The organism is Halomonas sp. TA22, from assembly GCF_013009075.1.
Lineage (GTDB): Bacteria > Pseudomonadota > Gammaproteobacteria > Pseudomonadales > Halomonadaceae > TA22.
Window position 1 is genome coordinate 3,249,646 of sequence record NZ_CP053108.1, and the last position, 56,048, is coordinate 3,305,693.

56 protein-coding genes and 2 pseudogenes (1 of these 58 running past the window's edge) are annotated in these 56,048 nt (G+C 58.9%); 33 read left to right on the top strand and 25 right to left on the bottom strand.

Annotated features, from left to right (window positions below):
- Positions 1 to 111: 111 nt before the first annotated feature.
- From HJD22_RS15385 to HJD22_RS15415, 8 genes and pseudogenes are all read left to right on the top strand, one after another.
- The gene (locus tag HJD22_RS15385) at positions 112 to 342 is read left to right on the top strand and encodes a DNA-binding protein (protein ID WP_248730280.1); all 231 of its coding nucleotides are present in this window, start codon (positions 112 to 114) and stop codon (positions 340 to 342) included.
- A 60-nt stretch (positions 343 to 402) separates the two neighbouring features.
- Positions 403 to 531: pseudogene (locus tag HJD22_RS18125) on the top strand (helix-turn-helix domain-containing protein); the annotation flags it as partial.
- Positions 532 to 759: 228 nt separating this feature from the next.
- Positions 760 to 1,146, top strand: coding sequence for a hypothetical protein (locus HJD22_RS17930; RefSeq protein WP_248730281.1), 387 nt, complete (start codon positions 760 to 762; stop codon positions 1,144 to 1,146).
- A 564-nt stretch (positions 1,147 to 1,710) separates the two neighbouring features.
- The gene (locus HJD22_RS15395) at positions 1,711 to 2,058 is read left to right on the top strand and encodes a conjugal transfer protein TraJ (RefSeq protein ID WP_208654552.1); all 348 of its coding nucleotides are present in this window, start codon (positions 1,711 to 1,713) and stop codon (positions 2,056 to 2,058) included.
- A gap of 231 nt (positions 2,059 to 2,289) precedes the next feature.
- Entirely contained in the window at positions 2,290 to 2,547 is a 258-nt protein-coding gene (locus HJD22_RS15400; RefSeq protein ID WP_208654553.1) for a plasmid stabilization protein, read from the top strand.
- Entirely contained in the window at positions 2,544 to 2,963 is a 420-nt protein-coding gene (locus tag HJD22_RS15405; protein ID WP_208654554.1) for a PIN domain-containing protein, read from the top strand. Before HJD22_RS15400 ends, HJD22_RS15405 begins: the two co-directional genes overlap by 4 nt.
- A gap of 74 nt (positions 2,964 to 3,037) precedes the next feature.
- Positions 3,038 to 4,651, top strand: a complete 1,614-nt coding sequence (locus HJD22_RS15410; protein WP_208654555.1) for a site-specific DNA-methyltransferase — start codon at positions 3,038 to 3,040, stop codon at positions 4,649 to 4,651.
- A 4-nt stretch (positions 4,652 to 4,655) separates the two neighbouring features.
- Positions 4,656 to 7,286, top strand: coding sequence for a DEAD/DEAH box helicase (locus HJD22_RS15415; RefSeq protein ID WP_208654556.1), 2,631 nt, complete (start codon positions 4,656 to 4,658; stop codon positions 7,284 to 7,286).
- A 291-nt stretch (positions 7,287 to 7,577) separates the two neighbouring features.
- On the opposite strand, the gene HJD22_RS15420 is transcribed toward HJD22_RS15415, so the two are convergent.
- Together HJD22_RS15420 and HJD22_RS15425 are read right to left on the bottom strand one after the other, a co-directional pair.
- A complete protein-coding gene (locus HJD22_RS15420; protein ID WP_208654557.1) occupies positions 7,578 to 7,931 on the bottom strand; it encodes a tyrosine-type recombinase/integrase in 354 nt (117 codons plus the stop codon).
- 142 nt (positions 7,932 to 8,073) lie between these two features.
- Positions 8,074 to 8,214, bottom strand: a complete 141-nt coding sequence (locus HJD22_RS15425) for a hypothetical protein (protein WP_208654558.1) — start codon at positions 8,212 to 8,214, stop codon at positions 8,074 to 8,076.
- A 559-nt stretch (positions 8,215 to 8,773) separates the two neighbouring features.
- On the opposite strand from HJD22_RS15425, the gene HJD22_RS15435 reads away from it, so the two are divergent.
- Complete coding sequence (locus HJD22_RS15435; RefSeq protein WP_208654560.1) at positions 8,774 to 10,276, top strand: DASS family sodium-coupled anion symporter; 1,503 nt, start codon at positions 8,774 to 8,776, stop codon at positions 10,274 to 10,276.
- A gap of 675 nt (positions 10,277 to 10,951) precedes the next feature.
- Here the strand turns inward: HJD22_RS15435 and HJD22_RS15440 are convergent.
- Positions 10,952 to 11,137, bottom strand: a complete 186-nt coding sequence (locus tag HJD22_RS15440; protein WP_208654561.1) for a hypothetical protein — start codon at positions 11,135 to 11,137, stop codon at positions 10,952 to 10,954.
- Positions 11,138 to 11,146: 9 nt separating this feature from the next.
- On the opposite strand from HJD22_RS15440, the gene HJD22_RS15445 reads away from it, so the two are divergent.
- Complete coding sequence (locus HJD22_RS15445) at positions 11,147 to 11,317, top strand: hypothetical protein (protein WP_208654562.1); 171 nt, start codon at positions 11,147 to 11,149, stop codon at positions 11,315 to 11,317.
- Between the two features lie 445 nt (positions 11,318 to 11,762).
- Here the strand turns inward: HJD22_RS15445 and HJD22_RS15450 are convergent, their stop codons facing one another.
- Entirely contained in the window at positions 11,763 to 12,698 is a 936-nt protein-coding gene (locus HJD22_RS15450) for a LysR family transcriptional regulator (protein WP_208654563.1), read from the bottom strand.
- A 211-nt stretch (positions 12,699 to 12,909) separates the two neighbouring features.
- On the opposite strand from HJD22_RS15450, the gene HJD22_RS15455 reads away from it, so the two are divergent.
- The 6 genes from HJD22_RS15455 (at position 12,910) to HJD22_RS15480 (ending at position 18,836) form a co-directional block, all read left to right on the top strand.
- Positions 12,910 to 13,944, top strand: coding sequence for an ABC transporter substrate-binding protein (locus HJD22_RS15455; protein WP_208654564.1), 1,035 nt, complete (start codon positions 12,910 to 12,912; stop codon positions 13,942 to 13,944).
- A gap of 141 nt (positions 13,945 to 14,085) precedes the next feature.
- Positions 14,086 to 14,868 carry an ABC transporter ATP-binding protein gene (locus HJD22_RS15460; protein WP_208654565.1) on the top strand — a complete coding sequence of 261 codons (783 nt, stop codon included), beginning with the start codon at positions 14,086 to 14,088 and terminating at the stop codon, positions 14,866 to 14,868.
- 2 nt (positions 14,869 to 14,870) lie between these two features.
- The gene (locus HJD22_RS15465) at positions 14,871 to 15,623 is read left to right on the top strand and encodes an ABC transporter permease (RefSeq protein WP_208654566.1); all 753 of its coding nucleotides are present in this window, start codon (positions 14,871 to 14,873) and stop codon (positions 15,621 to 15,623) included.
- A gap of 26 nt (positions 15,624 to 15,649) precedes the next feature.
- Positions 15,650 to 16,465: an ABC transporter permease gene (locus HJD22_RS15470; protein ID WP_217267770.1), complete on the top strand. Its 816-nt coding sequence runs from the start codon at positions 15,650 to 15,652 to the stop codon at positions 16,463 to 16,465.
- Positions 16,466 to 16,638: 173 nt separating this feature from the next.
- Entirely contained in the window at positions 16,639 to 18,123 is a 1,485-nt protein-coding gene (locus tag HJD22_RS15475; protein ID WP_217267771.1) for an amidohydrolase family protein, read from the top strand.
- Entirely contained in the window at positions 18,120 to 18,836 is a 717-nt protein-coding gene (locus HJD22_RS15480) for a sulfite exporter TauE/SafE family protein (RefSeq protein WP_208654567.1), read from the top strand. The genes HJD22_RS15475 and HJD22_RS15480 overlap by 4 nt, the downstream gene beginning before the upstream one ends.
- A gap of 388 nt (positions 18,837 to 19,224) precedes the next feature.
- On the opposite strand, the gene HJD22_RS15485 is transcribed toward HJD22_RS15480, so the two are convergent.
- From HJD22_RS15485 to HJD22_RS15500, 4 genes are all read right to left on the bottom strand, one after another.
- On the bottom strand, positions 19,225 to 20,517 hold the full coding sequence (locus tag HJD22_RS15485) for a TRAP transporter large permease (protein WP_208654568.1): 1,293 nt from the start codon (positions 20,515 to 20,517) through the stop codon (positions 19,225 to 19,227).
- Positions 20,514 to 21,011 (bottom strand): TRAP transporter small permease, encoded by a 498-nt coding sequence (locus tag HJD22_RS15490; RefSeq protein ID WP_208654569.1) that lies wholly within the window; start codon positions 21,009 to 21,011, stop codon positions 20,514 to 20,516. Before HJD22_RS15490 ends, HJD22_RS15485 begins: the two co-directional genes overlap by 4 nt.
- A 33-nt stretch (positions 21,012 to 21,044) precedes the next feature.
- Positions 21,045 to 22,073: a TRAP transporter substrate-binding protein gene (locus tag HJD22_RS15495; protein ID WP_217267772.1), complete on the bottom strand. Its 1,029-nt coding sequence runs from the start codon at positions 22,071 to 22,073 to the stop codon at positions 21,045 to 21,047.
- Positions 22,074 to 22,138: 65 nt separating this feature from the next.
- Entirely contained in the window at positions 22,139 to 23,368 is a 1,230-nt protein-coding gene (locus HJD22_RS15500; protein ID WP_217267773.1) for a M20 aminoacylase family protein, read from the bottom strand.
- A gap of 114 nt (positions 23,369 to 23,482) precedes the next feature.
- Here HJD22_RS15500 and HJD22_RS15505 point away from each other — a divergent pair, with 114 nt between their 5' ends.
- A complete protein-coding gene (locus tag HJD22_RS15505) occupies positions 23,483 to 24,385 on the top strand; it encodes a LysR substrate-binding domain-containing protein (protein ID WP_208654570.1) in 903 nt (300 codons plus the stop codon).
- 50 nt (positions 24,386 to 24,435) lie between these two features.
- Here HJD22_RS15505 and HJD22_RS15510 read toward each other — a convergent pair whose 3' ends face one another.
- The 4 genes from HJD22_RS15510 to HJD22_RS15525 all read right to left on the bottom strand — a co-directional run bounded on the left by HJD22_RS15510 (position 24,436) and on the right by HJD22_RS15525 (position 28,107).
- Positions 24,436 to 25,410 carry an LLM class flavin-dependent oxidoreductase gene (locus tag HJD22_RS15510; protein WP_208654571.1) on the bottom strand — a complete coding sequence of 325 codons (975 nt, stop codon included), beginning with the start codon at positions 25,408 to 25,410 and terminating at the stop codon, positions 24,436 to 24,438.
- Positions 25,411 to 25,494: 84 nt separating this feature from the next.
- Entirely contained in the window at positions 25,495 to 26,304 is an 810-nt protein-coding gene (locus HJD22_RS15515) for a sugar phosphate isomerase/epimerase (RefSeq protein ID WP_208654572.1), read from the bottom strand.
- Between the two features lie 19 nt (positions 26,305 to 26,323).
- Positions 26,324 to 27,124: a sugar phosphate isomerase/epimerase gene (locus HJD22_RS15520; protein WP_208654573.1), complete on the bottom strand. Its 801-nt coding sequence runs from the start codon at positions 27,122 to 27,124 to the stop codon at positions 26,324 to 26,326.
- The gene (locus HJD22_RS15525; RefSeq protein WP_208654574.1) at positions 27,121 to 28,107 is read right to left on the bottom strand and encodes an LLM class oxidoreductase; all 987 of its coding nucleotides are present in this window, start codon (positions 28,105 to 28,107) and stop codon (positions 27,121 to 27,123) included. Before HJD22_RS15525 ends, HJD22_RS15520 begins: the two co-directional genes overlap by 4 nt.
- A 150-nt stretch (positions 28,108 to 28,257) precedes the next feature.
- Between HJD22_RS15525 and HJD22_RS15530 the strand changes: the two genes are divergently transcribed.
- Complete coding sequence (locus HJD22_RS15530; RefSeq protein ID WP_248730283.1) at positions 28,258 to 29,151, top strand: LysR family transcriptional regulator; 894 nt, start codon at positions 28,258 to 28,260, stop codon at positions 29,149 to 29,151.
- A gap of 216 nt (positions 29,152 to 29,367) precedes the next feature.
- Here HJD22_RS15530 and HJD22_RS15535 read toward each other — a convergent pair whose 3' ends face one another.
- Positions 29,368 to 30,291 (bottom strand): LysR family transcriptional regulator, encoded by a 924-nt coding sequence (locus HJD22_RS15535; protein ID WP_208654575.1) that lies wholly within the window; start codon positions 30,289 to 30,291, stop codon positions 29,368 to 29,370.
- A 101-nt stretch (positions 30,292 to 30,392) separates the two neighbouring features.
- Here HJD22_RS15535 and HJD22_RS15540 point away from each other — a divergent pair, with 101 nt between their 5' ends.
- The 3 genes from HJD22_RS15540 to HJD22_RS15550 all read left to right on the top strand — a co-directional run bounded on the left by HJD22_RS15540 (position 30,393) and on the right by HJD22_RS15550 (position 32,764).
- Entirely contained in the window at positions 30,393 to 30,848 is a 456-nt protein-coding gene (locus HJD22_RS15540) for a DoxX family protein (RefSeq protein ID WP_208654576.1), read from the top strand.
- An 88-nt stretch (positions 30,849 to 30,936) separates the two neighbouring features.
- Positions 30,937 to 31,686, top strand: a complete 750-nt coding sequence (locus HJD22_RS15545; protein WP_248730284.1) for a class III extradiol ring-cleavage dioxygenase — start codon at positions 30,937 to 30,939, stop codon at positions 31,684 to 31,686.
- Between the two features lie 52 nt (positions 31,687 to 31,738).
- Complete coding sequence (locus tag HJD22_RS15550; protein WP_208654578.1) at positions 31,739 to 32,764, top strand: glutathione S-transferase family protein; 1,026 nt, start codon at positions 31,739 to 31,741, stop codon at positions 32,762 to 32,764.
- A gap of 50 nt (positions 32,765 to 32,814) precedes the next feature.
- Here HJD22_RS15550 and HJD22_RS18130 read toward each other — a convergent pair whose 3' ends face one another.
- Both HJD22_RS18130 and HJD22_RS17940 read right to left on the bottom strand, forming a co-directional pair.
- Positions 32,815 to 33,225, bottom strand: coding sequence for a LysR substrate-binding domain-containing protein (locus HJD22_RS18130; protein ID WP_217267774.1), 411 nt, complete (start codon positions 33,223 to 33,225; stop codon positions 32,815 to 32,817).
- A complete protein-coding gene (locus HJD22_RS17940; RefSeq protein WP_208653563.1) occupies positions 33,141 to 33,353 on the bottom strand; it encodes a hypothetical protein in 213 nt (70 codons plus the stop codon). The genes HJD22_RS18130 and HJD22_RS17940 overlap by 85 nt, the downstream gene beginning before the upstream one ends.
- Between HJD22_RS17940 and HJD22_RS15565 the strand changes: the two genes are divergently transcribed.
- Positions 33,345 to 34,355, top strand: a complete 1,011-nt coding sequence (locus HJD22_RS15565; RefSeq protein ID WP_208656784.1) for an alpha/beta fold hydrolase — start codon at positions 33,345 to 33,347, stop codon at positions 34,353 to 34,355. The genes HJD22_RS17940 and HJD22_RS15565 overlap by 9 nt on opposite strands.
- An 82-nt stretch (positions 34,356 to 34,437) precedes the next feature.
- On the top strand, positions 34,438 to 34,635 hold the full coding sequence (locus tag HJD22_RS15570; RefSeq protein ID WP_208654579.1) for a 4-oxalocrotonate tautomerase family protein: 198 nt from the start codon (positions 34,438 to 34,440) through the stop codon (positions 34,633 to 34,635).
- A 570-nt stretch (positions 34,636 to 35,205) separates the two neighbouring features.
- On the opposite strand, the gene HJD22_RS15575 is transcribed toward HJD22_RS15570, so the two are convergent.
- The gene (locus HJD22_RS15575; RefSeq protein WP_248730285.1) at positions 35,206 to 35,508 is read right to left on the bottom strand and encodes a DUF2798 domain-containing protein; all 303 of its coding nucleotides are present in this window, start codon (positions 35,506 to 35,508) and stop codon (positions 35,206 to 35,208) included.
- A gap of 408 nt (positions 35,509 to 35,916) precedes the next feature.
- On the opposite strand from HJD22_RS15575, the gene HJD22_RS15580 reads away from it, so the two are divergent.
- On the top strand, positions 35,917 to 36,396 hold the full coding sequence (locus HJD22_RS15580; protein WP_208654580.1) for an SCP2 domain-containing protein: 480 nt from the start codon (positions 35,917 to 35,919) through the stop codon (positions 36,394 to 36,396).
- 8 nt (positions 36,397 to 36,404) lie between these two features.
- Here the strand turns inward: HJD22_RS15580 and HJD22_RS15585 are convergent, their stop codons facing one another.
- The 6 genes and pseudogenes from HJD22_RS15585 to HJD22_RS15610 form a co-directional block, all read right to left on the bottom strand.
- Positions 36,405 to 37,124, bottom strand: coding sequence for an anaerobic ribonucleoside-triphosphate reductase activating protein (locus HJD22_RS15585; protein WP_208654581.1), 720 nt, complete (start codon positions 37,122 to 37,124; stop codon positions 36,405 to 36,407).
- A 50-nt stretch (positions 37,125 to 37,174) separates the two neighbouring features.
- Positions 37,175 to 37,339, bottom strand: a complete 165-nt coding sequence (gene nrdD, locus HJD22_RS15590) for an anaerobic ribonucleoside-triphosphate reductase (RefSeq protein ID WP_208654582.1) — start codon at positions 37,337 to 37,339, stop codon at positions 37,175 to 37,177.
- Positions 37,340 to 37,366: 27 nt separating this feature from the next.
- Positions 37,367 to 39,109: pseudogene (locus tag HJD22_RS15595) on the bottom strand (ribonucleoside triphosphate reductase); the annotation flags it as partial.
- A gap of 54 nt (positions 39,110 to 39,163) precedes the next feature.
- Positions 39,164 to 39,616 carry a hypothetical protein gene (locus HJD22_RS15600; RefSeq protein WP_248730286.1) on the bottom strand — a complete coding sequence of 151 codons (453 nt, stop codon included), beginning with the start codon at positions 39,614 to 39,616 and terminating at the stop codon, positions 39,164 to 39,166.
- 433 nt (positions 39,617 to 40,049) lie between these two features.
- A complete protein-coding gene (gene bioB, locus HJD22_RS15605; protein ID WP_208654584.1) occupies positions 40,050 to 41,177 on the bottom strand; it encodes a biotin synthase BioB in 1,128 nt (375 codons plus the stop codon).
- A 362-nt stretch (positions 41,178 to 41,539) separates the two neighbouring features.
- Positions 41,540 to 41,899 (bottom strand): DUF6164 family protein, encoded by a 360-nt coding sequence (locus HJD22_RS15610; RefSeq protein WP_208654585.1) that lies wholly within the window; start codon positions 41,897 to 41,899, stop codon positions 41,540 to 41,542.
- Positions 41,900 to 42,182: 283 nt separating this feature from the next.
- Here HJD22_RS15610 and HJD22_RS15615 point away from each other — a divergent pair, with 283 nt between their 5' ends.
- From HJD22_RS15615 to HJD22_RS15650, 8 genes are all read left to right on the top strand, one after another.
- Complete coding sequence (locus HJD22_RS15615; RefSeq protein WP_208654586.1) at positions 42,183 to 42,386, top strand: cold-shock protein; 204 nt, start codon at positions 42,183 to 42,185, stop codon at positions 42,384 to 42,386.
- 198 nt (positions 42,387 to 42,584) lie between these two features.
- Positions 42,585 to 44,354 carry an SLC13 family permease gene (locus HJD22_RS15620; RefSeq protein WP_208654587.1) on the top strand — a complete coding sequence of 590 codons (1,770 nt, stop codon included), beginning with the start codon at positions 42,585 to 42,587 and terminating at the stop codon, positions 44,352 to 44,354.
- A 59-nt stretch (positions 44,355 to 44,413) separates the two neighbouring features.
- Positions 44,414 to 45,085 (top strand): alpha/beta hydrolase, encoded by a 672-nt coding sequence (locus HJD22_RS15625; RefSeq protein ID WP_208654588.1) that lies wholly within the window; start codon positions 44,414 to 44,416, stop codon positions 45,083 to 45,085.
- Between the two features lie 2 nt (positions 45,086 to 45,087).
- A complete protein-coding gene (locus tag HJD22_RS15630) occupies positions 45,088 to 45,720 on the top strand; it encodes a DUF938 domain-containing protein (protein WP_208654589.1) in 633 nt (210 codons plus the stop codon).
- Positions 45,721 to 45,818: 98 nt separating this feature from the next.
- Positions 45,819 to 46,046: a hypothetical protein gene (locus HJD22_RS15635; protein WP_208654590.1), complete on the top strand. Its 228-nt coding sequence runs from the start codon at positions 45,819 to 45,821 to the stop codon at positions 46,044 to 46,046.
- 16 nt (positions 46,047 to 46,062) lie between these two features.
- Positions 46,063 to 47,313 carry a complex I subunit 5 family protein gene (locus HJD22_RS15640; RefSeq protein WP_208654591.1) on the top strand — a complete coding sequence of 417 codons (1,251 nt, stop codon included), beginning with the start codon at positions 46,063 to 46,065 and terminating at the stop codon, positions 47,311 to 47,313.
- Positions 47,310 to 48,818, top strand: a complete 1,509-nt coding sequence (locus HJD22_RS15645) for a complex I subunit 5 family protein (RefSeq protein ID WP_208654592.1) — start codon at positions 47,310 to 47,312, stop codon at positions 48,816 to 48,818. Before HJD22_RS15640 ends, HJD22_RS15645 begins: the two co-directional genes overlap by 4 nt.
- Positions 48,815 to 50,611: a complex I subunit 5 family protein gene (locus tag HJD22_RS15650; RefSeq protein ID WP_248730287.1), complete on the top strand. Its 1,797-nt coding sequence runs from the start codon at positions 48,815 to 48,817 to the stop codon at positions 50,609 to 50,611. Before HJD22_RS15645 ends, HJD22_RS15650 begins: the two co-directional genes overlap by 4 nt.
- 47 nt (positions 50,612 to 50,658) lie before the next feature.
- Here the strand turns inward: HJD22_RS15650 and HJD22_RS15655 are convergent, their stop codons facing one another.
- The 3 genes from HJD22_RS15655 to HJD22_RS15665 all read right to left on the bottom strand — a co-directional run bounded on the left by HJD22_RS15655 (position 50,659) and on the right by HJD22_RS15665 (position 54,835).
- Positions 50,659 to 52,071, bottom strand: coding sequence for a PhoH family protein (locus tag HJD22_RS15655; RefSeq protein WP_208654593.1), 1,413 nt, complete (start codon positions 52,069 to 52,071; stop codon positions 50,659 to 50,661).
- Positions 52,072 to 52,273: 202 nt separating this feature from the next.
- Entirely contained in the window at positions 52,274 to 53,299 is a 1,026-nt protein-coding gene (locus HJD22_RS15660) for a patatin-like phospholipase family protein (RefSeq protein WP_208654594.1), read from the bottom strand.
- A 132-nt stretch (positions 53,300 to 53,431) separates the two neighbouring features.
- Positions 53,432 to 54,835 carry a PLP-dependent aminotransferase family protein gene (locus HJD22_RS15665; RefSeq protein WP_208654595.1) on the bottom strand — a complete coding sequence of 468 codons (1,404 nt, stop codon included), beginning with the start codon at positions 54,833 to 54,835 and terminating at the stop codon, positions 53,432 to 53,434.
- Positions 54,836 to 55,047: 212 nt separating this feature from the next.
- On the opposite strand from HJD22_RS15665, the gene HJD22_RS15670 reads away from it, so the two are divergent.
- Positions 55,048 to 56,048: the 5' portion of an MFS transporter gene (locus HJD22_RS15670; protein WP_208654596.1), read on the top strand. Its footprint extends 148 nt past the window's final position; the window shows 1,001 of its 1,149 coding nt (coding positions 1-1,001); its start codon is at positions 55,048 to 55,050; its stop codon lies off the right edge, out of view.

The following is a 56,048-nucleotide window of genomic DNA, read 5'->3' on the forward strand; positions in this document are numbered from 1 at the left end:
GCGCTTTCCTCTCGCATCCCCATGTCAACCATTCTTACATATACGGTTCCTTTCTTTCCACTCTACTCGGCATAGATTACGCAAACCAACGTAATCAATGGATGCTGACCGATGGAAACGACAAAGATCGCAATCGAGCGCTCCCTACTCGATAAGTATGGCCCTCTTATCAGCCTGCCCCAACTGGCTGAGCTGCTGCACCGAAGCCCGGATGGCCTTCGTATAGCGATGAGTAAACCGCACGGCTATGCACAAGAGATCAAAAAAGCGCGAATAAAGATTGGCCGCCGGGTGTATTTCCGTACGCCTGAAATCGCCGAGTACATCGCCTCAGCGGAATAAGCGATGAGTTATCGCGCCTTGGATTGGGTTCTAGCTTTGGAGTGCGCTCCAGCCACCAAGATGGTTCTGGTAGTGCTTGCCCGCTACGCCGACCGCGAAGGGAAGTGCTGGCCAAACGTGAACACGATCGCGCGAATGAGCGGTGCCTCTAGCCGGACTGTACGTCGGGCACTTAAGAAATTGCAGGCAGACGGCCTGATTACTACCGAAGCCCGTTACGAAAGTCACGGTCGCCAAACCTCTAATTGCTATCGCCTAGCGCTTGAGAGGGACCCTGACAAATTGACACCCCTAACGGTGGGGAGGGTGACAGAGTGTCAGGGGGAGGGTGACACCCGTGACACCCCCGGGGGTGACATAGCTATGTCACCCCTAGAACAACCAAAGGAAGTAAAAAAGGAAGTTAGGAGCGGCCCTGTGGATAACTTCGAGAATGAGCATGAGTCAGTTGAGGAGATGGTCGGGTCATTACCTGATGCTGTGATGCAAGGCGAGAAGGTCTTGATTGCGCGTATGCTTCACCAGGTCGACCTTGGCTATGCGGGCCTGCTGATTGATGAGCTAAAAGGTGCTTTGGTGTGCGGGAGAATAAACAAATCACCAGTGAACTGGTTTCGTGCAGTCGTACGTAGCTATCAAGAAGGAAATTTTGAGCCTACCTATGCCTGCTTTGAATATTCACGCCGAGCCGGGTATGGACAGCCAGAAGCGACGCAAGGCCGGGAAGCCTTCTTGCAGATCAAAAAACAATTGTCTCAAGGCGAAACGAATAATACGCCAAAAAGGCAAAACAAGGCTTTCTGAGAGGCTTTGAGGGGTAACCTAGGGGGTAGGAGGCGGGTAGGTTCGGGAAAGGCTTAAGACCCCTTCTGGCGCGAATTATGAGGCTGAAATTGCTCTGGTTATCGCGATGCAACGAAGCTCCAATATGTTTACGTGACAGTGTCACGGTTATTAATAGCACCGGGAGTAAATGATGGAGCCACTAGGTCGCCTAGGCATCCTGCTCTTGCCGGTTGTGATGTACGCGGCGTTATTTCTCCTTTTGGCGTTCCGGTTCAATCGGAGGGTTGCTGCAAAGCGCTGCGGCAACAATGTACCGAAGGAAAGGCACCATAGGGCACAGTAGGGCAAACAAAGGCACGGTAGGGCTTGCTAGGGCACAGTAGGGCAAGCAAGGGCACTGTAAGGCACTTATAGTGCAATGCCTTAAAAGGCCTTAGGAAAAGATGGCAGGATGTGCACTGTAGGCCTACGCCGCAAGCGGCTGGCCAACAATGCATAGTGTTTACTCGCCTTTGGGGCTCGCCACAGGTCCTGCTCTGCGAGGCAGAGCGGCTACCGCCGCTTGAGCGACAAGGAAACAAAATGGGAAGTCAGACAAGGGTGCGTCAGAAACCGATCAAAGTTTGGGTCGATGAAGGCGAAAAGCTGTCGATAGAGAGTAACGCCAAAGCCTGCAACATGAGTTCTTCTGCTTTTCTAAGGAATCTTGGCTTGGGCTATGAGCCTAAGTCTATGCTCGATCATGCAGCGATAGGCGACTTGATGAGGCTGAATGGCGATCTTGGGAGGCTGGGTGGGCTCTTGAAGATGGCGTTAACCAATAGTAAAGGCCATAGAGGGGAAGTGGAGGAGATAGTCGAGTTATCTGTCCTGCTATCTCGAATCGAACAGTTGCGCTCTGAAATACGCGATAAAGTTCAAGTTATTTAATCTACGCAAAACCATAAAATGGAATGCACTGCTTTCCATTCTGAGCTGTGTGATTTTGTTTGGCGAGCAGCCTACCCATATTGACTTCAGTACAAGGCTAAGGATTTTGACGGAACACAGCATTCCGCCTTGGTAACGGTAAGCCTGGCAATTGATCTAAAAGACTTGGGAGTGGTACTTGTGCATGCATTTTGGCATAATGCATGCATCAGGCTAGTAGGGGGCTGAATTATGGCAATGCTGACTATTCGCAACATTTCCGATGAAACACATCGTGCCCTGCGTACTCGTGCTGCTTTGCACGGTCACAGTATGGAAGCAGAAGTACGCGAGATTCTGGAGGCCGCAGTCGCGCCCGAGGAGCGCGTAAAACTAGGTTCATTGTTGGCTGATATAGGCCGTCAGGCCAACCTGACCGAGCAAGAATTCGCTACTGTCTTTGGGAATATCCGAGACAAGAATCTTGCCCGTCCGGCGGATTTCGAATGATCCTGCTCGACACCAATGTTATCGCCGAGCCACTGCGTCGCAAGCCGGAACCCCGCGTTATCGAGTGGATCGATGCCCAGGCACTAGAAACCCTCTACCTTTCTGCTATCACGGTCGCGGAGCTGCGCTCACGTATCGTCCTGATCCCGGCAGGCAAGCGCCGCTCGGGTTTGCAGGACAGCCTGGAGAAGCGAGTACTACCCCTTTTTACCGGTCGCATTCTGCCGTTCGATCTTCCCTGTGCAAAATCCTACGCGGATCTGATTGCCAAGACACAAAAGGCCGGGCTGGCAATTGCCGCTACTGATGGCTTTATTGCCGCCATTGCAGCCGCCAACGGCTTTGCGGTGGCCACACGAAACCCTAATCTGTTTGAGGTAGCAAGGGTAACGGTTTTCAATCCGTGGTTTATATGAATCAGAAATGCTCTTTCGTAAGTCGTTTGAAATTGAATTATAGAGAAAAATTTTGAGTAATATTGAGGGATTAGATGCCGTTATTGTCTTGGTTTAACCGTGATGAAGATTTGACTCGTGCCGCCCTCACCCCATACCGGTTGCTGCAGCCAGTCGCAAGTATGTCTTATGGAGAACCCGACTCCCCAAACATTCTGATCGAGGGGGACAACTTAGACTCACTCAAGGCTTTGCTGCCCTATTATGCTGGCCAAGTGAAATGCATTTATATAGATCCTCCGTTCAACACAGGCCAAGCGTTCGAGCACTACGATGACAATCTCGAACACTCTATCTGGCTGAGTGTAATGTATCCGCGCCTAAAAATATTGCATCAATTGTTGGCTGAAGATGGAACCATTGTCGTGCATTTGGACAATGAAGAGTTGCCTTATGCCATGGTTATAATGGATGAGATATTTGGGCGTAAGAATCGATTAGGACTCTGTACTTTTAAACAAAGCTCAGTTTCAGGACCAAAAGCAATTAATCCAGGGGTGGTAAGTATATCTAGCTTTCTGTTTTTCTACTCCAAGAATAAGTCTCGATGGAAAAGCTACAAATCCTACAAAGCTCGGGAACGTGATAGCCGATATTCAAAGTTTATTAAGAATCGTGATGGCGACCCCGCTGAGTGGGAGGTTATATCACTCAATGAAGCACTAGAATTACACTTTGGTGATTCGATTTCAGAAATCAAAAAGAAATTAAATGTCAATTTTGAAAAGCGGGTAGAGAAGTTCGTGATCGAAAATCGCCATGCAGTAATACGTACTGCTAGAGTGAAGCTAAAAGATATTTCCGAGGATTCTCGTCCCGCGTTGCTCAAGTCACAAGAAGTGTCGAACACATTTTTTGAAGCGAAACGAGAAGGGCTGGCGTCACAATTCTTCTGGAATGGTGAGCAAGTGGCTTTTTACGCCAACAAAGTTCAAATGATTAATGGCGAATACACGACTGCTGAAAGAGTATCAGACCTGTGGGATGACTTGCTCTCCAATAATCTGCATAAGGAAGGCGGAGTATCATTTCCTAAAGGAAAAAAACCGGAAGCCCTAATTCGACGCGTGCTTGAGCTGTTTACTATTGAGGGTGACTTGGTTTTAGACTCTTTTTTAGGGTCTGGGACAACGGCAGCTGTAGCACACAAAATGAATCGCTCCTATATCGGTATCGAGATGGGTGAACATGCGAGAACACACTGTGTGAAGCGCCTAAAGGCTGTTGTTGATGGTGACCAAGACGGAATTTCCAAGGCGCAGAATTGGCAGGGGGGGGGAGGCTTCCGCTTTTTCAAACTGGGTCCGCCAGTGTTTGATGAGAATGGTCATATCCGTGAAGGGATTAGTTTTGAGCACTTGGCTGCCCACGTCTGGTTTTCTGAGACAGGGGCCGCTCGCTCAACCCGTGCCCTGAAGGAACCCTTCTTGGGTGCCCATAAAGGCATAGGCTACTACCTGCTATATAACGGAATTCTAGGCGATGTCAGCAAAACAGGTGGAAATGTTCTGACACGACGAATCCTGCGATCGCTTCCCGAGTTTGATGGCCCAAAGGTGATCTATGGGGAGGCCAGTGGCATGACAGATGAACAGCTTGACGAGTTGGAAATCACTTTCAAGCAAACCCCTTACGACATCAAGGCATAACACTATGGCTCTGGTTCTCAAGCAATATCAACGTCGTTCCTTGGCTAGTCTGGAATACTTCCTTGAGTTGGCCCGAGTTGAAGGTGCTGCATCGGCATTCGCCAAAGCCGTGGATGACAGGTTGTTGTATGAGTACAAGCCCATGCCAGGTTTGCCAGCCGTGCCGTATGTCTGCCTGCGTATTCCAACTGGTGGTGGCAAGACGGTTATGGGGGCGCATATTATCCAAGCTGCGGGTCGGTCCCTACTGGAGCGGCAGTTCCCACTAGTGATGTGGATGGTTCCGACTACGCAAATCAAGGATCAAACCCTAGAAGCCTTCAGCGACCCGAGACACCCCTATCGCCAAGAGATGGATAACGCTTTCGGTGGTCAGGTCGCCGTCTTTGACGTAGCGGACTTTTCCCAAATCCGTCCAGCCGACCTAGGGACCAAGGTCTGCATCGTCATTGCCACCGTAGCGGCATTGCGCGTTGAGAACAAAGAAGGTCGCAAGGTGTACGACTACCACGAAGAGCTGGAGCCGCATTTCACCAGCAGCACCAAGGAGTTGGAATACTTGCACCGGGACGAAAGCGGTAGGGTGGTGGCTTCCTTTGCCAACTTGCTGAGAATGCATGGCCCCCTAGTCATTATGGACGAGGCCCACAATGCCACCACTCCTCTCTCGTATACCGTCTATGAGCGGCTTGGGCCTCGCGGTGTGGTCGAGCTGACCGCAACGCCTGATGTGAAGAGCTCCAATGTTCTGGTCAGTGTTTCGGCCTTCGAGCTGAAGTCCGAAAATATGATCAAGTTCCCGGTTGTTTTGAAAGAACATAACGGGGAATGGCAAGAAGCCATTAACAGCGCGGTGGCACGTAGGAACACGCTCGCCAAAACGGCCATGGATGAGCACGACTACATCCGGCCTATTCTGCTAGTGCAAGCCCAGAACTCTAAAGGTGCTGCCACGGTAGAGGAGGTAAAGAGGCATCTGATTGCGACTGGCGTTCCTGAGAATGCGATTGCCATAGCTACCGGCACAACCCGAGAAATTGAAGGTGTGGACCTTTTTGCGCGGGAGTGTCCCATTGAGGTCATCATCACCAAACAGGCGCTTAAAGAAGGGTGGGACTGCTCCTTCGCCTATGTGTTCTGTTCGGTGGCTCAGGTTAAGAGTGACAAGGATATCCAGCAGTTGCTTGGCCGCGTGCTGCGAATGCCGTACGCGACTCGTCGCAGGCAGGGCGATATGAACAAGGCCTACGCCCATGCTGTCACAGATGATTTCGGGCGGGCCGCAGGAGAGCTAACCCAATCTCTGGTCAACATTGGCTTTAATCCTCTGGAGGCTGCCACTGCTATTCGGAGGGAGAAAGATTCTGAGCTTCCTTTAACGGGCGGTAAAATACTTCCACCGTCGCTTCCCTCTACCAGAATTGAAGTATCCAAGACTCCAAACCTTACCAATGTGCCAGAGCGAGACCATCAGAGAGTCTTGTTTTCCCCCAACTTGGACGGGAAGGGGGGCATGGTTGAGATCACTGACGAGATTGATGATGCAACCGTAGAAGCCATTATAGCTACGGCCCCACCTAAGAAACGTGAAGAGCTGGCTTCTCAGGTAGAACAACACCAGTTGAAGACCTTGGCGGCCAAGGCACCAAGCGAGCGCGGAGTGATGTTTAGCATTCCCCGACTCTGCATGGTAGAACAGGGAGAGCTTGAACTGGTCGACAAAGGTGCAGTCTCGGCCAACTTCGCCTGGGATCTATTGTCCTGTCCCCCAGATCTATCCAGTTTCCGTATTAATGATGACACTATGACATTTGAGGTGGATCTGGATGGTGAGGAGGTTAACTACAAGATGATTGAAGACGACGCCTCTACCTATCTGCCTGGCTTTGCACATGATCGCACCGAAGCAGATCTCATAGGCTGGTTGGATCATGAGATCCGGGAACCCTCTGTCAAGCAGCCAGTTCTGCGAGAGTGGGTGCGCAGGGCCATAACGGAGCTGAGTGAGAATCGTGGATTCTCACTGGCTCAATTGTTGAAAGGCCAGTTCATCCTGCGTCGTAAGCTGTCCGAACAATTGCAGAGCGCTAAGATACAGGCCTATAAAGAAGGGTTTCAGGAGGCGCTGTTTGATGGCGGCCTAGAAATCGTCACTAGCGATGAACCTGACCATACGTTCACCTATCCTGCCGATATGGCTTTATACCCAGCAACATACTATTACAGCGGCGCTTACCGATTCCGGAAGCACTATTATCCGGTGCCGGGGGAGCTGGACTGGAAAACACCAGGAGGAAAGGTAACGGAAGAATTTCTGTGTGCCCAGACCATAGACTTTCTTGATGAGGTGGAGTTTTGGGTTCGCAACTTGGTTCACCGGACTCAGTTCTGGATGCCCACTTCAGTTCAGCGTACTTACCCAGATTTTGTAGCTCGATTGAAAGACGGGCGGCTTCTGGTGATTGAGTACAAAGGGAAAGATCGGTTCACAGCGGATCAAGAGAAAGAAAAGCGCCTAGTTGGAGATTTGTGGGCCAAAGGCAGCCGAGGCAATGGCCTATACCTCATGGCTCAAAAAACTGACGAACAAGGGCGTAATGTGCGCGAGCAGATACAAGCTGTAATCGCTGGATAGCGTTCCGGGAAATAGTCTCACCTGTACCGCTGGTGTACTGTGCTAAACGGTACACCAGCGGTACACACACCAGCTTCGTGTGCTATCCTCAACTTTCGCTAAACTACTGATTCCAAAGAGCTGTACCATTCGCTCGATTACGGTTGCTTTTCCTTGTGTGTTAGTAGCTTATTGTTTTAAAAGCGAACTCATAATCCCTTGGTCGCTGGTTCGAGTCCAGCTGGGCCCACCATTAAATCAATGGCTTACTTCGTTTCTCCTTCCTCTTTTTGCTGTTCTTCTCCTGTACTGTCAACAAAGTGTCAACGGCGCTTTCGGCCCGTATGTAACGGCTTCTGTCAGGTGGTCCGGCGACAGATGCGCGTAGCGCATGGTCATCTGGATCGATTGGTGCCCGAGTATGTTCTTGAGCGTCAGCAAGTTACCGCCGTTCATGGCGAAGTGACTGGCGAAGGTATGCCGCAATACGTGGGTGCGCTGGCCTTTGGGAAGAGTGATTCCGCTGCGCTCCAGGGCGCGGGTGAAGGCGAGATAGGCATCCCGCGGAAAGAGTCGGCCGATCTTGGGGCCGTGGGTCTTCAGGCGCTGGTAGAGATTCTGGTCGAGCGGCACGCTTCTACCGCGTCCGTTCTTGGTGTCCCACATAGGTGACGCGACCATCACGGACGAGTTCTGCCCGAAGGGTTTGGGCTTCGCTCCAGCGTGCGCCGGTCGTTAGGCAGAGCGTCGAGATCAGTACAACGTCATGATTTCGAGATTGGCGCAGCGCGTCGAATAGCATTTCAATCTACTCCTGGGAGAGGTAGAAGGGTTCCCGCTCAGGAACACGAATCGCCTTGATGGCGGCAAAGGGGTTGCCTTGGTGCCACTCGCCCATGCGGATCGCAAGGGTTACCACAGCGCGAAGATAGGCAATGTCGTGATTCACCGTATTGGCAGTTAACCCGGGCACTTGCCGGAACAAGGTGCTGGAAGGTGAGGACAAGGAGCAGCCGACCCGCCGCCTGTTCAGCGGGGCTGGGCATGACGGCTTGGCAATGAATGATCTGACAGATATCGGGATGTTGTTCCTACGCTGCAGGGATGGTCTGAGCCATCACCCTGACGAAGCCATTACGGCGGAAGATGCTGAGGCAGGAACACGCGTGATCATGCACTTATTGACCAAACACCATGACATGACCGCAGTTCTCGTTCGGTGATCTCTGGCTTCAATGACGACAAAAAACTTGGCAATCCATTAGTAGCAGAGGAGCCATCGTGACGGAGGTGTATATCCTCTTAGCCTGCATAGTATTTCAATTTATCATCTCAAGATAAGGATATGGAGTCTTGTTAACTTACTGATTTTTATCGATGCCAGCGCTTTTACGATCCTTTGTAATCTGTCCCGGTTGGGTATGGGGGCCTACCCGACAGGTATTGGAGGCGCGACTTTTTAAACGCAACACTCGCCTGCATCTGTCATGTCGATTCAGGTGAACATCATGTCGCTAAACACAGGGGTAGCTGAACAGGCGCCTTACACCGAAGCTACAGCCTTCAAACCGGTATCGTTGGCCTTGGGCCTTATCATCGGTCTAGGTGTCTTTTTCCTGCTGCCCGAATCGCTAGCATTCAATGCGCGCATCGTTGCGGGTATTGCCATGCTGATGGCCACTTGGTGGATGACCGAGGCCATCCCCATTCCTGCCACCTCGCTGTTGCCGCTGGTGTTGTTTCCCTTCTTCGATATCGCCTCGGTGGGCGCTACTGCCTCGCCCTATGCCCACAGCATCGTCTTCTTGGTACTGGGTGGGGTTCTGCTTGGCCTTGCCACCCAGCGTTGGAATCTGCATCGGCGCTTTGCTCTACTGACAGTACTCACCGTGGGCACCAAGCCAGCACAGATCGTTTTCGGTCTTATGTTCGCCAGTTGGTTCATCACCATGTGGGTCAGCAATACCGCTACGGCCGTCATCATGATGCCGATTGGCGGCTCCATCATCGCCCTGGTGAAGTCGCTGGGGAACGGCGATAACACGCCGAAGTTCTCTGCAGCGGTGCTACTTGGTATCGCCTATGCCATCACCATCGGCTCCATGGCAACCCTCATCGGCCAGCCGCCCATGGCGCTGATGCGTGCCTACATGGAAGACGCTCACGGCATTTCCATTGGCTTCGGCCACTGGATGCTGATGGGGGTACCATTTTCCACTGCCATGCTGATCTTGGCCTGGTTCGTGCTGAACAAGGTCGTGTTTCGCTCGGAGGTCGATGATATCCATGGTGGTCGGCAATTGATCGAGACAGAACTCAAGGCCATGGGGCGTTTGAGCCTGGAAGAGCGCCGCGTGCTGATGGTCTTTGCTGGCGCCGTGTTCTGCTGGGTGTTTCTGCCGCTGATCGCCAGGATTACGGCCGTGCAGGAGACGATGCCCTGGCTGACGAATATCAATGACACCAGCGTGGCGATCCTGGCCGCGATCCTGATGTTTGTGATTCCCGCATCGAAGGGCAGGGGAGCGCTACTGGAATGGACAGCCACCCGTGATGTGCCCTGGGGCGTCCTGATTCTGTTCGGCGGTGGCTTGACACTCTCTGCTCAGTTTACCGCCACAGGCCTGAGCGCCTGGATTGGTGAGAGCGTCTCGGAATTGTCGGGTTTTCCACCGATCCTGATATTAGCTTTCACGGCCAGTGTCATTATCCTGCTGACTGAGCTGACCAGTAACACGGCAACGGCGGCCGCCTTCTTTCCCATCATGGGCGCTATCGCCGTTGGTCTGGGCATTGAGCCCTTCCTGATGACGATCGTTGTGACCTTCGCTGTCAGCTGCGCCTTCATGCTACCGGTGGCCACGCCCTCCAACGCTGTGGCATTCGCTACCGGCGACTTGCCGATCAAGCACATGATTCGCGCTGGCATATGGCTCAACCTAATTGGCCTGCTGGTCATCATGGTCGCCCTCTATACCATTGTGCCGCTAGTATTTAACGTTTCGTTCTGATCATGCATGCCGGCCCTCAACGGTGCCCACGTGGCGCCGTCTGAGATCGTCTTGGTTGGGGCATGGGTTACCTCAGGGGGCACAGACCTTCCCCATGGGCTAAAGGCTAAGGGAATAACTCACAGAGTTGGCCGCTACCCTCTGGATCTGTTTGAGCCTGGAGTAGTTCAAGCCGCTAATGCGAGTTTGGTCTTCAAGGTCTGCCAGGGTCGCTTTTCCACAATGATGGCAGCGCGGGCCGGCCCTATATGAGGCAGAGTGGTGAGTCTTTCTCGATCGAGGCCGTATTAAGATCGATGCACGAACTCACTGAACCTGACGGGAGTGAGACTCTACCGTTGATGGGGATCGCCTCTAAGGTAGCACTACCTAGCGTGATAAAAACCGGCGCATGATCGGACACCACGTCCCGAGCCCGGTCGTGGCCAATGCCGAACAGTTCCGGGAATCGTAAGATGGCGCGCTCACTCACGTTGAGCGCGCCACTGACTTCCAAATATTGTCATAGAGGTTGGCGAAGTGGCCGTCTGTCAGGCCTAGGGCCGTGGCACCCTCAGAGATGGTAGGGATCGTCCCAAGCTCACGCAGCGGCGCCCAGCTGACATGCTGGGGGCGTAGGTTGAAGTCGCCCAGCAGCAAGCGAGGCGTGCCGGGGTAGACCTCCTCGAGCCACCGCTAGTAGTCGTCCAGGGCTTCAATCTCGGGCAGCCAGTCTCCGATGCTACTGCCATAAATGACATGCAAGGTGGCGGCGGCAAACGCCTGTCCTGTTCGCCGGCTGCGGAACTGGGCGGAGTAGGGCTCGCGAGTGAAAGCATCGCGGTGATCGATGAAGACCACCGTGCCACTGTCGTACTCCACGGCGCTATCGTGCCACAGAAACGCATAGTACTCTCGGTAGGTGGACCGGCCGAGGGCGTCAATGCCTTCGCGTTGCGTCTGCTCAAGTCATCCGCATGCCGGATTCCCCAGAAGCCAGGGCAGCGATTGCTAACGGTATTGCGCGGCCTGGTGGAGAAGCACGGCGGAACGATCACCTGACAGTCGCTCGAGGGTGGCCAGCTTCGTGCAGTGGTACAACCACGAACACCGTCACGGCGCCATCCGATTCGTGACGCCAGCGGAGCGACACACCGGTCAGGATACAGAGGTTCTGGACCATCACGATACGATCTATACCGAGGGTAAGCGCAAGAACCAGGATGTTGGAGTGGATTCACTCGCAGCTGGACGCCTCGCAAGACGACCTGGCTGACCCCAGTCCTAGATGATCCGGTGTACTAGCAGAACCAGCAGTTAGAAGCTGCATGACCGCGGCTTCTAACTAACTTGACAGGCACCGCTACGAGAATAGCTCGGTAGCAACACCCAGGCGACGCTGTGGTTGGCCATTACGCTGGTGTACATCTTGATCCCGTTCTCGATTTCCCATAAGAGTATTTTGGCCGCAGAAATACGGAGCGGGCTGGGTCCGGCTACCAACCACTCAAGGTAATGGCCCGCTAGAGTATTCGGTTGAGTCCTCGATATTGGTAATTGCTTGGCGGACCTGCTCCAGTATGACGGTTGTGGCCATAGGGAGAGGGTGATCGGCTGCTACGCAGAGTGACAAGGTCGATTTGATATGCTTCTTGTCTGTTAATGGCTTGAATATTAATTCGCCTTGTTCAAGTTCTCTGGCAATGTCCAGCCGGGTCAGAAATGCTACTCCTAGCCCTGAGCGGGCCAATGACTTGATCGATAGGATCCTGTTGCAGTGCGCCACCGGTGCAAGTTCAAGGTTCGTGCTTTCAATGAGTCGTTGGAGAGTTGAGCCGGAAAACATTTCTGCATTTGGTTGTATTACGGGGAATTCGTTGCAGTCTTGCAACTTTATCGATGGCTTGCTGGCCAAGGGGTGTGAAGGGGAGATTACTGCCCCGAATGTCAGAGAAACCTTTTCTACAAATCTCACTCTTCGAGTCAGGGGAGGATTCATGCAGATGCCAATATCCGCATCCCCTGTTATGACCTGTTCGAGAATGGAGGATGTGACACCGGTATTGATAATGAAACGGACCCTGGGAAAGCGCTGGCTGAAACGACGCAGCACCATGGGCAAGACCCGGTCCGTCATGGACTCAATGGTAGCAATTCGGATTTCCGCACAACCCGATCCCCTGATATCTCCCAAGTATTCTAGAAGCTGCCGCTCATCGCGCTGCCATTGGCGTATCTTGTAAAGAATGATTTCTCCCGCCGGCGAGAGCCGCATCCCCCGGGGAAGCCGCTCGAAGAGGGGGACACCGAGCTCATCTTCAAGTTTTAAGATTTGCCGATTAACTGCGGATGCAGCCACATGAAGATGGTCTGCTGCCTTGCGCAGCGAACCATGACGGGCCACCTCTTCGAAATAACGCAATGCAGGCAGGAGTAGTGGCATGTAACTGTCTCGTTAGGTAAAGATAGTGGTTGCACAACAACTGTAGCTAAACTGGCAACATTAAGAGCTAAAATTGATGATAGACGCGTACAGTTGAAAAGGCTAGTTTTAGCGATATTAGAAATTAAGCGATAATATCATGCATTAACGTGGTGCATTAATGTTTTTTCGGCACTTTTTTGGTGCGATAAAATAAATCGAAGGTGATTTCATGCTTAACAAAAAATTCGCGACTGTAACTTCAGTTTCTTTGCTCTTCGTCGCGTTGAATACAATAGCTAATACGTCTGCCAGCTTGGCTCATGCGCAGAACAATAAGGTGCGTGTGGCGCAAACATGGGTTCCCAATATCGAGTACGGGGGACTTTGGGTGGCCATCGAGAATGGTTATTTTGATGAAGAAGGTCTGAATGTCGACTATATCCCGGGCGGGCCTAATGCCACTCGCCCGGAAATTGTAGTCGCATCAGGAAATGCTGAAATTGGCTACACAAATTGGATTCCCTTTCTCGATGCCGTGGCGCGTGGGAATGACTTCGTGATGCTGGCCGCGACACTTCCTGTCTCGCCCCTGGGGATTATCTCGCTGCCCGGAAAACCCATTTTGGCGGCCCAGGATATGGCCGGCTCCCGTATCCTGGCACAGCGTGCGACAGAGCGGGAGGTCGTGAATGCCACTTTCACCTTGAATGACTTAGAAGCGGAGTGGGAGTCCATTCCCACAGGTTTTTCACCTGAGCCTTTGCTGGCGGGCGATGGGGATGGCTATACCGCTTTCGAAACCAATCAGGTCATTACCCTAGAAATGATGGGGCTGGAGCGTGACGAAGACTTCCATTTTGTTCTTTTTGATGAACTTGGCTTTACCTCATCTAATGGCGTGCTCTTCACCACCAGGGATTATTTGGAAGAAGAGCGAGAGAGCGTCATTGGCTTCATGCGTGCCTTGACGCGTGGCTGGATAGAAAACGAGCAAGATCCCGATGCTGCGGTGGAGTTGGTCGTCAATAACTTCGGCGCTGATCTGGGGTTGGACCCCGAACAGCAAAGGCGGCAGAACGAGACGCAGATCCAGCTCATGCGTCCTTACGATGACCCTGATCATCGTCTGCTGACACTGGATAAGGCCGTAATCGCTGGTCCCATGTATGACGCAGCCAGGGCATCCGGGCGAGAGGAGCTGCCGAATGTCGATCAGATCGTGGATACCACCATCATGCAGGAAGTACACGAGAGCCTCCGCTGAGTGATCGGCATAACGGCAGGCTGTCTTCGGCAATGCCCCATGTGCCATGCATCAAGGTGGTGGTAATGCTGGCATAGGTGCCTTGTGGGCCGAATGGCTAGATAGTGCGGGCGTTTCAATAAGGTGGAGGCCGAGAATTCAATGATAGATCTAGGAAATGTAGTCAAAAAATTTCCGGGCAGTGGTACCGGTAACGATGTGGTGGCTCTTGACGGGGTGTCGCTGTGCCTCGATGAAGGCGAGTTCGTGGCACTAATTGGTCCATCGGGCTGCGGTAAGAGTACCGTGCTGCGCCTAATGGCAGGTCTGGACACGCCGAGTGCGGGCAGTGTGTTGATTAATGGCCGTGCTCCACAAGAACTCGTCAAGCAGCATGCTCTGGGGGTGGCATTTCAGGATCATGCGTTGCTGCCATGGCTGACAGTCCAACAGAATATTGCCTTGCCCTACCGATTATCGAACCGGCCAGTAGACGAGAGACGCGTAGCGATGCTGATCAAGCTGGTGCGATTATCAGGCTTCGAGGCTAGCCGCCCCGGACAGCTTTCGGGCGGCATGCGCCAGCGGGCCGCAATCGCCCGCTCACTAGTACTCAAGCCGCAGGTTCTGCTGCTGGATGAGCCCTTCGGCGCCTTGGATGCCGTGACGCGGCGTCATATGAATCACGAATTGCAACGGATCTGGTCCGAGCACCAGCATACCACTCTGCTAGTGACGCATTCCGTCGAAGAAGCCCTATTTCTCGCTGATCGCGTAGTGGTTATGAGTCGTAGGCCGGGCCGAATTCTGCGGGAGATCAAAGTTCCCTTCCCCAGGCCACGCACCGGCGAGATGATCCGCACCCAAGCCTTCTATGAACTGACGAATGAGCTCACCGAGTTGCTTGTTCCTCAAGAGGATTCCGCCACAGAGGCAGGGAGTTGAACATGACGATCGAGCGACTGCAGTCGGTATTCCTCGGGATAATGGGGTTGACCCTGTTGCTGCTGGCCTGGGAAGTCATTGGGCATTATCAACTTGTCGGCATCACCTGGCCCGCTTTGAGTGATGTGCTGTCGCTGCTATTCGATCCCGCGCGTCGCGGTCTGTTCGAGCGCGCGCTGACAACCACCCTTGCCGCCGCTTCCCAAGGTTACCTCATCGGTGGTGTCATGGGATTAGGGCTGGCGGTTATTGCGCACTTAAGCCTGGCACTCAGACTTGGCATAGAGCGCTTCTCCGCCTTTCTCAATGCTATTCCTCCCATCGCCCTGGGGCCTGTTTTTCTGGTCCTGCTTAGCCGCGATGCCACTCCGGTGGGTATTTCCGCCATCAATGTTTTCTTCATTATCTTCGTGTCGGCTAGCTCCGGTCTTCGTACTGTTCCAGAAAGTCACAGGGACCTGTTTTCGGTCTTTGGGGCCAGCTCAGCACAGCGACTGGTGAGACTAGAATTCCCAGCGGCCCTGCCTGTCGTTGTCAGCGGCCTCAAGCTTGCGGTTCCGGCGGCGCTCATAGGCACCATCATTGGTGAGTGGTTCGGTGCTACACGCGGTCTTGGGGTGCTCATCGTCAATGCTATGCAGAACTTTCAGATTTCCCTGCTGTGGAGTGCGGTACTGCTCGTCACCTGCATGTCATTGGCGCTTTATCTAATGCTGACCGTACTGGAGCGCTCCGCCTACAAGCGCTTTCGTTGAGCGATATCCGACAGATAGGAAGTGACATGATGAAGAGTGAACAACTAATAAAGAGTGAGCAGATGAATAGGTCGACGCCCTTGTGGAGTGTGATATCGGGTAGCCTAGTGAAGACTCTGGTTGGTTATTGGCCCATCGCCCTGCTTTTCCTGCTCTGGCAGGTTTGGGTGATGGTAATGTCCTACAGCGCTATCGTCATGCCACCTCCGACGGCGGTATTGTGGGACATCGTTACAAACTCTAATATTTATCTCCACCATACCTTAATGACCCTCTCGACGGCGTTGCTGGGACTGGTAGGTGGCATGCTGTTGGGAGGAATGCTGGCGTCACTGTCCTGGTCCTCGAAAGTGGCGTCGGGACTCCTGACCCCCGTTACCGTGATGTTCAGTTCGGTTCCTGTCGTCGCTTTGATCCCCATCATTGCAAGGCTGCTGGGGTATGATGCCTCGACCGTGATCGCAGTGGCTGTCATCATCACCTTTTTTCCCTCCTTTGTGTTCATGACGGCAGGACTCCGTGCTCTGCCCAATGGTTCGGATGGGCTGTTTCGTGTGCTGGGTGCGTCACGGTGGTCCTATTTCCTGCACTTGGCTCTTCCCTCTGCGATGCCTAGTCTGGCTGTGGCGCTGAGGCTGGCATCGTCACAAGCCATTCTAGCCGCCATGGTAGCCGAGTTTCTGATGGGCACATCCGGACTTGGGTATCTATTCGCCATCACTATGGCAGATTTCAGCACCGAGCGGGCTTTCGGTGCCAGCTTGGTCACTACTTTCATTTCATTAGCTCTCTTCCTGATCGCTTCGCGTATCGAGGTTCGTGTCAAGAAACGGTTTGCCTAAAGGTCTTGTGTTGGGCGAGTGCTGGAGTCCGCTTTCCACTCGAATGCGGCCTTTCAAAGTCTCGGCCTCCTGTTGTGTGTGAAACTGCCTGCACTTTTTGAGTTTCTTTCGGGGCTCTGAGGGTCCTTTAAAATCGAAAAGTTGCGTTATGACGATTTCAAGGGGAATCGGGAATGAGACGTGGTTATGGCGAAGATATGAACCGAGATGAGACGATATGGCCTTCCTCCTTTACTGACGAGACGCTGCTGTTGGCACCCGAAGAGGTTCTGTTGCCGGACGGCATCGCGAAGGACCGGGCGGTATTGGTATCGCAGGGGCGATTTGCTGAGGTTGGTACGCTGGAGTGCATGTGTGAGCGACATCCGGATTTGGAGCCGATCCGAATGGCCGGTTACCTCATGATGCCCGGCTTCGTCGATGCCCATCACCATCTTTCGCAGTCGATTGGTAAATCTCTAGTTTTCGGAGAACCCTCCGAGATTTACAAGCGGATATGGGTGCCGCTAGAGGCTAGCTTTGATACTTCATTATTGTATCTGTCGGCCAAGCTAGCCTCGCTCGAGGCCTTGCGTGGTGGTTTTACTAGTGTGGTCGATGCAGGATGTCGTTCTGCTCAGGATAGCGGGATCATCGCTGAGGCGGCGCAGGATGCCGGCTTGCGTTGTGTGCTGGGACTGATCTGTAATGACCGGGCCGGTACCGCCAGCATCGCTAGCCGCGAAGAAATTCTAGCCAGTGCTGAAAAGCATCTGAGTCGTTGGCAGGGAAGTGAGCTGATTAGGCCTTCTCTAGCGGTGTCGATTCCGGAAGTGGCAAGTGATGCCATGATGCGTTATGCCTCGACGATGTGCGCCGAAGCCGGAGTGATTTTTCAGACCCACGCCAACGAACATCTACAGGCCGTGGAGCGGTCGCTAGTGACGCGCCGCGAGCGCCCCATCGAGCATCTTGAAACAGTTGGCGCGCTTGGCCCACAGACATTACTCGCCCATGCTACCTTGGTAACTCCCAAGGAGTTAAGCCTGCTTCGGGATAGCGATACCGCCGTGGCCTATAATCCTGTCGCCAGCGTCTGGAAGGGCAATGCTGTAGCACCTGCCCTACAAATGTCGGAACTCGGTATTCGTTTTGGTCTTGGGACGGACGGAACGCGCAGTGATGCCTTTCGGCTTCTAGACGCTGCAGAATCCAACCAGCGGCTGGCGTTTGGGCTGGCAATTGGCGATTCCTCATGTGGCGGTGGTTGGTTGTGGCTGGAACATGCCACACGAGGAGCGGCCGATGTCGCTGGACTTGGTGATGTAACCGGGGCAATTGCCCCCGGCCTTGCAGCTGACTTTCTTTTAGTCGATATCAATGTGCCGGAAATGACGCCTAGTTGGGACCGCCAGTGGGAACTTGTTCGCTATGCTGGGCGCGAGCAGATCACAGCAGTCTTCACCAATGGCCAGTTGCGTCTCTGGCAGGGGTGGCCCTTGGATTGGGATGGTCGCGCGTTGATGCAGGAGGTGCGGCAAGCTGCCTCGTCGGCGGTGGCCGGAGCCTCTATCCTGCGCATCCATCCCACCTCGGACGAGCACCGTAAGGAACGGCAAAGGGCGACATCCCGAGGTTCTGTCGGTGTCTCGCAGCCCCAGGAGCCGCACGGCGCATGAATGAAGGAGATTTTCTATCCTTCGTGTTGATTGCAGTGACCACCTGTATCGCTGCTTTTATACAAGGGATCGTCGGTATTGGCTTTGCCTTGATCTTGGCCCCGGTCATGGGGCTGCTTCGACCTGATTTGCTTCCGGTTTCGTTATTGCTTCTGATGTTACCGTTGAATCTGTATGTCGCCGCACGCGAGCGAAATGATATTGACTGGAAAGGGGTGGTCTATATCAGTGTCGGACGTGTACCCGGGACGGTGCTGGGATTGCTGGTTCTGTCACTGGTATCAGCCCGGGGGCTCAATCAACTGGTCGGGGGTGTCACCGTGCTAGCGGTACTGAGCGCATTTCTCTTACCTCCGTTTCACCCGAGGCGAGGTGAGTGTGCCGGCGCGGGATTTATCACAGGAATCAGCGAGACTGCCACTGGTGTGGGAGGGCCGCCGATGGCACTACTCTACCAGCATAAACCAGGTTCCGTATTGCGCTCTACTATTGCGACTTGCTTCCTGATTGGGGAGGTCTTTTCCTTGATAATTCTGGTTGCAGTAGGGTTCTTTTATGCTTATCAGCTCTTATGGGTCGCTGCACTACTGCCAGCCTTGGCGATTGGTGGCTTGGCCAGTCGTTTTATGCACTATCGGCTAGACGCATGGCTTATGCGGACTGGGGTTTTGTTGTTTTCTCTGGGATCAGGAGCTTACCTTCTCTTCAAATAATAGTGCAAGAAGGGTGGCCAGCGTCGATATGCACCACGTTGGTCGCGTCTGAGGACGCCTGTACTTCCTCTCTGCCACCGGCATCGGCCATGGCACCGACCGGGTGGTGATCCTGGGCTAATGGGTGACCGCCCTGACCGCATCGACCCACCTTCATCGGCCCGTGTATCAAGATGCTGCTCGAAACCGCCACTCTGCATCTCGATAACCACCACAGCTTGCCCTTCTTGTGGGAGTGCGATATGCAGCTGCATGCAGGCGCGATCCTTTAAAGTTACAAAATTGCACTCAAATCCCTTGGTCGCTGGTTCGAGTCCAGCTGGGCCCACCCCGCCAATACTCTCCGGCCCTCGCTGGGTTTTTACCTTCTGCTTGGCTGGCGTCGCGGCTATTGCATCATCTGCACCAGAATCAGTGAGATCGAGGGGAAGAGGATCAGCAGCCCCAGCCTTACCAGATCCGCGCCGATGAAGGGCACCAGCCCCTTGTAAATGCTCACCAGCGAGACATGGGGCAAGCTGGCTTTGATCACGAAGACGTTCATGCCGATGGGCGGCGTGATCAGGGCGATTTCCGTTACCACCACCACGATGATCCCGAACCACACCATGTCGAAGCCGCTGGCAGCCAGAGTGGGTACGAACAGCGGCACGCAGATCAGGATGATGGACAGCGAATCCATCACGCAGCCCAGCACCAGAAACACCAGCAGGATGATCAGCAGAGTCTGATAAGGGGTCAGACCCAGGCCCTCGATTCCTTGGCGGATGCCTTCGCCCAGCCCGGAGAAGGAGATCAGGTGGGTGAATAGCATGGCGCCGAACAGCACGGCATAGAGCATCACCGAGGTGGCAGCGGTCTCGACGAAGATGCGCTTGAGCTGCTTGAGCCCGAGGCGCCGCTGCAACAGGGCAATCATCAGGGCAAAGCCGGCCCCCATGCCGCCCGCCTCGGTTGGCGTGAACAGCCCCAGGTAGATCCCGCCGATGACCATGGCAAAGAGCAGGGCGAAGGGCCAGACGCCACGCAGCGAGCTCAGTTTTTCCTTGAGCGGCACCGCATCGCCTCGCGGGGCGCTGTCGGGCCGCCAGCGGGCCACCAGCCAGACCACGACCAGATAGAGGCCCAGTCCCAGCAGGCCCGGCAGCACGCCGGCGATGAACAGGTGCCCGATATTGGTCTGGGTGAGGATACCGTAGACGATCAGGATGATGGAGGGCGGAATCAGGATGCCCAGCCCGCCCCCGGCCGCGATGGTGGCTGTGGCCAGGGAGTCCGAGTAGCCGTAGCGCTTCATGCTCGGGTAGGCCACCTTGGACATGGTGGCGGCCGTCGCCAGGCTGGAGCCGGACACGGCGCTGAAACCGGCGCAGGTCATCATGGTCGAGAGCGCCAGGCCTCCGCGGATCGATCCTAGGAAGGCATAGGCAGCGCGGAAGAGGTCATCGGCGATCCCCGAGCGAGCCAGGACATTCCCCATCAGCACGAACATGGGTACGACGGCCATCTCATAGGAGAACACCGCCTGGGTGATGGTCAGCGAGACCATGGAACGTGCCACATCCCAGCTGACCACGAAGCTGAGCCCCGCGATAGAGATGGTCAGCAGCGCAAAGGCCAGGGGAACCCGCAGGAAGGCCAGCCCCAACACACCGAGTAGGGCGACGATACCGACCGTCATAGCGGAGTTCCTCCCTGATCCTGGGCCCCGGGTCCCTTGAAGATCGACGCCGGCAGCAGCGCGGCCAGCCCGGCCAGGAAGGCGGTGAAGGCCATGAACACGTACATGTAGCTGCGTGGGATATAGAGCGCCTGACTTGCCTCATGGATCAGCACGGCCTGCTGTGCTGCCAGCAGGTACTGCCAGGCAATCAGGAAGAGGATCGCCGCCACGCCTACCGAGACCAGAGCATGCCACCAGCGCAGGCGCGGGGAGGAGAGCCAGCGGTCGAACAGATCGACGGCCAGATGCCCACGGTCAGCGGTGACCAATGGCAATCCACAGAAGATGATGACCACCATCAGATGCTCGGTAAGGTCATGGGCGCCATAAACGGGGGTGCCGAACAGCCGGCGCCCCAGGACGTCGCAGAAGGTGAGGGCCACGATGGCAAACAGTGCCGTGATCAGCACGGCTTCCACCCCCAGCCTCACACGATTGAGCGTATATCGCATGGGTCACTCCTGCCCCGAGCGGGGCTGGCCGGGTTATTCGCTATCCAGTGTCTGGTAGCGGCTCTGGTAGAAGTCGACGATCGCCATGGGGTCGTCATAGCCCATCTCGCGCATGTCCTCCGCCCAGCTCTCCAGCATCGCCTCGCGCACCTCCCGTGTCTTGTCGAGCAGGGCTTCGGAGGGCTCATGGAACTGGTTGCCGTCCTCTCTCAGGGCCTCTTCCGCGGCCTGGTTCTGGGCATGGAAACGCTCCCCCCAGAGGCGCGAGAGGTGCTCCCCCGACACGCTCATGATCGCCTCCTGATCCGCCTCGGACAGGGTGTTCCACTTGCGCTCGTTCATGCCGATGAAGAAAGTGCCGTCGTAGAAGCCGCCGGGGAACAGCGTATGGTGTTGCAGCTGGCTCTCCAGGCGGAAGGCGATCACTGACTCCAGCGGGTGCATCGAACCGTCGACGACACCGCTATCGAGCAGTTCGTAGCCGCGGGTGGCAGGGGCCGCCACCGGGACCGCACCCAAGGCTTCCAGCAGCTCGCGCTGGACAGGCCCGCCCATCCGCAGTTTCTGGTTACCCAGGTCCTCGGGCTCCACCATCGGCCGGCTGCCGTGGTGCAACGCGCCGCCGCCCAGCAGACCGACGCCCAACAGCTTCACGCCCTGATAGGCGGTATCGTCGCCGAGGTGCGACTCGATGGTATCCCACAGGGCAACGGACGAGGCGACGGCGTTGGAACCGGTCAGGGGCATCTCGGCGAACCACAGCGACTTGAAGCGAATCGGCTCGTAGGTGAAGTTGCTCCAGGTGATGTCCGCCACGCCCATGCGGGCGAGCTCCCAGTGCTGCTCAGGAGAACCGACGGCGCTGGGCAGGATCCTGATCTGGACGCGCCCTTCGGTGGCCTCGACGACCTGCTCGGCCCAGGCACCGAGAATGTCCGTGCTGATGAAGTGGCTCGGTGGCACCCAGTTGGAGAGGGTCAGGGTGGTCTGGGCATGTGTGACGCCGGCGCCCAGGGCGAGGGCGATACCGACGGCCAGAGTGGTCTTCTTCATGTGGGTCATAGGAGGTTCTCCAGTATTGTTGTTGTCCCTGATGGGCATAGGTGTCGGCCAGTGGCCGAGATGGCTCAGGATGAGCGCAAGGTCGAGGATGAGAAGTACCGGGATACCAAGCCTAGCCAGAAGGCCGCCGCAGGCGTCAGGCACTCATCGTTGAAGTCGTAATGGGGGTTGTGCACGCTGCAGGGCCCCAGGTGATCGCCCTGGTCATAGCCGTTGTCGCCGTTGCCGACCATCAGGTAGCAGCCGGGCACCTGTTCGAGGAAGAAGGCGCAGTCCTCACTGGCGGTCAGCGGTGCCGCGGGACTCTCGACCCGGGTCTCGCCAAACAGTTCGCGGGCGGTCTCGACGGCCAACTGTGTCTCCGCGGGTGCGTTGATCAGCACCGGATAGCCGCGCTCGTAGGCCAAGTCACAGCGACAGTCGAAGGCCTGGGCCTGGGCCTGGGCGATGGAGCGGATGCGTCGCTCCAGGGTATCGCGCACCTCTGGGTCCAGTGTCCGGACGCTCAGTTCGAGCTCGGCTGTCTCGGGGATGATGTTGTAGGAGTTGCCGGCCTGCAGCCGGCCCACGCTAATCACCGAGGCCAGGTTAGGATCCACGTTGCGCCCCACGATGCTCTGCAGGGCCATCACGGTAGCCGCTGCCGGCAGGGTCGGGTCCACCGCCAGCTGTGGCATGGCACCGTGTCCGGCCTTGCCGATGAAGGTGATCGTAACCTTGTCTGAGGAGGCCAGGAAGGCGCCCTCACGGAAATAGAAGTGGCCGGTGGGCTTGCCGGGGTAGTTGTGCAGGGCGAAGAGCGCATCGCAGGGGAAACGCTCGAAGAGGCCTTCCTCGATCATGCGCCGGGCGCCACCGCCGCCGCCCAGTTCCTCGGCGGGCTGGAAGATCAGGGTCAGGGTGCCGCTGCCCGACAGGTCTTCATCGCGATGCAGGCGGGCCAGGGCCTCGGCGGCTCCTAGCAGGATGGCGGTATGGCCGTCGTGGCCGCAGGCATGCATCTTCCCCGCTATCTGGCTGGCCCAGGGCAGGCCGGTCTGCTCGTGAATGGGCAGGGCATCCATGTCGGCCCGTAACCCGAGCCGAGGGCCTGAGCCGTCGCCCCAGCGCAGCACGCCGACGACGCCAGTTTCGGCGATGCCGGTATGCACCTCGTAGCCCCACTCGGTTAGCCGCTCCGCCACCAGGCGGCTGGTCGCGACCTCCTCGAAGCCAAGTTCCGGGTTCTGATGAATCTGGTGGCGCCAGGCTTTCATCTTGGCGAGATCTGGCTGATGCGTCGGGTGAGCTGTCATTCTGTTTACCGTCCAGCGTTACATTATTGTTGATGGCTTCATGCTGGCAGTGGCAAGAGACAACGTAAAGACGACATAATCTGCCTGGTGACAACCTAAAGAGTTCGCTAAGCCATGAAACATCATCAACTCAAGGCCTTGGTTCAGGTGGCCGAGCAGGGATCCATTCGTGGCGCCGCCAGGGCGCTGCATCTGAGCCAAAGCGCCTTGACCAAGGCGCTGAGAGAACTGGAAGCCAATGTGGGGGCCGAGCTGCTGGTGCGCAGCTATAAGGGCGTCGAGTTCACGCCTGCCGGTCAGGCGTTGCTGACACGAGCCCGTCTCGCGCTGTCGACCCTGGACAAGGCCAGGGACGAGATACGCTGGCTACGAGGCGGCGCGGGCATCCAGATCACGGCGGGGGTCACACCAGCGATCGCCGCCACGGCCTTGCCCAGCGTTCTCAACGAATTCGAGCGCGAGCAGCCGGATGCCAGCCTGACCCTGGTGGAGGGCATGCTGACCAACGTCTTGCCAGGCCTGATGGAGGGACGCATCGACTTCGCCATCGCCGTAGCAGAGCCGGACGACCTGCCCTACGAGATCGCCTTCGAGCCATTAGGGCAGATTCTGGTTGAAGCCGCCGCACGTGTTGGCCACCCGATGCTGGCTGCCACGGAGTGGTCCCAGTTGGTGGGAGCTCGCTGGGTACTTAACCTGGCCGCCGGTAGCTCGGCACAGCAGTTGGTGGCCTGGTTGGAGAGGCAAGGCCTTGGCTTGTCACGCCAGGTCGTCAGATGCGACTCGCCCACCCTGATGACGGAGATGATGCGCCGAACCGACCTGATCGGCTTCGGGCCGCACATTCTGTTCCATGATCCCCTGTCTGGCCAAGGGCTGGCCAGCTTCGACTCCCTACCTCCCGTCCCCCCCATCACGCTCGGGCTGCTCAAGCTCCGGGGCGTCCCCTTGCACTCGGGCGCCCAGCGACTGGCTACCCTCTTCACCCGCTACATCACTCCCTCACAGATTCAATGAACTTGGCAAATCCTAGCCTGGCGTTCACCTGCCACCGATACCGGGGCTGCTCAACCGGCCAGCGACTCCGCTGCCAACTGATAGGAGCGGCAGCGCGCCGCGGGATCATGGATGCGGGCGTCGATGATCAGCTCATTTGCCTGGGTCAGCTCGATGAAGTGGCGCAGCCAGTCGCCAACCTGGCGGGTGTCGCCCACTGCCGAACAGGCCATCGCCTGTTGCAGGCCCCGCCGCTCGACCTCGGAAATCCGCTGCAAATAGCCTTCCTGAGGCCGGGGCAGCGGGCCGGGCCTTCCCTGGTGCAGCAAGTTGACCCAATGGAAATGCGAACTGGCATGAAACTGGGCCTCCTGCTCGGTATCGGCGACGATGACATTGGCGCCGACGATGACGTAAGGCTTGTCCAGCATGGCGGAGGGCTGGAAGTTTGTCCGGTAGTGGGCCACGGCCTTCTGCAAGAAATGCGGAGCGAAGTGCGAAGCAAAGGAGTAGGGCAGGCCAAGTCTGGCCGCCAGATCGGCACTGTACATGCTCGATCCCAGCAGCCAGAGGGGCACCTTGTGTTTACCGGGAATGCCGCGAACCGGCTGGCGGCCGTTGTCCAGCAGGTAGTCCGAAAGCTGGCCGATATCCTGCTCGAAGCCCCGCTCCGAGGCATCGCCGCGTAGAGCACGGATGCTGGGCCCGGCGGCGCCTGCTGCGCGCCCGAGCCCTAGGTCGATCCGCCCGGGATAGAGCGTTTCCAGTGTCGCGAACTGCTCCGCCACCATCAGAGGCGAATGGTTGGGCAGCATGATACCCCCGGCGCCCACCCGCAGGCGGCGGGTGGCCGCGGCCAGGTGGGAGACCAGCAGGGTGGTGGCCGAGGAGGCGATGCCCGGCAGGTCGTGGTGTTCGGCAATCCAGTAGCGCTGAAGGCCATGCTGTTCCACATGGCGGGCCAGCATGACTGCCTCGTCCAGGGTGTCGGCGAAGGTCTTGCCTTCGCCGATCATCATCAGGTCAAGTACCGATAGAGTAGCCAAGTGTGACTCCTTCAGATGCGTGGGCCGCGCAGCACATCAGCCGCAGCAGCTCATGGGTTCATTGATGCAAAAATGCAAAACGGATCAGGCTCGGGCCTCGATTTCCGCCCAGTGCGGGCGGGCCTGCAGGCGCGCGTCGATGGCGCGCATGGTCGCCAGGCAGCGCTGCAGCTTGAGGTAGATATCACCACCGTAGTCCCAGCCGAGGATACCGATCCTGCCGGTATAGCCGATGCGGTTCAGTGCGGCGACCACGGCGAAGTTGTCCAGCTCACCACGGTCGACCGGTTCCATGGTCGCTACCCCGCCCCAGCCGAGTGGTGACAGGGCACTGCCGGAGAGATCCACCTGCATCAGCCAGGGTTCGATCGCCTCCAGACGCTGCTTCAGTTGCCCTTCCTGGCTGGCATACCAATGGTAGCCATTGAAGAACATGCCCAATCGAGGGTGGTTGAAGTACTCGCACAGGCGCTGCACCTCGTAGGTGGTCTGTGTGACATGCCGCAGGTGCGGATACAGGGCCAGACGCAGACCACGCCGCTCGATGATCGGCAACAGCGATTCAATGCTGCGCAGAATGCCATCGATGCCATTGGCCGAGGTCTGAATGGCCAGTTCGATCAGCTCCACCCCCTCGACGGTCTCGATGATCCGGCGCAGCACCGCATCGTTACGCCCTTCATGCAGGACCAGATAGAGCCCGGCAATGTCCAGACCATGCCGCGCCTTGACCCCGGGCAGCAGTGACAGGTCGGTGAACGGCGTACCGCCCCAGGCCGAGACGGTGATGCCGTCGTAACCGAGTTCGGCGAGCATCTCGCATTGCGTCTGGAACTGGTACACGCCCATGGAGTTATAGAAGAACGAGTCCAGCGCATGGATGGCATGCTTCATGATGTCTCCTTGCGGTGGCTCAAGAGGGCAGCGGGGTCATGACAGCCCACTCGGGGTGAGCCGCCAGGCGCCGTTCCATAGAGCGGAAGGCCTTATGTGAGCGTTGCAGGTTGCCATACACATCGCCGCCCATGCTTTCCCAGCCCAGCACCCCATAGCGCCCGGAGTAACCGCGCCGCTCCAGCGCGCCGAGCAGGACGAAGTTATCCATCTCGCCTTCATCCAGTGGTTCGATGGTGGCCAGCTCGCCCCAGCCCAGTGGCGACAGGCGTGTGCCAGCGATATTGACCTGGCGCAGCCATGGCCAGAGCGCATCGAGGCGTTGCTCCAGCGCCTTCTCCTGCATGGCATACCAGTGGTAGCCGTTGAACACGATGCCCAGGTTCGGGTGGTCGAATTCCTGGCACAGCGCGACCGCTTCGCTAGTGGTCTGCATGCCGTAGCGCCCATGCGGGTACAGCGCGATGTCGATGCCCTGGCGCTCGGCAATCGGCAGCAGCTGTGCGAGCATCCGCCGGTCCGCATCCGTTACCTGGTCACCGGAGTGCAGGGCCAGCTCGATGCTGGCGCAGCCTTCGATGGACTCGAAGATATTGGTGACGAAGGTTTCCAGACCCTGACGATAGATCAGGTAGATCGCCCCCACGTCCAGCCCCCACTGCGACTTTACCTGCGGTAGCGACGTCAGCTCCTTGCTCCAGGCCGACACCGTCAGCCCCTGGTAGCCCAGTTCGGCCAGCATTTCGCACTGCACAGCCAACGGGTAGGTGCCCAGCTTGGTCTGAAAAATGAAATCCATGTGATGAAGTGGTCGATTCATGCGCTTTCTCCGGGGGCATGGCTGGGAAACAGCGGCAGCAGATGCTCGCCGAGTTCGTCGATCACCTCCGCCGCGGGACGCCGCTGCGGCTTGAAGTGCAGGGCGACATGAGACACGCCCTGCTCCTGCTGGCGCAACCACAGCTCACGCAATGCATTGCGGCCCGCGCGCAGCACACGGCCGGGTTGCAGTGGCGCGTTTGGGTCCCGATCCAGGTCGAACAGCGTGCCGTAGCCATAGGGTTTGAACACGCCGGGCGTACAGGCCGCGCGCCATTGGTCGAGGATTGCCGGGATGCGCTGCGGGTTGGCGATATAGGAAATGATTCCGTCGGTGTTCTGCGCCGTCCACTCGTGCGTCTGCCCGGCGTGACCGATGATGATGGTCGGCAGTCGTGCCGCCGCCGGCTTGGGCACCATTTCTAGACCCCCGGTCAGCTCCCCGTAGAACCGCGAGGCATGCACCGGCCAGTTCTGCTCGGTGACCGAGCGGATGATGCTCAGCGCATCACGGAAACGCTCGGCGCGATTGTCGAAATCCACGCCGAAGGCGGGGTACTCCACCGGCCGGTCGCCGGTGGCCAGCCCCATCAGGAAGCGTCCACCCAGCAGCTGGTCCACGCTGGCGGCCTGCTTGGCGACGATCAACGGATCGCGCAGCGGCAACACGATTCCCGCCGTGCCGATGGCAACGCGTCGGGTGACTGCCGCGAGAAAACCCGCATAGGCCAATGGATCCAGAACCTGGCCCACATCACCGAAGTTGGGATCATAGAAGGGCACATCACGCAGCCAGATCGCCGAAAAATCGGCTTCGTCGACCTTGCGGGCCATCTCGAGATGGTCGCTTAGGGTCGGTCCGACGGTATCAGGGTAGCTTTCCAATGGCGCGATGAAGCCAAAGGTAAGATGGCCGGGTCGAAACACCCGGGCATAACCGGCGTGCTGAGCCAGTTCCGGGGGAAGAGTGGCAGAAGTGGCCATGGGCGCCTCGCAAGTAGAGAAATATCCGGCCCGCTGGGGAAACGGCTATATCAGGATGCGAAGACTGTAATAGGCTTTCACAAAAGGAAAAATAAGCTAGTATTCAAAACATAAAGGAAAATTATTCTTTAATTGAGAAAGGGATGTGCCATGGCCATGGACTACTTCGGTGCGCTGGGCGCATTTGTACAATCCGCCGAGACCCGAAGCTTTACCGAGGCTGGGCGCAGACTGGGCATTTCCTCTTCTGCGGTTGGCAAGGCGATAGCCCGTCTGGAAGAGGAGTTGGGCGCACGCCTGTTTCATCGCTCAACCCGCTCCATCACCCTGACCGCTGAAGGCGAGCTGTTTCTGGAACGTTGCCAACGCATCCTGACCGAGTTCGATACCGCCAGGGCAGAATTAAGCGAGGCTGGTTCCACGCCACAGGGAAAGTTACGGGTGGGCCTGCCACAAATCGGCGAACACTTCATGCATCACCTGATTGCTTTCCAGCAGGCATTTCCCAGCATTGAGCTTGAGATGAGCTTCACTGACCGCTTGGTCAATGTGATCGAGGAAGGTTTCGATGCAGTGATACGCATCGGTGAGATCAGCGACTCGCGGCTTATCATGCGTCAACTCCGCAGCTACCAGCACCATCTGGTGGCTGCGCCAGCTTATCTAGCGCAGCACGGCACACCCTTGCGGCCTGAGGAACTGATCTCCCACGTTTGTCTGCGCTACCGTTTCCCTTCCAGCGGCAAGCTGGCACCGTGGCCGCTGGAAACACAAGGGGAGCCTGCTGTCATCGAGCTTCCCCAATCCGTTATTGCCGATGGGACCGGGCCTTTGCAGGCAATGGCCGAGGCAGGGGTTGGAATTGCACTGTTACCGAACTTCGCCATCGCCGACGCGCTCTTGAGGGGGCGTCTGGTCAGTGTGCTGTCAGAGCATGTCCAGGATCACCGCAGCGTTTGCATCTTGTGGCCCTCCAGTCGCCAATCGCTACCCAAGATCAAAGTGTTTGTGGACTTCATGGTTGCTCGGCTTGGGACTGCCTGATACGTAGATCGCCGCAAGATAAGGTCGCGGTGAGTTCAACCGATCGGCGTGACTACTTCATTAACTTCTCAGCGGGCTAGAGTCTGTCGACCTTTCGCGAGAGCGATGCTGCTGAATAAGAGCAACCCGCAGAATTGAGGGTGCACTGAAGCCCCCGAACTGTAGCGTAATGCCGCCTGGCGAGTCTTCGGGAATCCCGGCACGGTTCATTCTCTCTCATTTCACATCGCCCAACTCCGTTCGTACGAACTCCCGAAAAACCCTCACTCGCGCCGGTGCATCTTTGCCGCTCAGACTGATGGCATAAAGCGTGCCCTCCGACACCCGCCAATCCGTCAATACAGGTAACAGAGCGCCAGAGGCGACAGCCTCTGCTGCGACCAAGTCCGGGATAGGGCCGACCCCACCACCTGCGATCGTCAGGCGCAGCACACTGGCATAGTCGCTGGTGCGAATGATCGGACGGGCAATCACCTCGTGAGAGCGTCCCCGTCGATCTGTCAGCACCAGTTGAGCGGCTCCTACGAACTCACGCGAGACGACCAAGTGATGCTCGGCTAGCACCGCCGGCACATCAGGCAATCCGTACGCAGCGAGGTAGCCGGGTGCGGCATATAGCCCGATTTGGAACTGCGCCACGGGTGAGGCCCGATAGCCCATATCCGGCAGTTGTCCCACGCGCGCTCTCAGCGCCAGATCGACACGGTTGGTTGCGAGGTCAAGCGGCACATCGGTAACCAGAAGCTCGACGGTAATCTGCGGATGTATCTTCCGGAACTTCACGACGATCCGAGGCATTACCTCCATCCCAATATCCACTGGCGCTGTCACGCGTAGGTGCCCGCGAGGTATGTCTTGCGATTGCCGCGCGCCTTCAGCCGCATCGTCCAGCCACACTAGCGCCTCCCGGGCTTTGGTATAGAAGGCAATGCCCTCTTCTGTCGGCGATACTGCCCGTGAAGTGCGTGCTAGCAGGGTCACCCCGAGCCGTCGCTCCAAACGCGATAGGCGGCGACTGATACCACCCTTCGTCTCCCCAAGCTGGCGCGCCGCTGCTGATACCGTCCCGAACTCTGAAACCGCACAGAAAGCCCGGACATCTTCAAGTGCACCACCCAAGGTTTCCAATCTATCAACCATAAGTTCCGATCCTGCCATCTTATCTAAGAATCGAAACTACCTCATCCTACATCGCAAGATCCATTGAGCTTTAACATCTCTCACTTAATAGGTGCTATACCATGAATACTGCGACATTGAACCGTTCTGAGAAAGGTGTGCTCAGCAAGTTAAGCACACTGTCCTACCCGCTGGTGCGGGTCACGACCGGCCTCATACTCATGCCTCACGGCGCGCAAAAGCTCTTCGGCTGGTTTGGTGGTTATGGGCTCACCGACACGGGCGCCTTCTTCGGGGACGCCCTCGGCCTGCAGCCAGGTGTTTTATTTGCACTTCTCGCCGGGATTGTCGAGTTCTTCGGCGGCCTAGCGCTGGCGCTTGGGCTGTTGACAAGGCCCGCTGCTGCTGCAATTGCGGCCCTGCTAGCGGTTGCTTTGAGCGTACATGTGCCGAATGGCTTTTTCTGGACCGCTGGTGGGATCGAATATCCGCTAATGTGGTTGCTGCTTGCCGTGGCTATCTTGCTTCGCGGCGGCGGTGAATATTCGCTTGATCGGTTATTGGGGCTGCGCTTCTGAACACTGTTGTTCATTAGGAGGACGGGATATGACGACGCAAACGTTACCAACGCTTTTCGTACCTCATGGTGCGGGTCCTTGCTTTTTCATGGACTGGGACCCAGCCAATACGTGGTCCCGTATGGAAGCCTGGCTTCGTGCCGTACCCGAACGGCTCGGTGCGAGACCCAAGGCAGTGCTGGTGGTATCGGGACACTGGGAGGCAGCGGAATTCACGGTGAACATTCAGAACAGTCCACCGCTCTTGTACGACTACTCCGGTTTCCCGGAACATACGTACGAACTAGAGTATCCGGTGCCCGGCTCGCCCGAGCTGGCAGAGCGAGTGCAGGCATTGCTCGCGAGGGCCGGCTACAGCACCAACTCAGAGCGAAGCCGTGGACTGGACCATGGCGTCTTCATCCCTATGAAGCTGATCTATCCAGGCGCGGATATACCATTAGTGCAGCTCTCGCTCAGGCGCGGCTTGAGCGCGGCTGAGCATGTCGCTGCCGGACACGCCCTTGAGCCGCTACGCCGCGAGGGTGTGCTCATCATCGGCACTGGCATGAGTTTTCACAACATGCATAGGTTTCGCTTCGATGACTCTGCACTGGATCCGGATTCGGTGTGCTTTGATGAGTGGTTGGCGCAGACCGTGGCGCTACCACCACCCGAGCGCGAGCAGCGGCTGCTTGACTGGGCCTTGGCCCCTGGCGGCCGTGCCGCCCATCCACGTGAGGAGCACTTGCTGCCACTGCATGTCGTTGCCGGCGCTGCTGGCAACGACTTAGGGCGCCAAGTTTTTCAGGATCGAGTGATTGGCAGCATACAGTCGGCCTTCATATTTGGTGGCTGACGTCTGGATTCTGCCTCCAGCTATAAGTGCCGACCAACTTTGGGAGAATACTATGCCAGGCCTCGTAAATGGCCAGTGGGTGAAGGGCAACATTGCCAGCGGCGAAATCAGAGATGGCGCCTTCGAGCGGGAGCCGACCCGGTTCCGTCACTGGATCACGCCACAAGGAGAGTCGAATTCAGAAGGTAGCGCTGCCTTGCCCGCCGAGCCCGAGCGCTATCAACTCTTTGTTGCGTACTTGTGTCCTTGGGCCTCGCGCACGTTGATTTTTCGTAAGCTCAAAGGGCTGGAAGATTTAATTCCGGTATCGATCGCCGATGCCGTGCTGGGTGAAGAGGGCTGGACCTACACGGACCCCCAAGACGCAGGTCCACGCCTGGGTGGGGTGCGGCGCCATTACCAGCTCTACACGGCAAGTGAGCCTTACTACACCGGTAAGGTATCGGTACCGGTGCTGTGGGATCGTGCTCAGGGGCAGATCGTTAACAACGAATCGGCAGATATTATCCGCATCTTCAATAGCGCCTTCGACCATCTCACCGGTAACGAACTCGACTTCTATCCCGCACCACTTCGAAAGAAAATTGATGCTTGGAACGAGTTTATTTATGAAAAGGTCAACAATGGCGTCTATAGGGCGGGCTTTGCCAAGACCCAGGCGAGCTACGACAGCTCTGTAGTTGCACTGTTCGAAGCACTCGATCAACTCGAAGAGCGCCTTGCCAAGCACCGCTACCTTGCGGGGACGTACCTTACTGAGGCCGACTGGCGTCTCTTCGTCACACTGATACGCTTCGACGCAGCCTACCACGGCGCCTTCAAGTGCAACATTTGCCACTTGGAAGATTATCCGAATCTCTCGAACTATCTACGAGAGCTGTATCAGTGGCCCGGCGTGAAAGATACCGTCAACCTCGATCACATCAAAATCGGTTATTACACGAACCCCGCCATCAATCCTGCGCTCATTGTGCCGAAGGGCCCCGCCCTCGACTTTGAGCGAGCCCATGATCGAGGTAATTTACAAGGTGCAGGTATATGGAGACGCGATCATGAAGCCTTGCGAGAGCAGCCCTAGCCTTGCCGAAGCTCGCGTTTCCATTGGACCCTGTTCTCAGTCCGGCATACTCACTGCGTTGATTCTGGCCCAAAGGCAGCAACAGCAAAGTCCAGAAAACTACGCAGCTTGGGAGTGACACGTCGATCAGGAGCATACAGTACATGCATTGGCCGAGTAGGTGCTTCATATCCAGGTAGCAATCGCACCAGACGGCCCTCGGAAAGAGCGCTTCTGACCAGCTCATATGGTTGCAAAATAATGCCCATGCCCGCCAGGGCAGCACATAGCAAAGGTTCGCCATGGTCGACCATCAAGCGGCTGGACACCGGTACTGACACTCGTCCATTCGGCCCATCGAAGGTCCAGAGATTACGCAGTTCAGTATGGGCAAAGCTCAAGCATTCATATTGTTGCAGATCCCATGGGCTAAGCAACGGTGGCCGTCCATCAAGATAACTTGGTGCACCACAAAGTACCAAGTGATGTCATCGCGGATGACGATGACGATGACGATGACGATGACGATGACGATGACGAGACGAGTAACAAGGCTCATTACTTTCAGAGAATCATCATCCGAGCCAGTGGAGGCAAGGACATGAAGCACATCATCCCCCCGGCTCTATGCCAGCTTGCCGGCGCTATCTCAATTACATTGTTTTCACATCAAGGTATGGCCGCACCAGCGCTCGATGTGCTCGGTCGCGATTATACATTCCCGAACCAGATAGAAGGGATTCCTTCGATGCTATCCGACTTCAAGGATCTTGAGATCAATAGCTTCGATACCAGCGATGGCGTGTCGCTCTCTTATTGGGAAGCAGGCGAAGGCAGGCCGGTGATTTTTGTCCCTGCTTGGTCGGCGAGCGGTGCCGAGTATTTCAACGTATTGTATTTGCTAAGCAAGCAATATCATGTCTTTGTACTCGACCCACGCAATCAAGGGCTATCCGATAACGTAGAGTACGGCGCACGCATCTCCCGGTTCGGCATGGATCTGAAAGAGTTTGTCGATCACTTAGACCTGACTAGGGCCGATTTCTGTGGGTGGTCGATGGGTGCCGCCGTTATATGGAGCTATATCGATCTTTTCGGCACTAAAGCCATTCGAAAGGCGTGTTTCGTCGATCAACCAATCTCCATTTATTCCCACTCCGATTGGTCCGAGCAGGAGCGTCTCGATGCCGGCGGCACAACGACGTCAGCGGAGCGCATGGTGGCTGGAGTGACTGAAGGGGCTAAGCTCAATAACTTGATCACTGATATGAAGCCGTGGGAGCGATTCGAAATTGAAGACTCGCCGTACTTCGCAAATTCGAAAGCTTTCGCGAAAGAGTTCATCGACAATGATCCGGAGGCGATCAGCCGCGTACTGTTCGATCATGTCATGAACGACTGGAGAGATGTTATCCGCCATAAGATCGATATTCCAGTTGCTATTTTCTCAGGCGTTGAGAGCAACAATCTATCCAGCCAACGCTGGGCATCGTCGATAATTACGGACGCCTCTCTCTACAATTACAGCTCGGCTGAACATGGCGATCATTTCTTGATGTTCAAGAACCCTATCAAGTTCACTAATGACCTTTCGTCATTCTTGGAGCGCTGAATAAACTGTGTTCCGTGAAAAACTCCCTCATTCGAGGGACGTAGATCTTGGCAAAATGCCAATTAGACTAATGGAGAATCATATGCCTGTCGTACGTGTAAGCTGGTTCAGTGGTAAGAGTACAAAAGAGAAGCAAGCAGTTGCCGCTGATATCACTGAGAGTATTGTCAAAAATACCGGCACTGACCCAAATTATATCTATGTAATATTTGAAGATGTTGAGGCATCAAATTGGGCGGGCGCAGGTAAGCTATTCGGTGAGGAAAAAGAGAACCCATGACATAGCCAAGGCGGTGTGCCTCTGGGTACGCCGCCATTGTTTATAGCAATCTTGGAAATATTGTTACTGGTGTTTTGTCAGGGTAGACATGAAGTTAATGGCTGAGTTGAAAGTGCATTAAAGTATCTGCCGTGTCCCGGATGATTAATTATCCGGGACACGGCACTTTAGACAAAAACAGAGCCCTGTTCTAACCTTGTAATTGGCTCGGGAAATATACTCGACTATTTTCTTAAGAAGAGGAATAGAGTTATTTTCAACATGTTCGGAAATCCCTGCCTCACCGAACTCGCGACCTATACTGCTGTTTGGCACCGCCAAAGGGCATTCTGGGGTCCAGAGATCCAAAGGAGAGAGTGTTGATAAATATACTTACCGCCTCTAGATGCGATGCCATCAAACCACGCGCATGATCTGATCATTCGACACGTACCTCACATATACACCGCCTCGACCCGCATTTTGCGAAGTGACGTACTCCTTAAGAATTTCATGTATAGCAGGCAACAGCTGACGTCGATTACACTCATTGACTCAAGTTGCATATCGGTCGCGTCAATGACAGCCCAATCAGGACGCTTCCTTATCGATGGACCAGGCGACTAACCGCACGACCAGCGGTCTGACAATTATGACGCCTATGAATGCCACTGGCATGGCCAGTACATAGGATCGCAGCACCGTACCCACGAAGCCCGGAGTAATACCCTGGTTGATCAAGGTGATCGCCAGCGTCATAAGAAACGCCATGATCGAGGCCATGTAGAAGGCGAACACAACCGGCGTAAACCGGCGCGGAATTCTACGCCGGGCAACTAGCCGCCGCACCCTGGCCAAGTGTTCACACTGCATGAAGGTTGTTGATCGGTTCATCGATCCTCCTCGATGGCTCGGTTTGCAGGGACGTTACCATAGCCTAGCCCGTACTATCTCACCAGATGCCCGGCCCGAGTGTCACGATCGGCCCCGCCTTCTGGATGATCATCTAGCCAGTTCTGCCTAAGTTCATCAGACTTTCACTGACCCTCCCCCTGTTTCAAGGCCACCGAGCGCACCTTGAACTTGGCCGATAGGGAACAGCGCTGGGTAGAGGCACTCAGCGAGCAGATTCACCGTTTGATGACTACGCTTCGAACATTTCGACCGGCACGGCGATGCGGTCGGCTTCCATCGAGCGAGCAAATGCGACGCGCTTGATGGATGTCATGTCGTCACCGTCGCACCGAGCCTAGCATGAGGCTTTCCTCTATCCACCCTAGGTTCGTCATGCCAGGAGATGCGATGCCACCGTTCCCCTCCCTGCTGCTGCATCTTGCCCCGCCGGCACGGCTGATCAGTCTTCTCGATCCGTTGATGCCCCTGACCGTCAAGCGCTGTCTGATCGAGCCGCTGCTCAACCATGCCTTTGCCGAACCGCTGCGCGAGGGTGAATTCGATGCTCTCGAGGGGCGGCGTATCACACTGGCCATCGACGATTTTGCGCTCGAGTTGACGCTGGGGCTCGAGCGCCAGCAACTGGTGCTATGCGATGCCGCGGGCGAGGCGACCATTCGTGGCGGCTGGCGCGAGTTCCTATGCCTGGCCACGCGTCGCGAGGACCCCGATAGTCTGTTCTTTCAGCGCCGCCTGTCGATCGAGGGCGATACCGAGCTTGGCTTGATGGTCAAGAACCTGCTGGATGGGCGCGAGGAGGGGCTGGCGGCTGGACCGTTCGGGGCATTACTGCTGCGCATCGAGAGCTGGGTGAACCGCACCCGATGAGCTAAGGCTCATTGGCGCAGTTCGAGCCGCGAGAAGCTGGGGCTGAGCTTGGCCAGCAGGCGCTCCAGCTGACTCGTCAGTGGTGCCTCGGGAAGCGGCTGGCAGTAATCCGGATCCAGGCACTGTTCGCCTCTGGCGAGCTGAAGGAGGTAGTGGCGCACGCCGCAGTCGGCCAGTGTCTGCGCCAGGCGCTCCACCTCGCTCAGGCTGAAGTCGCGCCAGTGCACGGTGGTGCGGCACTCGAGATCGATGCCGCTGGCCAGCAGTATCTCGAGGCTCTGGGCGTGGCGACGCCAGGTGCCCGTCCGCCCGCCAATGCGATCGAAATCGAGACCCCGCCCCTTGACGTCCAGGCCGACCCAATCGAGGTGCTGCAGCAGCGGCGTGAGTCGCTTAGGGTAGGGACCTGCGGTATGCAACCCGACCTTGAAGCCCATCGCCTTGATCTCTCCCATTGCCTCGGCCAGGTCACCGTGCAGCGTTGGTTCGCCACCGCTGAACACCACGCCCTCCAGCAGGCCTCGACGCGTCTCGAGAAACTCCCTGACCTTCGTCCATTCACCGGGAGTGCCGCGGCGTGGGGCGATCATCTGCGGATTGTGGCAGTAGCCGCAGCGTAGCGGGCAGCCCTGGGTGAAGACCACGCAGGCCAGGTGCCCGGGGAAGTCCAGCGTAGTCATCGGGGTCAGGCCGGCAACGGGCAGGCGGATGTCGCGGTGTGGCGGCATGGCAAGTCTCCCAAGCCGGGAGCAGGACCCCCGGCGACATGGCGGCTGTGCTAGAGGCTGGCGGCCGCTTCGCTGAAGTGGCGTCGTTCGTGGTGTTCGGCGCGCTTGCCGAGATTGAACTGGCTGACCGGGCGGTGGTAGCCCATTACGCGGGTCCACACCTCGCAGCGTTGGCGTTGTTCGCTCGGCAGGCTGTTGCGTTGGGAATGCGGCATGGCGTTTGATTCCTTCGATGGTTAGTGTCAGGCCGAGGCTTCGCTGGCCAGGGGGCGTCTTGCCAGCAGTGCATCGTCGCAGCGCGGGCAGAACTCATGTTCGCCTGCCAGGTAGCCGTGCACCGGGCAGATCGAGAAGGTCGGAGTGATGGTGATGTAGGGCAGGCGGAAGCGCGATAGGGCAGTGCGTACCAGCGTCTTGCACGCCGCGGCGCTCGAGAGTCTTTCGCGCATGTAGAGGTGCAGCACGGTGCCACCGGTATAGCGGGTCTGCAGCGGATCCTGATGGATCAGCACCTCGAAGGGGTCGTCGGTGTGCCCCACCGGCAGCTGGCTCGAATTGGTGTAGTAGGGCGCCTCACGAGTGCCGGCCTGGAGGATCGTCGGGTAGCGCTTGAGATCCTCCTTGGCGAAGCGGTAGGTGGTGCCTTCCGCCGGGGTAGCTTCCAGGTTGTAGAGATGACCGGTCTGTTTCTGGAATTCGCCGAGGCGTATGCGTACATGATCGAGCAGTGCCAGTGCCAGCCGCTGCCCTTCGGGGCTTGCGATGTCATGCCGGTCGGCGGTGAAGTTACGCACCATCTCGTTGAGGCCGTTGACCCCAAGCGTCGAGAAGTGATTGCGCAGCGTCCCCAGGTAGCGCTTGGTGTAGGGATAGAGCCCGGCATCCATCCACTGCTGAATCGCCGCGCGCTTGATCTCCAGGCTGTCGCGGCCAAGCGTCAGCAGCCGGTCGAGTTCGGCGAGCAGGCCAGCCTGGTCGCCGGCGAAGCGGTGGCCAAGTCGCGCGCAGTTGATCGTCACCACCCCCAGCGAGCCGGTCTGCTCGGCACTGCCGAACAGGCCGTTGCCGCGCTTGAGCAGTTCCTTGAGGTCGAGCTGCAGCCGACAGCACATCGAGCGCACCATGTGCGGCTCCATGTCGGAATTGAGAAAGTTCTGAAAGTAGGGCAGGCCATACTTGGCGGTCAGCGCGAACAGCCGCTCGGCGTTGTCGCTCTCCCAATCGAAATCGTGGGTGATGTTGTAGGTGGGAATCGGAAAGGTGAAGACGCGTCCTTGGCGGTCGCCGGCCTCCATCACCTCCAGATAGGCGCGATTGAGCAGGTCCATCTCGCGCTGCAGCTCGCCATAGGTGAAGGGCTGTTCGACTCCCCCGATCACCGGCACCTGATCGTGCAGGTCCGCCGGACACACCCAGTCGAAGGTGAGGTTGGTGAAGGGCGTCTGGCTGCCCCAGCGTGAGGGGACGTTGAGGTTGTAGATGAACTCCTGGATCGCCTGCTTGACCGCGGCATACTCCAATCCGTCACGCCGCACATAGGGTGCCAGATAGGTGTCGAAGGAGCTGAAGGCCTGAGCGCCGGCCCACTCGTTCTGCAGCGTGCCGAGGAAGTTGACCATCTGCCCTAGCGCACTCGAGAGGTAGCGGGGCGGGGCGCTCTCGGCACGGTCGGGCACGCCATTGAAGCCCTCGTTCAGCAGGGTTCGTAGCGACCAGCCGGCACAGTAGCCGCACAGCATGTCGAGATCGTGGATATGCAGATCGCCGTCGCGATGCGCCTCGCCGACCGCCACCGGATACACCTCATCGAGCCAGTAGTTGGCGATCAGCTTGCCCGAGACGTTGAGGATCAGCCCGCCCAGGGAGTAGCCCTGGTTGGCATTGGCATGCACTCGCCAGTCGGCTCGCTGCAGGTACTCCTCGAGGGTGGAGGCGACAGGAACATGGCGGGACGGCGCGGCGTCAGTACGGGAGAGCGTCATGGCGTTCCTATATAGGCTAGGTTTTTAAATTTTAACTACCATATATGGCGGTCTAGCCTAATGGGCGCTGCCTGCTCCCGCCTTGATATATGTCATGCAATACGTTCGACAGAGCCATGGCGCGGCGTCCCGTTCACACGCTCGCCTGGAGATGCTCCATGCCCGGCCGGCCATGCCAGTAGCCGTCGCAAGCGCCGCGATCCACCAAGGCCAGCGGGTCCTGGGTGCTAGCCTGCCGTGGCGAGCCTGGTCGAAGGCGTTGACGATCTCCGCCATGCCTTCGGCACGTGGGCTCAAGCGGGCTAGGGTGACGCCCATGCGCCGCATGGTGCCGATCTCGCGACGCAGGTCGTAGCAGGCGCCGGAGAGCGTCTGAATGCCATTGAGCGTGAACAGTTCGCAAGACTCCTGGGAGCGCAGGGCAAGCCCCTGGGGATAGCGCTGGCAGACGAACTGACAGCGGACCTTGGGCAGGCCGTGATGGCGGCCTGATCCACCGCCTGGGTCCACTGCTGAAAGCCTGCGGGTTGCGGATAGGTATTGATGGCACACAGCACCCGCCGACCGTGGGAATGGGCGTAATCGATGCCCTCGCGGGCGCGGCTGGCGGTGAAATTGAGCCCCGCGAACTGGCGAGCGTTGGTGATGTTCTGAAAGCCGAAATAGACCGCATCGGCCCCCTCGTCCACGGCACGCTTCAGTGCGGGCAGGTTACCTGCCGGGCATACCAGCTCCATGATCGCCTCCCTTGTTCACGAGGAAACGATACTAGGCAGTGGCGAGGCAATATCCCTTGATATCGGTCAAGGTGTGAGCGGGGTATGGGCGCATAACTGGTCTGGGGCGCCTTCTGGCACGGCGTCGCGCCGAATACATGGGTGTGCGGGCCATCGAACTCACCGCGCGTCTCGAGGATCAGCGCGCTGTCGGCATCGTCATAGTGTCAGCTCCGGCTGGCATCGTAAAACTGGGCCGTGTCGACCCGGCTGGCCGCCTGACGCAATAGGGTGGTTTCCAGGCTCGCCTGAAGCCGTTCGTCGTCGCTGCACTCTTCACCTTTTCCCTGGTCACCCTGTCCCTGTCCCTGGCGCTCGGAGCGCAGGCCGAGCTTGGCGAACAGCATACGGTCGCGCTCGACCTGAGGGTTGGCGGTGGTCAGCAGCTTATCGCCGTAGAAGATCGAGTTGGCTCCGGCGAGAAAGGCCAGCGCCTGGGTCGACTCGCTCATCTGCTCGCGTCCGGCTGAAAGGCGCACGTGGCTTCGGGGCATCACAATACGTGCCACGGCAATGGCGCGAACGAACGTGAGGGGGTCGAGGTCGTCGACCTCCTGCAGTGGTGTGCCAGGCACCTTGACCAGCATGTTGATCGGTACCGACTCGGGATGCGGGTCGAGCCGGGCAAGTTGCTGAAGCAAGGCGGCGCGGTCGCGAGGCGCCTCGCCCATGCCGAGGATGCCACCGGAGCAGACCTGCATGCCCGCCTCACGCACGTTGCTCAGCGTCTCCAGACGGTCGGCGTAGGTGCGCGTGGTGATGATCTCGCCGTAGTACTCCGGCGAGGTATCGAGGTTGTGGTTGTAGTAGTCGAGCCCGGCATCGGCCAGGCGCCGGGCCTGGGGCGCATCGACCATGCCTAGCGTCATGCAGGTCTCGAGCCCCAGTGTCTTCACCCGGCGGACCATCTCCAGCACCACGTCCATATCCTTCTCCCTGGGGCTTCGCCAGGCCGCACCCATGCAGAAGCGGCTGGCGCCGGCTTGCCTGGCGGCCCTGGCCTGCTCCACCACCTGCTCGACGGCGAGCAGCGCCTCCTTGCCAAGGCCGGTGGTGTAATGCCCGGATTGCGGACAGTACTTGCAGTCCTCCGGGCAGGCGCCGGTCTTGATCGAGAGCAGGGTAGAGACCTGGACCGCATTGGCCTCGAAATTCGCTCGATGCACCTGCTGGGCGCGAAACAACAGGTCATTGAAGGGTAGGGCGAAGAGCCCCTCAATCTCGGCGAGCTGCCAGTCGTGGCGAGGCGCGGGTGATGAGATAGCATGGATAAGGGAGTCATGCGTACAGGTCATGGTAAGCTCGTCAGTCAACTTGGATTCGTTTTATGGTTGACCGAAGGATAAGTTGCTCAGGCGACTTGTCAACTTTATTGATATTATAGGTTTACTCGATGGGATGCGTTCCCCTTGTTTCTTTATTATTAGTGATAATGACGATTAAAGATTGCCGGGCGTCGCATCGTTGACTATTGTACATCTGTACAATACCTGTACAGGGAGGTCCGGATGCTGAAGTTCCTTGCTGGTGCTGCAAGCGTGAGTTTTCTGATGGGCCTGATAGCGATGCTGGTCTTCGTGGTGTACGGTTTTTAAGCCTAATTCAATATGTGATGCGAGTTTCCAAACCCCCGGCTCAGGCGCAGGGGTTTTTACGTTCATAACGCCAGGAAGGGCAGCAGCGAAAGGGCGAGCACGGCGACAGCCGCGACCAGGCACAGTAGCACCGGCAGTGGATTGTCCCTGAGCCGTTGCCATAAGTGGGGAGCGCCTTCTTCGGCGTCAAGTTCGGCGCGTTGCTGGCGTACCCAGGCGACCAGCTCGGCTTGATAGGCATCGATGACGGCCCGCGCCTCGGCGTACTGCGTCTCGTCGCGAAGCCAGATGGCCGCCACCGAGAGCTTCCAGCGTCCGGCGCTGGTTTCATAGACATCAAAACCGTGCGAGTCCAGTAGCGCACGAACGTCATCGGCCTCTTGCTCGGGTACGCCGCCCAGACGGAATATGAGTATGGCCATGAAGCTCCTGTCGGGTGCGGCTCATGCGTGGTGCATGAGTATCTCGAGGCGAGGGCGGATTAGCTAAACCACCCCGGCGAGACGTATTTTGATCGCAACAGAGGGGTTGACTCGATCTCGCTGAACGCGCATGCTGAGCAAAGTTGGCTAGCAAGTTGAATATCGTCGGTGATCGAACAGCGTTATGCAAGTTTCGGTAGGCTGGTGAATATATCCCTTGTTTTATCCACTGAACTTCGGGTAATTCCCGGCAATATCAAAGTACTATTGAAGGATCTGAAACATGGCAACTGGTACCGTCAAGTGGTTCAACGACACCAAGGGCTTCGGCTTTATCTCTCCTGACGACAACGGCGACGACCTCTTCGCCCACTTCTCTGAAATTCAGGCTGATGGCTTCAAAACCCTGCAAGACGGTCAGAAGGTCTCCTTCGACGTCACTCAGGGCAAGAAAGGCCTTCAGGCCTCCAACATCAAGGTTGTCTAATCGACTCCTCTGATGCGCCGACCAGATGAGAGTCTGGTGTGATAAAGGCCCGCTTAGGCGGGCCTTTTGTATTTTTACAGTATCTCTGCAGTGTTCCTGTTTATTCTTTTATCGTATAGATAAATTTCTATAAATAACTTTGGGTTATATCATTTGGCCGTCACAATGCTGTTTTCGTGCCGTGCCAAGGAAAGACCCATGCCTTTCGATGCCTGGATATCCCTACTCGTTGTCTTCGTCGTATTCCCGTTGATGGCCTTCAGCCGACTCGGCCCCGACATGATCCTGCTGGGGGCGGTGATTCTCTTGATGACGCTGGGCGTCATCGATGCCAATCAGGCGCTGGGTGGTTTCTCGAGTAGTGGGTTGTTCACCGTTGCCTTCATGTACGTGCTGGTGGCGAGCATTCGTGAAACCGGCGGTATCGATTTGATCATTCGCCATGTCCTGGGGCGCCCGAAAAGCGAGCGCGGCGCACTGCTGCGCATGTTGGTGCCGGTGGCCAGCATCAGCGGCTTTCTGAACAACACCCCGGTGGTGGCCACCTTCATTCCCGCCGTGCTTGGCTGGAGCCGCCGTTTGGGGATGCCGGCACACCGCTTCCTGATGCCGCTGAGTTTTGCCTCGATCCTTGGAGGCACCATTACCCTGTTCGGGACCAGTACCAATCTGGTGGTCAGCGGCTTGCTGATGACGCGCTACCCGGAGCTGTCGATGGGCATTTTCGATATTGCCTGGGTGGGCATCCCGGTGGCCATCGTCGGCCTCGTCTACCTCTGGTGGCTGGCGCCGCATCTTTTACCGGCCCGACGTGGTGCCGCCCAGGTCTTCGAGAACCCGCGCGAATACACCATTGAGATGGAGGTCGACCCGCACGGGCCGCTGGTCGATCGCAGTGTCGAGGAGGCCGGCTTGCGGCATCTGCAGGAGCTGTTCCTGGTCGAGATCGAACGCGGCGGCAATGTGGTGAGCGTGGTGGGGCCTGGCGAGATACTCAAGGGGGGCGACCGGCTGGTCTTCGCCGGCACCTCGGCGGCGGCGGTCGAGTTGCAGCAGATACGCGGGTTGGTGCCCTCTCGCCAGGGAGAGTCGAGCCTTGCGAAGGATTTCAAGGAACGCCGCCTGGTGGAGGCGGTGGTTTCCGATCAGTGCCAGTTCGTCGGCCGGCGTATCCGCGATGGCCACTTCCGTACGCTGTATGGTGCGGCGGTGCTGGCCGTGTGCCGCAATGGCGAGCGGGTCGCCGGGAACCTGGGGCAGGTCCGCTTGCAGCCCGCTGACGTGCTACTGCTGGAGGCACGGCCGCCATTCATCGAACGCCACCGCCAGTCTCGCGATTTCCTGTTGATCAGTCAGGTCAATGGCGCGGCACGCCCGGTTCATGAGAAGGCCTGGCTGGCGTGGTCGATCCTGATCGGGGTCGTCGCCCTAGCGACGTTCGGTGTTATGAGCATGCTCAACGCAGCGATGCTCGGTGCGGCCCTGGCAATGATCACCGGCTGCTGCAGCATCAGTGGCGCCAAGCGCGGGCTGGATACCCAGGTGCTGCTGGTCATCGCCGCCTCCTTCGGGCTCGGGGCGGCACTGGAGAGTTCTGGCGCGGCGGCCACGGTGGCCGGTGTTGCGCTGGAGGCAGCCGGGGGCAACCCGATGCTGCTGCTGATCGGCACCTATCTGCTGGTCGCGCTGCTGACTGAGCTTGTCACCAACAACGCTGCGGCAGTCATCACCTTTCCGATCATCATGGCGAGTGCCGAAAGCCTCGGCGTGAGTCCAATGCCGTTCGTGGTGGCGCTGATGTTCGCCGCCTCGGCGAGCTTTCTCACCCCGATCGGCTACCAGACCAATCTGATGGTGTATGGCCCAGGCGGCTATCGATTCGGCGATTTCCTGCGTGTCGGTGGGCTGCTCAATATCATTACCGCGGTGGTGGTGCTGACGCTGGTGCCGCTGTTCTGGCCGTTCTGAGCGCTCGATCATCGGGCGGGCTTGCGTTAGGGTGACCAAAAATCCATCGAGAAGGTGCAATGAACGCTTCCGACGAACTGATTATCGAACCGTGCTCCGGCAAGCCAGCCGATGCCTGCGTCATCCTGCTGCACGGCCTGGGTGCCGACGGGCACGACTTCGAGCCACTGGTACCGGCCCTGAGCCTGCCGGATGAGCTGGCGGTACGCTTCATCCTTCCCCATGCATCGCGTCTGCCGGTCACCATCAATGGCGGCATGGTGATGCCGGCGTGGTACGACATCCTCGAGATGAACCTTGGCCGGCGAGTCGACGAGGCGCAGCTCAAGGCGTCCGCGGCGCGGGTGCACCGCCTGATCGATGCCGAGATCGACCAGGGCATCGACAGCCGGCGGATCATTCTTGCCGGTTTCTCCCAGGGCGGGGCGGTGGCCTACGAGGCGGCACTGAGCTATCCCAAGCCGCTCGGGGGACTGCTTGCGCTCTCTACCTACTTCGCCACGACGCAGAGTATCCAGGCGCATGAGGCCAACCGGGATCTGGTGATCGAGGTGCACCATGGCAGCTTCGACTCGGTGGTTCCCGAGACGCTGGGCCAGGCCGGAGCGGAAGCCGCACGCCAAATGGGTTATTCGGTCAACTATCGGCGCTACCCGATGCAGCATGCGCTGTGTCCCCAGCAGATCGCCGAGATCGGCCCCTGGCTGGCGGCACGCCTGGCGGGGGAGTAGCCATGCACTCCCTCGACCCTCATGCCTCGGATGGGCCAGGACGGCCTCTCTCCAGCCCCTCGGCGCGGCGCAACCGCGACCCCATCCTGGCCGTGCTGCGCCGCTGGCTGCCCGAACGCGGCCGCGTGCTCGAGATCGCCAGCGGCAGCGGTGAGCATGCCGTGCATTTCGCCCGGGCCCTACCGGGACTGGAGTGGCAGCCCAGCGACCCCAACGTCGAGGCGCGAGCCTCCATCGAGGCGTGGCGCCACGCCGAGGCACTTGGCAACCTGGCCGCACCGCTTGAGCTGGATGTGATGCAGCGGCCCTGGCCAGTCGACGGCTTCGATGCCGTGGTGTGCATCAATATGCTACATATCTCCCCCTGGCCTGCCAGCGAAGCGCTACTGGCCGAAGCCGGTGCGCGTCTGCCGTCGGGCGCTATACTTTATCTGTATGGCCCGTTTCGACGCGATGGCGAACATACCGCGCAGAGCAATGCCGACTTCGATGCCGACCTGCGTTTGCGAGACTCGCGCTGGGGCATTCGCGATCTCGAGGCGGTGATCGAGGCTGCCGAAGCGCAAGGGCTCGCGGTAGAGGAGGTAGTGGAGATGCCGGCGAACAATCTCAGCGTGGTGTTGCGGCGCGACTGACCCTCATGCAAGGAGCGCGAGCGGAGGGTTGAATCGAAGGGGTTGAAGTTTCGGGACGTGTCCCAAACACTGGTAAGGCATATCAAGGAGGAGTGACTATGGCGGAATTGACGGAAGATTTTCGAATGCCTGAGCCTTGCCCCAACTGCGGTAGCCACCGTATGCGGGTCTCCCAGAACAAGCAGCACGACGATCAGGTCGTGTGTGCGTCCTGCAACACGTATATCTGTCTCTACTGGGAAGCGGAACAGAAACTCTTGAAGGATGGGACGGGAAGCGAAGCCGAAGACCTGCTCGAGCAGGCCTTCAATCGCAAGAAATACTGAGTAGGTCCGGCCGCTGATGGCGCTGTTGCATGCCGACGGGCTGGCCCTGCTGCTGGTATCGTTCACGACGGTGGTGGTGGCCGCAAGCGCGCTTTACGGCTTCCACTACTTTCGTGAAACCGATGACACGCCGCGTCGACTCCATCTGCTCTGGCCACTTCTGGCCCTGCTCTGGCTATCGCTCTGCACGCTCTGGCTATCGCGTCACCTGCTGCTGCTCTATGCCGCCCTGGAAGTGGTGGGGCTGTGCGCCGTCGCGTTGATGAGCCTGCCGGGCACCGACAAGTCGCGCAAGGCCGGCAAGCGCTACCTGATCTGTACCTTGTGTGGCTCCGCGGCGCTGATCGTGGGGCTAGGACTGGTTCATTCTCTCTACGGCAGCTTCGATCTTCATCTGCTTGCCGACATTGCCCCGGCGCGTTCACACACGGCGCTTGCCCTGGCGCTGCTGAGCGGCGGGCTGATGCTCAAGGTGGCGGTCTTTCCCATGCATGGTTGGCTGCCCCCGGCGCATGGCGCGGCATGGGTGCCGGTGAGCGCCGTCCATGCCGCGCTGGTCATCAAGGCGGGCTTCTTCGTCATGCTGCGTTTCTGGAACGCCTTGCTGCCGGATGCCGTGCTGGCCGCTCAGTTTCTCGGTGCACTCGGCGCGCTGGCAATCATCTGGGGAAGCCTGCTCGCTTGGCGACAGAGCGAGTTCAAGTCGGTCGTCGCCTACTCCACGGTGGCACAGATCGGCTACCTGCTGCTGCTGTTCCCGTTGATCACCGGTACCTCCGAGCGAGTCGCTACCCTCGCCTGGGAGAGCACCTGGTTGCTGGTGGTCAGCCACGCATTGGCCAAGGCGGCGGCCTTCATGTCCGCCGGCAATCTGGTGCTGACGATGGGGCGCGGCGACTTGGCCGGGCTGCCCGGCGTCGGGCGCCAGGTGCCGTTGTCGCTGCTGGTCTTCGGTCTCGCCTCGCTGACGCTGATGGGGCTGCCGCCAAGCGGCGGCTTCGTCGCCAAGTACATGTTGCTGCAGGCGGCAATGATCAGCGGGCAGTGGCAGTGGGCGCTGGTGGTGGCGCTGGGCTCGCTGCTGAGCGCCGCCTATGTCTTTCGCGTGTTTCGCTACTGCTTTCTCGAGGCGGAGTCGCAGGAGGGCAGCTACACACCGCCCTTGTCGCTTGACCTGATTCCCCTGGCGTTGGCGATTGCCGCCACTGCCATGGGACTATTCGCCGGTTGGCCGCTTGCACTGCTGCAGTGGGAGGGACCGGCATGACGCTCAATACCGGCATACTGCTTGCGGCCCTGGGCTCTTCGCTGGTGGTGGCGGTGATCATCTTCCTGCTGCCGGAGCGTCAATCGCGGGTGCGCATTGCGCTCAACCTGGCGGCTGCGCTGGTCAAGCTGGTGCTGGTCGCGGTCATAGTGGTCGGCGTGTCCCGCGGGGAGGAGTATGCCTTCTCGTTCACGGTGATAGAGGGTCTGGAGTTCCAGCTACGCGCCGACTCGCTGGGCATCATGTTCGCCGGGCTCTCGTCGCTGCTGTGGGTGTTCACTACCCTCTATGCCATCGGCTACCTGGAGGGCTCGCCGCACCGCAAGCGCTTCTTCGGCTTCTTCAGCTTCTGCGTGGCGAGCACCCTGGGCATTGCCTTGGCCGGCAATCTCTTCACCTTCCTGCTCTTCTATGAACTGCTGAGCCTGACTACCTACCCGCTGGTGGTCCATCGCGGTACGCACAAGGCGATGACAGCGGGCGCCGCCTACCTACGCTACGCCCTGAGCGGTGGGGTCGTGCTGCTGATCGGTATCGTCGCGCTGCATGTGCTGGTGGGCGATCTCGCCTTCGGCGAGCGCGAGGTGCTGGCCGAGCTGGGTGCGGAGTATCATCCCCAGCTGATCGCCATCTTCGTGCTGCTGATCGTCGGGCTTGGCGTCAAGGCGGCTCTGGTTCCCCTGCATGGATGGTTGCCCCAGGCGATGGTCGCACCAGCGCCGGTGAGTTCGCTGTTGCATGCCGTGGCGGTGGTCAAGGCGGGGGCGTTCGGCATCGTGCGGGTGGTCTACGATGTCTACGGCATCGAGTTCAGCTACGAGCTGGGCCTGTTGGCGGGACTGACGGCGGTGGCCACGATCACCATCCTGTATGGCTCGATTCGCGCCCTGGCACAGACGGATCTCAAGCGTCGCCTGGCATTTTCCACGGTCAGCCAGGTCTCCTACATCGTGCTCGGTATCAGCCTGTTCGGCCCGCTGGGCACCATCGCCGGGATGGCGCACCTGTTGCACCAAGGACTGACCAAGGTGACGCTGTTCTTCTGCGCCGGCAACTACGCCGAGGAGCTCGGCATTCACCGCATCGACGAGCTCGATGGTGCGGGACGGCGCATGCCCGGCACCAGCCTCGCCTTTACCATCGGCGCGCTGGGCATGATCGGGCTTCCGCCCACCGCAGGCTTCATCAGCAAGTGGTACCTCGGCATGGGGGCGATGGAGGCGGGAATGCCATGGGTGCTCGGTGTGCTGGTGGCAAGCAGCCTGCTCAACAGTGCCTACTTCCTGCCGATCCTCTACAGGCTGTGGTTCAAGCCCGGCCCCGAGGAGGGAGTGGGGCGCTGGCCGCAGGAGGACTTTCTGGGACGTTTCGAGACCAGAAGCTGGCTGCTGTGGCCGACCCTGATCACCGCCTCGTTCAGCCTGCTGGCCGGGGCGCTGGCCGGCCTGCCATTCAGCCCGCTCAACTGGGCCGCGCTGATCGCGACCCGGGAGTACCTGCCATGAACGAGGTGATCCTGGCTCTGTGGCTGGCGCTGGCGCTGCTCTGGCCGCTGCTGATCGCCTGCTTTGCGGCGGTACCCGACCGGCTCTCCAAGCTTGGCGTGATGTGGATCTCGGCCCCGCTACCGGCGCTGGGACTCGCCCTGCTGGGCGGCGACATACGCCTGGAGATCAACTGGTGGCTGCTGGGGGGCGTGTGGGAGCTCGATGCGACACGGCGCACGCTGCTTGGCCTGGTCGCACTGCTGTGGCTGCTGGCCGGACTTTACGCGCGGGGCTATCTGGGGGATGTCGTCGCCAAGGCCCATCAGCGCGACGAGCAGGCCGGGCGCCGTCTGACGAGTTTCTCCCTGCTGTGGCCGCTGACCTTGGCCGGCCTGCTGCTGCTGATCGTCGCCGAGGATATCGCCAGCTTCTACGCCGGCTTCACGCTGATGACCTTTGCCGCCTATGGCCTGGTGGTCAACGACGGCAGCGATGCCGCCCGGCGCGGGGGGCATGCCTACCTGATCATGGCGCTGTTCGGCGAGGGCCTGATCCTGGCTGGCTTGCTGTGGGCCGCGGGCAGCAGCGAATCGCTCACCCTTGCCGAGCTGCGCGCCGGTATCGCCGCCTCGCCCCACGCCCTGGCCATGACCACACTGCTGTGGCTAGGCTTCGGAGTGAAGGCGGGGGTGGTGGGGCTGCACGTCTGGCTACCGCTGGCGCACCCCGTGGCGCCGACGCCGGCCAGTGCGATCCTGAGCGGGGCGATGATCAAGGCTGGCCTGCTCGGCTGGATCCAGATATTACCGGTGGGCTTGATCAGTCTGCCCGGGCTTGGCTACGGCGTGGTGTGCGCTGGCCTGCTGGCAGCGGTGGGGGCGGCGGTGTATGGCATCACCCAGTACCACGCCAAGGCAGTGCTCGCCTACTCCAGCATCAGCCAGATGGGCATGATGACGACGCTGCTCGGGGTCGGGCTGATCGCCCCGTCGCTGTGGTCGACACTGCTGCCGGCGATGCTGCTGTTCGCATTGCACCACGGCCTGAACAAGGGGGCGCTGTTCCTGGGGGTGGGGATCACCGAGCATCCGCCGCGGCTGCCGGCCTGGCTGCTGTGGGGGCTGCTGATCTTGCCGGGGTTGTCGTTGACCGGTGCGGTGGCCAGCGGGATGGTCGCCAAGTGGTCGATGAAGGAAGCGCTCTACGATGGCGGCTGGTCGTGGCTCGTCGAGGCACTGAGCTGGGCGGCGATGGGTACCACGCTGCTGGTTGCCCGTGCGCTGTGGCGCCAGCATGCCGCCTGGCAACTGGGCAGGCGCGAGGGGGCAACTCCTGCACCGGTGACGATGAGCGTGGCCTGGGTGCTGTGCGTACTGGCGGCGGCCGCGTCACCATGGTGGATGCTGCCGGGGCGCGCGCCGGCCATGCCGCCGCTCGGCGAATGGCTGAGCATGCTGTGGCCGGTGCTGCTGGGGATTGGCGTGGCGCTGGTGCCGATCCTGTGGCTGCGCCGGCGGCCACGCCCCCTGAATCTGGAGCGCCTCGAGATGCTGCCGTCCGGCGATCTCTGGCATGGCTATGCCAGGGCGGCAATCGCGCTGCGCAGCTTGGCCTACCTGGGGATGGAGTGGCTGACGCGGGGTAGCCGCCGTTACGAGCAGGGGTGGCATCGCCTCGAAGAGCGGCGCCAGGCGCTGCTCGAGCGGCTCGCGGTGGGCGAAGCGGGGCTTCGACACTTGGTGGTGCCGGCGATGGTGGCGGTGGTACTGATCCTTTGGGCGCTGCTGACGTTGTCGATCCCGGGCTCGTAGGGGATCGCCCCGGCATGCCGGGGCGATCGGGTCGTGGGAAGGTTGTGCTAGAGCAGTTCTTCCGCCGCCAGGGCCAGGCGTGAGCGCTCGACGCTTTTCAGCGTGACATGACCAGCATGCGGCCAGTCGCGGAAGCGCTCGACCACCGCCGCCATGCCGCAGGTGTTGGCGGTGAGGTAGGGGGTGTCGATCTGGCCAACATTACCCAGGCAGACGATCTTGGTATTGCGCCCGGCCCGGCTGACCAGTGCCTTGAGCTGCTTGGGCGTGAAGTTCTGCGCCTCGTCGATGATCAGGAAGGTGTCGCTCAGGGTGCGCCCGCGCATGAAGGTAGGCGAGCGGATCTGCACCCGCGAGCCGATCAGCGAGCGGGTCGCACCGTCGCTCCAGCTCGAGTCGCCGCTCTTCTCGTCGCGCAGCAGGTTGTCCATGTTGTCGTGGAAGGCCCCCATCCAGGGCGACATCTTCTCCTCCTCGGTGCCGGGCAGAAAGCCGATATCCTCGCCCATGGGAATGGGCGCCCGGGTGAATACGATGCGCTCGAATCGTTTGCTGTCCAGGGTCTGCTGAAACGCCGCGGCAAGGGTCATGTAGGTCTTGCCGGTGCCGGCGCTGCCGGCAACGGTGACCAGGTCGATCTCCGGGTCCATGAGCAGGTTGAGGGTGAAGTTCTGGCGGCTGTCGTGGGCATGCACGCCCCACACCCCGGCATGGTGCCGATAGTTGGTCAGCAATTGCAGGCACGCCCGGCGCGGCGAGATTTCGCGCACGATGGCCTCGAAATCGGCGCCGTTGTCGCTGTCCGAGACCAGCATGCCCACGTGCCAGTCATGCGGAAGCTCGCCGCTGAGGTGGTAGAAGGTGTGATGGTCGACCCGCTCGACCCTGACCTCCACCTTGAGTGTTTCCCACAGGCCATGTCCATGTGTGCCGGCATCGGCATAGACCTTGGCCCCCTCGATCATGGCGTCGCTGTCGGCGAACGCCCGGTCGTTCAGATAATCCTCCACCGGCACCTTGAGTGCCGCCGCCTTGACCCGCAGGTTGATGTCCTTGGTGACCAGGATGACCGAGGCGTCGGGGCGCTCGTCGCGCAGCCGGCAGGTTTCGGCGAGCAGCCGGTTGTCGGGGCTGTCCTCCATGTTGTCGATGGGCTTGAGGTCTTGATAGCACAGGAAGCGCAAGCGCCCGGTGGGGCCGATCGAACCCGGAAGGGGAATGCCTTGCTGAATTTCGTCGAAGCTGACCTGGCTGGTAAGGTCGGAGAGAGTGCGGCTTATCTGACGGGCGGTACGTGCGATTTCACGGATGCCATTCTTGTGCTTGTCGAGCTCTTCGAGGACGGTCATGGGGATGACCACGTCGTGCTCCTCGAACTGGTAGAGGGCGGCGGGGTCGTGAATCAGGACATTGGTGTCCAGCACGTAAAGCCGTTTGGCTTTCTTGTCGAGTCGTACCATCGGCGCGGGCACTCCTTGGTTAACGGCATCATCGACACTGGCATGACGAAACGACGTTCGCGACCGGGCCAGTATCGCTTCCATTACGATAAGGCGTGACTCTTTGGGCTCCTCTGACTGGGTGAATGGGGGCGGTGAAGGGTGACGAACTCAGCATGACCCGACTCTTGCCGGGCCGCCAGTAGAATGCTTCAACGCAACGTCACTCCTCCTGCCGGTAGACGGAGTCGACATCCAGCGTCGAGCGCTCGCCCAAGGCATCGAAGTTCTCATCGAGCCAGCGCTGCGAGGCCGCACGGCCCTGGTTGCGCAGATGGCGAAGGAAGGCCCATTCGGCGTTTAACTTGCTCGATACCGAGAGTCCCTCCAGGGCATCATCGGCGCTGATGCGGTGGAGCAGGGTGTCGCGATAGCAGCTGATGTCCATGCCGCTATCGTTGATCAACCCCTTGAGCATGGCCACCATGCGCACCTCCTTGATCAGCGAAGCGTTGAAAGTGATCTCGTTCAAGCGGTTGTAGATCTCGGCCGGCGTGGTGGGAATCTTGTCGCGCACGATGGGATTGATCTGCACGATCACGATATCCCGCGAGCCGCACTCCTCCATGAGCGGGAACAGCGGTGGGTTGCCCATGTAGCCGCCGTCCCAGTAGGCCTCGCCATCGATCTCCACGGCCTGGTACATGAACGGCAGGCAGGCCGAGGCCATCAGTGCATCGACGCTCATCTCCTCGCGGCGAAATACTCGCTGCTTGCCCGAGCGCACATTGGTGGTACCGACGAACAGCTTGAGCGTCTCGCAGCTGCGCACCCGGTCGAAATCGATCTGCTCGACCAGCAGATCGCGCAGCGGATTGAAGTTCATCGGGTTCATCTGATAGGGCGAGACGACCCGCGTCATGGCGTCCATCATCACGTAGCCGGGCGAGTAGTCCAGGCTCCAGTTGCCAAGCAGGATATCCAGGGGGGTGCGCTTGATGGGGCTTGTCATGGCCGCCTTGCTGACGGCCCGCCAGAACCGGTCGAGCGCCTCGCGGGCGCTGCTCTCGCCGCCCGCCGCCATGCCATCGGCCATCACCACCGCATTCATGGCACCGGCACTGGTGCCGCAGATACCTTCGATGCGGACCCTGGGGTCCTCCAGCAGATAATCCAGCACGCCCCAAGTGAAGGCGCCGTGGGAACCGCCACCCTGCAGGGCGAGATCGATCAATTTGGGCTGACTCAAGCGTGCCTCCTTGCCTTGGCTCCCCGCCGCATTGCCAAGGAGCGATTACTCGGTTACAGCCATGGCGTGAGCCGAATGGTGCATTGCAGTAATGTCAGGATAGTGCGGTGACTCCGATAGCGCCATAGGCAGTCAGTCGCTGTCAACGAGGGGAGCGCCGATAAACGCAGTGGCTCTTGGATCCTTCAGGTAGGCGACATTGAGCCGTACCCAAGGGGTGTCCTGACCATCGGCCAAGAACAGTTTGCCCGGCGATAGCGTAATGCCCCTGTGCCGAGCGTGCTCGACGAGCTGGACCGAGGAAGAGATCGCCGGATGCCTGGCCCAGATGAACATGCCGCCAGCAGGTTCGGCGAAGACTTCCCAGCCGGCGCCCTTGAGCTGGGCGAGTGCGTTGGCCATTTGGCCCGACAGCCGGGTCCTGAGCCGTTCGGCAAGCTTGCGATAGCTGCCGTTGCGCAGCATGGTGACGAGTACCTGCTCGGCAAAGTTGGAGGCGGAGATGCTGGTGAGCATCTTCACATCGACCAGGCGCTGCAACAGAGGCGAGCGGGCCGCAATGAAGCCGACCCGCAGCGAAGAGGAGAGCGTCTTGGAGAAGCTGCCCAGGTAGACGACCCGGTTCAGGCCATCCAGCGCCGCCAGACGCGGGGTGGGCGTATGCTGGAGATCGGCGTAGATGTCATCCTCGATGATCTGGAAGTCATGCGCTTCGGCCAGTTGCAGGAGCCGGTGGGCTACGGCGGGCGCGAGCGTGGTGCCCGTGGGGTTCTGAAATACGCTGTTGATGAAGACCAACTTCGGGCGATACCTGGTAAGCAGCGCCTCCATCCTCTCGATGTCAGGACCATTGGCCAGGCGAGGCACGCCGATTACCTGAATGCGTTGCAGATGCAGCAAGCCGAACAGGTTGTAGTAGCCGGGGGACTCGACGAATACCACATCGCCGGGTTCGAGCAACAGCCGTACCAGAAGGTCCAGCGAGTGACTGCCGCCTGCGGTCAGCATGACTTGATTGGCATGCGCCTCGATTCCCAACAAGCGCAGACGCTCCTGCAACAGCTCGCGTAGCTCCAGTGACCCTAGGGGCGTGCTGTAGTCAAAAATGCCCGAGCGGCTCTGTCTTGCCACCTGGCGAATGGCATGGGTCAAGTCCTCCTTCTCGCGCCAATGGTGGGGGAGCCAGCCGCACCCGAGCTTCAGGGTCGTTTCATCCGCCTGGAACAGCTCCCACAAGCCGCTGGTGACCTCTTCCAGCGACCCGGATGCCTTGTTCTTGCTGGCCAGGGCCGATGAAGCGTTATCCGCAACATAGAATCCCGAGCCCGGCCTTGCGCGCACCAGCCCCTGGGCAACCAGTCGTTCGTAGGCTTCGATCACCACGTTACGGCTGATGCCGTGCTCTGTGGCCAGCTGGCGTATCGAAGGCAACCGGCTACCGCCACCCCCGCCATTGCGCCCGATCCACTCCCGTACCCCTTCGACAACTTGCTCCACCAAAGGCGTGTTCGGGTGCTCGTCCCTTTTTACTCGCATGACAAGCTCACTTTCATGACACGTTCAATTTCATGACAAGCCAATTCTGCAGCTCAACCGTGCAAGAAAAACTCGCAACAGTTCATTAGAAACTGTCGTGGATTGTACCTTTCCCTGCCCCGCGGGAGATGCAATTGTTCAGTCACGTCATAAGTCCCCCTTGAAAACCTCGACGCGGTCTGTCGGGTTTTCAATACGTTCAGAGTCTCGCCATGTCCCGAATCAACGCCATCCGCCTTGCCTTCGCGCTATGCACGATCACCACGGCTGTCAATCTACAGGCACCGCTCTACGATGCCCTGGCCGCACGCGACGGCGTCGGGGTGGGCGCCACGAGCGTGGCATTCGCCTGCTACGTGGCCGGCATTGTGCCGGTACTGCTGGGGCTCAATGGCGTTGCCGAGCGGGTGGGGCGCAAGCCGTTGATCATTGCAGCGCTGCTGCTGGCCGTGTGCGCCACGGCACTTACGCTCATCGCACCGGGGCTGGCCACGCTGGGCATCGCACGCTTCATGATGGGTATCGGCACTGCACTGACATCGGCAGCAGCACCCGCCTACATGCTCACTTTCTTTAAAGGAGAGGATAAACGCGTACCGGCTTACTGGGTGACCGCCAGCACGGCATTAGGCTTCGGTCTTGGCGCGGCCGTCACCAGCCTGTTCGTGCTGCATACGCCGAGCCTGACCCCGCCCAGTCTATGGCTCTATCTGGGCGCCGCCATACTGGCGCTGCTGTTGATGCTCACCCTGCAGGATGACTTGCCGCGCAAGGCCAGTACGCCAATGCTGCGCTGGCCCACCTATCCGCCAGGGGCGTTCGGCTATGGGCTTGCCATTCTGCTGGCCTGGGCAACCGTGGGGCTGGTCATCGCAATCCTACCCTCGGCGCTGGCCCGGCATGGCCTGTCGGGCTGGGCCGGCTTCGCGACCTTCGGTATCTGCAGCTGCGGCGTACTGTTCCAGCCCTGGGCACGACAACTGGCGCCACGCCTGGCAACCCAGGTCGGGCTTGTCATTCTGCCGCTGGCCTATGGAGTGATCGCCTGGGGATCGCTGCAGGGCTACCTGCTTGCTGTGCTCCTCGGCACACTGGGCGCCAGCAGCGCTTGCTATGGCTTCGTATACCTGGGCGGGCTGAGCGGCATCCTCGAGGCGTCAGGCGAGCACCCCTCCCGCGCGACAGCGGGGTACTTCCTGATGGCCTATCTCGG

Bases quoted from the DNA above. Each gene is read 5' to 3' on its own strand.
- HJD22_RS15575 (WP_248730285.1), bottom strand. From the start codon at position 35,508: ATGAACCGATCAACAACCTTCATGCAGTGTGAACACTTGGCCAGGGTG.
- HJD22_RS15565 (WP_208656784.1), top strand. From the start codon at position 33,345: ATGAAGCACATCATCCCCCCGGCTCTATGCCAGCTTGCCGGCGCTATC.
- HJD22_RS15655 (WP_208654593.1), bottom strand. From the start codon at position 52,071: ATGGTACGACTCGACAAGAAAGCCAAACGGCTTTACGTGCTGGACACC.
- HJD22_RS15585 (WP_208654581.1), bottom strand. From the start codon at position 37,124: ATGCCGCCACACCGCGACATCCGCCTGCCCGTTGCCGGCCTGACCCCG.
- nrdD (WP_208654582.1), bottom strand. From the start codon at position 37,339: ATGCCGCATTCCCAACGCAACAGCCTGCCGAGCGAACAACGCCAACGC.
- HJD22_RS15540 (WP_208654576.1), top strand. From the start codon at position 30,393: ATGAATACTGCGACATTGAACCGTTCTGAGAAAGGTGTGCTCAGCAAG.
- HJD22_RS15630 (WP_208654589.1), top strand. From the start codon at position 45,088: ATGCACTCCCTCGACCCTCATGCCTCGGATGGGCCAGGACGGCCTCTC.
- HJD22_RS15505 (WP_208654570.1), top strand. From the start codon at position 23,483: ATGAAACATCATCAACTCAAGGCCTTGGTTCAGGTGGCCGAGCAGGGA.
- HJD22_RS15415 (WP_208654556.1), top strand. From the start codon at position 4,656: ATGGCTCTGGTTCTCAAGCAATATCAACGTCGTTCCTTGGCTAGTCTG.
- HJD22_RS15530 (WP_248730283.1), top strand. From the start codon at position 28,258: ATGGCCATGGACTACTTCGGTGCGCTGGGCGCATTTGTACAATCCGCC.
- HJD22_RS15625 (WP_208654588.1), top strand. From the start codon at position 44,414: ATGAACGCTTCCGACGAACTGATTATCGAACCGTGCTCCGGCAAGCCA.
- HJD22_RS15640 (WP_208654591.1), top strand. From the start codon at position 46,063: ATGGCGCTGTTGCATGCCGACGGGCTGGCCCTGCTGCTGGTATCGTTC.
- HJD22_RS15545 (WP_248730284.1), top strand. From the start codon at position 30,937: ATGGACTGGGACCCAGCCAATACGTGGTCCCGTATGGAAGCCTGGCTT.
- HJD22_RS15465 (WP_208654566.1), top strand. From the start codon at position 14,871: ATGACGATCGAGCGACTGCAGTCGGTATTCCTCGGGATAATGGGGTTG.
- HJD22_RS15410 (WP_208654555.1), top strand. From the start codon at position 3,038: ATGCCGTTATTGTCTTGGTTTAACCGTGATGAAGATTTGACTCGTGCC.
- HJD22_RS15385 (WP_248730280.1), top strand. From the start codon at position 112: ATGGAAACGACAAAGATCGCAATCGAGCGCTCCCTACTCGATAAGTAT.
- HJD22_RS15665 (WP_208654595.1), bottom strand. From the start codon at position 54,835: ATGCGAGTAAAAAGGGACGAGCACCCGAACACGCCTTTGGTGGAGCAA.
- HJD22_RS15520 (WP_208654573.1), bottom strand. From the start codon at position 27,124: ATGAATCGACCACTTCATCACATGGATTTCATTTTTCAGACCAAGCTG.
- HJD22_RS15650 (WP_248730287.1), top strand. From the start codon at position 48,815: ATGAACGAGGTGATCCTGGCTCTGTGGCTGGCGCTGGCGCTGCTCTGG.
- HJD22_RS15435 (WP_208654560.1), top strand. From the start codon at position 8,774: ATGTCGCTAAACACAGGGGTAGCTGAACAGGCGCCTTACACCGAAGCT.
- HJD22_RS15405 (WP_208654554.1), top strand. From the start codon at position 2,544: ATGATCCTGCTCGACACCAATGTTATCGCCGAGCCACTGCGTCGCAAG.
- HJD22_RS15470 (WP_217267770.1), top strand. From the start codon at position 15,650: ATGATGAAGAGTGAACAACTAATAAAGAGTGAGCAGATGAATAGGTCG.
- HJD22_RS15500 (WP_217267773.1), bottom strand. From the start codon at position 23,368: ATGACAGCTCACCCGACGCATCAGCCAGATCTCGCCAAGATGAAAGCC.
- HJD22_RS15635 (WP_208654590.1), top strand. From the start codon at position 45,819: ATGGCGGAATTGACGGAAGATTTTCGAATGCCTGAGCCTTGCCCCAAC.
- HJD22_RS15535 (WP_208654575.1), bottom strand. From the start codon at position 30,291: ATGGTTGATAGATTGGAAACCTTGGGTGGTGCACTTGAAGATGTCCGG.
- bioB (WP_208654584.1), bottom strand. From the start codon at position 41,177: ATGACCTGTACGCATGACTCCCTTATCCATGCTATCTCATCACCCGCG.
- HJD22_RS15450 (WP_208654563.1), bottom strand. From the start codon at position 12,698: ATGCCACTACTCCTGCCTGCATTGCGTTATTTCGAAGAGGTGGCCCGT.
- HJD22_RS15460 (WP_208654565.1), top strand. From the start codon at position 14,086: ATGATAGATCTAGGAAATGTAGTCAAAAAATTTCCGGGCAGTGGTACC.
- HJD22_RS15455 (WP_208654564.1), top strand. From the start codon at position 12,910: ATGCTTAACAAAAAATTCGCGACTGTAACTTCAGTTTCTTTGCTCTTC.
- HJD22_RS15610 (WP_208654585.1), bottom strand. From the start codon at position 41,899: ATGGCCATACTCATATTCCGTCTGGGCGGCGTACCCGAGCAAGAGGCC.
- HJD22_RS15525 (WP_208654574.1), bottom strand. From the start codon at position 28,107: ATGGCCACTTCTGCCACTCTTCCCCCGGAACTGGCTCAGCACGCCGGT.
- HJD22_RS15570 (WP_208654579.1), top strand. From the start codon at position 34,438: ATGCCTGTCGTACGTGTAAGCTGGTTCAGTGGTAAGAGTACAAAAGAG.
- HJD22_RS15615 (WP_208654586.1), top strand. From the start codon at position 42,183: ATGGCAACTGGTACCGTCAAGTGGTTCAACGACACCAAGGGCTTCGGC.
- HJD22_RS15495 (WP_217267772.1), bottom strand. From the start codon at position 22,073: ATGACCCACATGAAGAAGACCACTCTGGCCGTCGGTATCGCCCTCGCC.
- HJD22_RS15395 (WP_208654552.1), top strand. From the start codon at position 1,711: ATGGGAAGTCAGACAAGGGTGCGTCAGAAACCGATCAAAGTTTGGGTC.
- HJD22_RS15620 (WP_208654587.1), top strand. From the start codon at position 42,585: ATGCCTTTCGATGCCTGGATATCCCTACTCGTTGTCTTCGTCGTATTC.
- HJD22_RS15400 (WP_208654553.1), top strand. From the start codon at position 2,290: ATGGCAATGCTGACTATTCGCAACATTTCCGATGAAACACATCGTGCC.
- HJD22_RS15475 (WP_217267771.1), top strand. From the start codon at position 16,639: ATGAGACGTGGTTATGGCGAAGATATGAACCGAGATGAGACGATATGG.
- HJD22_RS15490 (WP_208654569.1), bottom strand. From the start codon at position 21,011: ATGCGATATACGCTCAATCGTGTGAGGCTGGGGGTGGAAGCCGTGCTG.
- HJD22_RS15420 (WP_208654557.1), bottom strand. From the start codon at position 7,931: ATGTGGGACACCAAGAACGGACGCGGTAGAAGCGTGCCGCTCGACCAG.
- HJD22_RS15485 (WP_208654568.1), bottom strand. From the start codon at position 20,517: ATGACGGTCGGTATCGTCGCCCTACTCGGTGTGTTGGGGCTGGCCTTC.
- HJD22_RS15515 (WP_208654572.1), bottom strand. From the start codon at position 26,304: ATGAAGCATGCCATCCATGCGCTGGACTCGTTCTTCTATAACTCCATG.
- HJD22_RS15480 (WP_208654567.1), top strand. From the start codon at position 18,120: ATGAATGAAGGAGATTTTCTATCCTTCGTGTTGATTGCAGTGACCACC.
- HJD22_RS15580 (WP_208654580.1), top strand. From the start codon at position 35,917: ATGCCACCGTTCCCCTCCCTGCTGCTGCATCTTGCCCCGCCGGCACGG.
- HJD22_RS15550 (WP_208654578.1), top strand. From the start codon at position 31,739: ATGCCAGGCCTCGTAAATGGCCAGTGGGTGAAGGGCAACATTGCCAGC.
- HJD22_RS15645 (WP_208654592.1), top strand. From the start codon at position 47,310: ATGACGCTCAATACCGGCATACTGCTTGCGGCCCTGGGCTCTTCGCTG.